This is a genomic window from Oceanibaculum pacificum, assembly GCF_001618175.1.
Taxonomy (GTDB): domain Bacteria; phylum Pseudomonadota; class Alphaproteobacteria; order Oceanibaculales; family Oceanibaculaceae; genus Oceanibaculum; species Oceanibaculum pacificum.
In genome coordinates, this window is the sequence record NZ_LPXN01000100.1 from 1 (window position 1) to 45,575 (window position 45,575).

Consider the following 45,575-nt stretch of genomic DNA (forward strand, 5'->3'; position numbering starts at 1 on the left):
CGCAGCGCCGTCTCGAAGCATAAGGCCGCCCTGCCCCAATGCGCCGGATGACGGGCGGCGGCGCAGTGTGCATAAATGCGCTGCAGCGGCGCGGGTGGCGCCGGTCAAGCGGATGCGGAGGAACGCGATGTTAAGGAAGTTTGTGGCGCCGGCGATCTTGGCGCTGGGCCTGTCTGTGGCGGCCGCCAGCGCGGCCGAGGCGCAGACCCGGGTGACGCTGAAATCGGCCAAGGCCGGCTCGTCCTACTACGTCATGATGGTGCAACTGGGCGAGCTGATGAAGAAACAGAGCGCCGGCAAGATTCTGCCCACGGTCGAGGAGAGCCAGGGTTCGGTGCAGAATGTGAAGGAGGCGGCGCGCCGCCCCGGCAACTTCCTGTTCACCACCCCGCCGAACCTGCTGGAGGACGCCCGCGCGGCCAAGAAGCCGTTCGAGGGCGAGACCGGCTACGACAAGATCCGCACCCTGTTCGTCATGCCTTTCGTAACCGTGCACCTGGCGGTGCAGAAGGATAGCGGCGTGACCGACGTGATGCAGCTTGCCGGCAAGAAATTCATCGCCGGCGGCAAGGGCACCTTCTGCGAGCGCCGCACCGCGCGCATCTTCGAGCTGCTGGGCCTGACCGGCAAGGTCGAGGTGATCGACGTGGAGCTGGACGCCGCCTCCAACGCCATGCGCAACGACAAGGTGGCCGGCTTCGCCACCTGCTCCTCCCACCCCACGCCGCAGCTGGTCGAACTGGCGACCACCACGCCGCTGACCATCCTGTCCTTCACCAAGGAGCAGCGCGACACGATCCTGGCGGCCGACGCGCTGTCCGGCCCGCTGACCATCGCGGCCGGCACCTACAAGGATCAGGACAAGCCGGTGGAGACGGTCGGTGTGCCGGTCGGCGCCTTCAGCACCACGGCGATGGATGACGAGACTGCCTATTTCATCACCAAGAGCTTCTGGGAACAGCGCGCCCAGATGGCCAAGGAGAATCCCTGGTGGGCCGGCGTCAGCCCGGAGATGGTGAACCAGCTCGCCACCAAGCTGCATCCCGGCGCGCTGAAATACTACAAGGAAGCCGGCATCGCGGTTGACGCCGGACTGATGTAAGCGCAAAAGCCTGCTGCCCCGGCCTGACGGCCGGGGCGTTGCTTTTTCGGCCCCTTACCAGCGAACACCGCCATGCGCCTCTCCCTGAGAGACGGGATCGTCCTGGGCTTCGCCGCCCTGTCCGTCTTCTTCCATCTCTATCTGATCTTCAGCGGCCTGCTGCCGAACCTGGTGACCCGGCCGCTGCATCTGCTGCTGGCGCTGCCCTGGATTTTCTTCATCGGCGCCGGCGGGTCGCGTTTGTCGCGCTATGCCGGCTACGCCACCGGCCTGATCGGCGGGGCCTGCGCGGCCTATATCGTGCTGAATCGCGAAGCGCTGATGGACCAGTATGGCGCGATCCAGGGCTGGCTGCAGCATGCCGTCGCCGCCATCCTCATCCTGCTGGCGCTGGAGATGGCGCGCCGCTCGATCAAGGCGGTGCTGCCCGGCATCGCCGTGCTGGTCATCGCCTATGGGCTGCTGGGCCAGCATATCCCCGGCAGCTTCGGCCATGCCGGCATCCCGCTGGATTATTTCCTGGGCACGCTGGTGATCGCCGAGGGCGGGCTGTGGAGCAGCCTTACCGGTATTTCGGTCGAGGTGATCGCCCCCTTCATCATCCTGGGCTGCTTCATCTCGGCGGGCGAGGCCGGCACCGGCTTCATGTCCTTCGCCACCCAGTTCGCCGGACGGATGCGCGCGGGCGCGGCCAAGGTGTCGATCATCGCCTCAGCGCTGTACGGCACGATTTCCGGCTCCGCCTCGGCCAATACCGCCTCGACCGGCACGGTCACCATCCCGGCGATGAAGCGGCTGGGCTATCCGCCCAGCTTTGCCGCGGCGGTGGAGGCGGTGGCCTCGACCGGCGGGCAGATCATGCCGCCGCTGATGGGCGCCGGCGTGTTCGTGATGGCCGAGCTGCTGCGCCGGCCCTACACGGAGCTGATGATACTCTCCACCCTGCCGGCCTTCCTGTTCTTCCTGGCGGCCTGGGCGGGCGTGCATCATTACGCCGTGCGGCATGATCTGGCGGCGATGCGGAGCGCGGACCTGCCGGGTTGGGGCGTGGTGGCGCGCACCGCCCCCTTCTTCCTGGCGCCCTTCACGCTGCTGGTCGTCATGCTGCTGTTCACCCGCTTCACGGCCCCCTACGCGGCGGCTATGGCGACGCTGCTGACGGTGATCCTGCTGCTGATCGATTCCGCCGGCCGGCCCTCGGTCACGCGCTGGTTCGCGCGGATGCAGGATGGGCTGGTCTCCTCGGCCCGGCAGATCGCCGGCATCGCGGCGATCCTGATCTGCGCCAGCCTGATCGTCGGCGTGTTCCACATGACCGGGCTGGGGGTGAAGATCACCTCCGTCATCCTGTCGCTGTCCGGCGGCTCGCTGTGGCCGGCGCTGCTGCTGACGGCGCTGGCCAGCCTGGTGCTGGGCATGGAGCTGCCGACCACGGCGGCCTACGTCATCTGCATCGCCGTCGCCGGGCCGGCACTGGTCGAGCTGGGCCTGCCGGAACTGTACGCCCACATGTTCGTGTTCTGGTATGCGCTGCTGTGCACGATCACGCCGCCGGTCTGCGGCAATGTCTTCATCGCCGCCGGCATCGCGGAAACGCCCTGGGGCCCGGTCGCCGCCAATTCGATGCGGCTGGGCGTCGGGCTGTTCCTGGTGCCGCTGGGCTTCATCGCCAACCCGTCGCTGCTGATGCTGATCGAAGCGCCGGCTCTGGCCCTGCTGGCGGCGGTCAAGGTCGGCCTGGGCGTCTGGCTGCTCAGCTTCGCCGCCATCGATCTCGGCCGCCAGCCGCTGCTCAGCATCGGCGCGCTGGCGGCCGGGATCGGGCTGCTGCTGTTCTTCGGGGTTTAATGCAGGCTGAAACTGTGTCCACTGCGCAATTCGCCCGGCGTGATCAGGCTGGTCGCGCCCACGGTGACGGAATGCAGCTTGCCGTCCAGGCTGCGCTGCCAGAAATCCAGGAACTTGCGCAGGATGGGGAAGTCCGGGGCAATGTCGAATTCCTGCCAGATATAGCTTTGCAGCAGGTCCGGGTGATCCGGCAGCCGATAGATGATCTCGGCGGTCGTCAGGCGATAGCCCTGAAGCTGCGGGGAAAGCATGCTCATGCGCGTCCAGCTCCTTTCATCGATCTGCGATTGCGCCTTGGCGATTTTTCCTTTAACTGTGCGTCCGCTTTTACCGCTTCGCAATAAAATAGTAATTTCAATAAGTTAGCAGCAAGCGCCAGAGAGTGCTGCCACGGATCGGCGATTTACCGATCAATTGTGCGAAATTTGCGCCAGCGGCTTCTTGACTCCGAAAACCCGCCCTCTTATGTGTCTGGCACTCGCGGGGGGTGAGTGCTAACAGGTACAGCCTGTCCTCAATGGCCTCCGCGCGAGGATAGTTATGGTCGCTGCGCATACGCGCACCCAAACAGGAGGATGGTTCACAATGAAGTTTCGGCCTCTGCACGATCGCGTGCTGGTCCGTCGGCTGGAGTCCGAGGAAAAGACCGCTGGCGGCATCATCATTCCGGATACGGCCAAGGAAAAGCCGATGGAAGGCGAAGTGATCGCCGTCGGCGCCGGTGCCAAGAACGAACAGGGCGTCGTCAGCCCGCTCGACGTGAAGCCGGGCGACCGCGTGCTGTTCGGCAAGTGGTCCGGCACGGAAGTGAAGGTTGACGGGGAAGACCTGTTGATCATGAAGGAAAGCGACATCATGGGCGTCATCGAAGGCGCCGCGAAGGGCAAGAAGGCGGCCTAAAGGCGCCTCTTCCCGAAAACCCAATGTCGCTTAACTCAACTTATTCAAGGAATACGTAAAATGGCTGCCAAGGAAGTCAAATTCGGTGGCGATGCGCGCGCAAAGATGCTGCGCGGCGTCGATATCCTCGCCGATGCCGTGAAGGTCACGCTGGGTCCGAAGGGCCGCAACGTGGTGATCGAGAAGTCGTTCGGCGCGCCGCGCATCACCAAGGACGGCGTCACCGTCGCCAAGGAGATCGAGCTGTCGGACAAGTTCGAGAACATGGGCGCCCAGATGGTGCGCGAAGTGGCCTCGAAGACCAACGACGTCGCCGGTGACGGCACCACCACCGCTACCGTGCTGGCCCAGGCCATCGTGCGCGAGGGCAACAAGTCGGTTGCCGCCGGCATGAACCCGATGGACCTGAAGCGCGGCATCGACCTCGCCGTCTCCACCGTCGTCGAGGATCTGAAGAAGCGCTCCAAGAAGATCGCCACCTCCGCCGAGGTCGCCCAGGTCGGCACCATCTCGGCCAATGGCGAGCGCGAGATCGGCGAGATGATCGCCAAGGCGATGGAGCGGGTCGGCAACGAGGGTGTCATCACCGTCGAAGAGGCGAAGAGCCTGGAGACCGAGCTGGAAGTCGTCGAGGGCATGCAGTTCGACCGCGGCTACATCTCGCCCTACTTCGTCACCAATGCCGAGAAGATGAATGCGGAGCTGGAAAGCCCTTACATCCTGCTGCACGAGAAGAAGCTGTCCAGCCTGCAGCCGATGCTGCCGGTGCTGGAAGCCGTCGTGCAGTCCGGCAAGCCGCTGCTGATCATCGCCGAGGACGTCGAGGGCGAGGCCCTGGCCACCCTGGTGGTGAACAAGCTGCGCGGCGGCCTGAAGGTCGCGGCCGTGAAGGCGCCGGGCTTCGGCGATCGCCGCAAGGCCATGCTGGAGGATATCGCCATCCTGACCGGCGGCCAGGTCATCTCCGAAGACATCGGCATCAAGCTTGAGACCGTGACCGTCGATATGCTCGGCAAGGCCAAGCGCGTGCTGATCACCAAGGAAGAGACCACCATCGTCGATGGTTCGGGCAAGAAGAAGGACATCGAGGGCCGCGTCGCGCAGATCCGCGCGCAGGTCGAAGAGACCTCTTCGGATTACGACCGCGAGAAGCTGCAGGAGCGTCTGGCGAAGCTGGCTGGCGGCGTTGCCGTCATCCGCGTCGGCGGCTCCACCGAGATCGAGGTGAAGGAGCGCAAGGATCGCGTCGACGACGCGATGCATGCCACCCGCGCCGCGGTCGAGGAAGGCGTCGTTCCGGGCGGCGGTGTTGCCCTGCTGCACGCCCTGAAGGCGCTGGACAAGGTGAAGCCGGAGAATGACGATCAGCGCGTCGGCGTTGAGATCATCCGCCGCGCGATCCAGGCCCCGGCCAAGCAGATCGCCCAGAATGCGGGCATGGATGGCGGCGTCGTCGTCGGCAAGCTGCTGGAGTCCAAGGACGCCAACTGGGGCTTCGATGCCCAGAGCGGCGAGTACAAGGACCTGGTGAAGGCCGGCATCATCGACCCGACCAAGGTCGTGCGCACCGCCCTGCAGGATGCGGCTTCGGTCGCCTCGCTGCTGATCACCACCGAGGCGATGGTCGCCGACAAGCCGGAGAAGAAGTCCGCCGGCGGCGCCCCCGACATGGGTGGCATGGGCGGTATGGGCGGCATGGGCGGCATGGACTTCTAAGTCCCCGCTTTCCGCCAAGACGAGACAAGGGCCCCGGCAGCGTCGCTGCCGGGGTCTTTTCTTTGCCCGGCTTCGAGCCCGCCATTGACTCTTTATGCCCGGCGAAAGCGCATACTGTTCAGCGACCGGCGTTTCGTGGTTTAGTAAGCGCGGACATAATTCGTAGCAATAGGGGCTGACCGACCAGAACAGACGTCCGCAGACGGACTCAACACCAGGTATGCAGCGCCAATTAAAAAATGGCGCCGGCGGATCGGGACAACCCGACCGGACAGGCGCCGAATGGAATCGTAGGGAGGGCGCCATAATGAAGATGAGGAAAGGCGCGTCGCCAACAGGCGCGCCGGAAGAATCGCCAGGCTTCTTGCTCTGGCAGTTGGCCAATGCGTGGCAGCGCCGCATGCGCCAGGTGCTGGCGCCGCTCGGCCTGACCTATGTGCAGGCCATGCTGCTGTCCGCGCTGATCAAGCTGGAGGAGCAGTATCGCAAGACTGCCTCGCCGATCACCCAGGGCGATCTCGCGCGGTTCTGCCGGGCCGACGCCACCATGACATCGCAGGTGCTGCGCACCCTGGAATCAAAGGGGCTGCTGGAACGCAGCCGGGGCGTCGATGCGCGTGCCCGGCTGCCGAACCTCACCCCCGCCGGCCGATCGCTGGCCTTGCAGGCGATGCCGCTGACCCAGACCGTTGACGAGGAGTTCTTCGGCGGCGACCCGGCCGATCCGCATGGCCGCAACGATGACGGGCTGGTGGTCGATTTGCGCGAGCTGTGGGGCCGGCAAGCCGACCAGCCGTTCGATGCCTGAAGGGCGGTCCATGATGGGGCTGCCCCCTCCCCTTCGCGACGTCCTCTGACGAGGGCTCCAGCGGCGACGGGGAGGCCGGGCTCAGCCGGCTTTCGCGGCTTTCAGGAAGGCCTTTATCAGCGCCGTGGATTTCCGGCCCGGCGCTTCCTCGACACCGGAGGAAACATCGACGCCGGGCGCGCCGCTGATGCGGATCGCCTCGGCGACGTTCTCTGGCCTCAGGCCGCCGGCCAGCAGCCACGGCTTTTTCCACTCCGTACCGGCCAGCAACTGCCAGTCGAAGCTGAGCGCGTTGCCGCCAGGCAGCGCGTCCTTCTTCTCCTTTGGCGGCTTGGCGTCGAACATCAGCCGGTCCGCCCCATCCTCATAGGCATGCGCGGCGGCGATATCCGCCGGCCCGGCGACGGGCAGCACCTTCATTACCGGCACGCCGTAGCGCTGGCGGATTTCCGTCACCCGCGCCGGCGTCTCGACGCCGTGCAATTGCAGCAGCGCCGGGTGCACCTCCTCGACGATCTCGCCCAGCAGATCGTCCGTGGCGTCGACGGTCAGCGCCACGATCTTCACCGATGCCGGCACGGCCTTCGCCAGGAGCGCGGCCTGCTGCGGCGTCACATGGCGCGGCGAGCGGGGATAGAACACGAAGCCGATATAATCGGCGCCGCCCTCGATGGCGGCGGCCACCGCCTCAGGGGTCGACAGGCCGCAGATCTTTACCTCTGTCGCCCCGGCCATCAGGCCCCCGCAATCTCGGCGGCGATGCGGGCAACCGCGCCTGCCGGGTCGGGCGCGCCGGTGATCGGCCGGCCGATGACGAGATAATCCGCGCCGGCGCGGATCGCGTCGGCCGGGGTCATGATGCGCTTCTGGTCGCCGGTCTCGCTCCAGGCCGGGCGGATGCCGGGCACGATCAGCTTGAAGTCCGGGCCGCAGGCGGCGCGCACGGCGGCGATCTCGCGGGCCGAGCAGACAATGCCGTCCAGCCCGCAATCCTGCGTCAGCCGGGCCAGCCGCACCACCTGGTCTGCCGCCGGGCCCTGCTGGCCGACAGCGTCCAGGTCGGTATCGTCCAGGCTGGTCAGCACGGTCACGGCGATCACCAGCGGCTTGCGCACCGCGTCCTTATGCGCGGCCGAGGCGGCGGCGTCGCGCGCGGCGATCATCATCGCCTTGCCGCCGCTGGCATGCACATTCAGCATGAAGGGCCGGCAGCTGCTGGTCGCGGCGCGTACCGCGCCGGCCACCGTGTTCGGGATGTCGTGATATTTCAGGTCCAGGAAGATCGGGTGCCCGGCCTCGGCGACCCGGCGCACGCCGGCGGGACCATGCGCATTCACGAATTCCAGGCCCAGCTTGATGCCGCCCAGGCTCGGCCCCAGCCGGCCGGCCAGGTCGGCGGCATGGGCGAGGTCGGTCGTGTCGATCGCGCAGAAGACGCGGGAGAGAGCGGCGTTCGTATCGGTCATGACCGGCTATATAGCCTGTGCGCGTTCGAACGCCAATTGCGCAGCGGCCAAATCCTCCAGCGCGGTGCCGACGGATTTGAACAGGGTGATCTCCTCGGCGCTCTCGCGCCCTTTCGAGATGCCTCGGCTGAGATCGTACAGATCGCCCTGGATGGCGTCGGACGTCAGCGCGCCGGCCTTCACCGCCAGCACGATGTCGCCGGCCTCCTTCAGGGCGCCCTCGCGGGTATCGACGAAGACGCGGGCGCGGCGCGCGGCCTCGTCGTCGCTCTCGCGCATTTCCGGCGTGAAGGCGCCGACCAGATCGAGATGCGCGCCCGGCTTCAGCCACGCGCCCAGCACCAGCGGCTGCTTCGACAAGGTGCCGCAGGAGATGATGTCGGCCTGGCGCGCCGCCGTTTCGATGTCGCGCGCGGCGGTCACGGCGAGGCCAGTTTCGGCCGCCATCCGCTCCGCCAGCGCCTCGGCCTTGGCCGCGTTGCGGCCCCAGATCGCGATGTCGCGGATCGATGGCCGCACGGCGCAATGCGCGCGGATCAGCTGCGGGGCCAGCGCGCCGGTGCCGACCATCAGCAGGCGTTCGGCATCCGGCCGCGCGAGATAGCTGGCGGCGAGCGCCGAGGCGGCCGCGGTGCGGCGCGCGGTCAGCGTCTGGCCGTCGATCATCGCCAGCACCTGCCCGGTATCGCCCGACAGCAGCAGATACTGCCCCATGATCGCCGGCAGCCCCTGCTGCCCGTTCGACGGAAAGACGGTGACCATCTTGATGCCGATATAGCCGCCGGGCGTCCAGGCTGGCATCAGCAACAGCGTGGCCTCCGCCTTGCCCGGCACCTCGACGCCATGATGATGGCGTAGCGGCACGGTGCAGCCTTCGCGGAACAGGGCGCGCAGGGCGTCCACAAGGGCGGGGTAGTCGAGGACGGCCCCGACCTTGGCGGCATCGATGATCTGCATGGCGGCTAGGGCGTCGGCGTGGGCTGGAGCGGAACCGCGGAAGGCGTCGGCGCGGTCGCGGGAAGAGCGCCGGGCACGCCGGCCGGATCGACGGCCAGCCGCCGGTCGCGGCGCAGATCCTCCAGCGCGCGTTCGGCGCTGTCGGCGCGTTTGGTCGCGGCGCGGGTCTGGCTATGGGCGCGCAGCACCTCCAGCCACAGGAACATCGCGCCCAGCAGGAAGCCCAGGAACAGGAAGCCCAGCACCACCAGGAAAAGCGGCAGGCTGATGCTGTAGGGCAGCGGCCAGAGGGTAAGGTCGACCGTCTCGCGGTTGGAGACGGCGAACAGGATGACCAGCAGGGCCACCGGCACGGTGACGAGGGCGGTCAGAATCTTCGCGACACGGGATCGTTTTGCCATGGCCGCACTCCACACCGACCGGTGCGGCCCGTCAAGTCTGGAGAGGTGGGTGAGGGCGGACCAATTACGGCCCCGCCCCATGCTCAATCCGCGTTCAGGCGTTCGCGGAGCTGCTTGCCGGTCTTGAAGAAGGGGATGTGCTTGGAATCGACCTTCACCGCATCGCCGGTGCGCGGGTTGCGGCCCACACGGGCGTCGCGCTTCTTCACCGAAAACGCGCCGAAACCGCGCAGCTCAACCCGGTCGCCCCGGGCCAGCGCATTGGTGATCTCGTCGAAGATGGTGGAGACGATACGCTCCACATCGCGCTGATAAAGGTGCGGATTAAGCTCGGCCAATCGCGCGATCAGCTCCGATTTCGTCATCGCGGCGCCCCCATTCTCGTCGTGCCCCTGCGCCGGTACGCCCGATCGGCGTTTCCGGCCCTACCCCCACCCAGCCTGTTATTTCGGCCGGTTTCCGCCGGAAAATACCCGACATCTTAGTGAAAATTGCCAGAATATTCCCGAGGGGTCAAGTAAACCATTCGGATCAAAGGGATTTTCCAGGATGTCCACAGGCCGGACAAGTTGAGGGCCAAAAGAAAATGCCCGGACCGCAAGGGTCCGGGCATTCCCGTAGCTTATAAGATCGCCGGGGCGAGCTTACTTCTTGTCGTCCGCATCGCCGCCACGGGCGAGAGCCGGGCCGAGGATGTCGCCCAGGCTGGCGCCGGAATCGGACGAGCCGAATTCCGCCATCACCTGCTTGTCCTCGTCGATCTCGCGCGCCTTGATCGACAGCGTCATGCGCCGGCTCTTGGCGTCGACGTTGGTGATCTTGGCGTCGACCTTCTCGCCGACGGCGAAACGGTCGGGGCGCTGCTCGGAACGGTCGCGCGACAGGTCGGCGCGGCGGATGAAGCCGATGGCCCCATTCACCTCGACCTCGACGCCGTTATCCTCGATCTTGGTCACGGTGCCGGTGACGACGGAGCCCTTGCGGACACCCCCGCCGCTGCTGGCGCTGCCGCTACCGCTGCTGGCCGGGGCCGTCGCCTTGGCAAAGGTGTCCTCGGTGAGCTGCTTGATGCCCAGCGAGATACGCTCCTTGTCCACGTCGACTTCCAGGACCTTCGCCTTGACGATGTCGCCCTTCTTGTAGTCCTTGACGGCTTCTTCGCCGGGGCGCTGCCAGTCGAGGTCGGAGAAGTGCACCATGCCGTCGATGTCGCCGGGCAGGCCGATGAACACGCCGAATTCGGTGATGTTCTTGACCTCCCCTTCCACGACCGTCTCCGGCGGGAACTTGGCGGCGAACTCGTCCCACGGATTGGCCAGGGTCTGCTTCAGACCCAGCGAGATGCGGCGCTTCACCGGATCGACGTCCAGGACCATCACTTCCACTTCCTGCGAGGTGGAGACGATCTTGCCCGGATGGACGTTCTTCTTGGTCCAGCTCATCTCGGAGACGTGCACCAGGCCCTCGATCCCCGGCTCCAGCTCCACAAAGGCGCCGTAGTCGGTGATGTTGGTGACGCGGCCGGTGAACTTGGTGCCGACCGGATACTTGGCGTCCACGCCTTCCCACGGATCGGCCTCAAGCTGCTTCATGCCGAGGCTGATGCGCTGGGTTTCCGGGTTGAAGCGGATGACCTGGACCTTGACGGTCTGGCCGATCTGCAGGGCCTCGGACGGGTGGTTGATGCGACGCCACGCAATGTCGGTGACGTGCAGCAGGCCGTCGACGCCGCCCAGATCCACGAAGGCGCCGTAATCGGTGATGTTCTTCACCACGCCGTTCAGCACCTGGCCTTCCTTCAGCGAGGCGACCAGCTCCGAACGGGCTTCCGCGCGGCTCTCTTCCAACACGGCGCGGCGCGACACCACGATGTTGCCGCGACGACGATCCATCTTCAGGATCTGGAAGGGCTGCGGGGTGCCCATCAGCGGGCCGATGTCGCGCACCGGGCGGATATCGACCTGGGAGCCGGGCAGGAACGCCACGGCGCCGTTCAGATCGACCGTGAAGCCGCCCTTGACGCGCCCGAAGATGATGCCGGTAACCTTCTGGGTCGCCTCGAAGGACTTCTCCAGCTGGATCCAGGCTTCCTCGCGGCGGGCCTTCTCGCGGCTCAGCATCGCCTCGCCGTTCTTGTCTTCCATCCGTTCGAGATAGACTTCGACGGTATCGCCGGCCTTGATCTCGGACTTCTGGCCGGGGGCGGCGAATTCCTTAAGGGCGACGCGGCCCTCGGACTTCAACCCGACATCGATGAGCGCGAAATCGCCATCGACCGAAATCACCGTGCCTTTGACAACGGTGCCTTCGAGGCCGTCGCTGGAACCGAGAGACTCGTCCAGCAATGCGGCAAAGCTTTCCTTCTCGGGCGAAACGCCCGCTGCGGTCTGTATGGCCATGTAAACAGTATCTCCTCTCTGCGCTCCGCCGACGACGCCCCCGGATGGGTTTGGGATTTCCGGGGCCGTTGATAAAGCCGGCGAGCGGCCGCCCTGCCTCGCTTCAGCAGGCCCAGGGCGGGTGTCCGATTCTTGCGGCGGCGGCCAGGCCGTCGCTCAGCGGACGCGGTGCTGCCGGGAGATTTTTTCCAGGACCGGGGCCATCGCCTTCTGAAAGGCGGCCTCGACGTCGATCGCCGAGGTGTCGATGACGACAGCGTCTGAGGCTATCGTCATCGGCGCGACCGACCGTGACCGGTCACGCTGATCCCGTTCCTGCATCTCCCGCAGAACGCGCGCATATATAGAAGGAGTCCCGCGCCCAAGCAACTCCTTATGCCGCCGTTCGGCGCGCACCTCCACGCTGGCGGTGATGAACAGCTTCACATCGGCCTCCGGGAAGATCACCGTGCCGATGTCGCGGCCGTCCAGCACCGCGCCTTTCTTGCCGCCCGGCGGGGTGTGGCCGAAGCGGCGCTGGAACTCCAGCATGGCGGCCCGCACACCCGGTATGGCGGCGACCTTGGAGGCGGCGCTGGAGGCTTCCTCGCTGCGCAGCCTGGGGTCGTTCATTAGCGCCGGGTCGAAGGCCTGGGCGGCGCGGATCGCGGCCTCGGCATCGTCCAGGCTGTCGCCGCGATCCAGCACCGCCACGCCGACGCCGCGATACAGCAGGCCGGTATCCAGATAGGCGAAGTCCAGCGCTGACGCGATCCGCCGGGCCAGCGTGCCCTTGCCGGAAGCAGCGGGGCCGTCGACGGCGACGATCATGCCGCCGCCAGCGCGATCTGCGCGCCCAGCCCGTTCATCATCGCCACGAAACCGGGGAAGCTGGTGGCGATGGGCTCGGCATCGTCGATATGGATCGGCTGCTCGCTCACCATGCCCAGCACGGCGAAGGCCATCGCGATGCGGTGGTCGAGGCCGCTGGCGATGGTCGCGCCGCCCACCGGCGGCTTGGCCTGGCCGTGGACGATCAGCGTCTCCGGCCCTTCCTCGACGATGGCGCCGCAGGCCGCCAGGCCGCGCGCCACAGCGCCCAGCCGGTCGCTTTCCTTCACCCGCAGTTCGGCCAGCCCCTCCATCACCGTGTCGCCCTCGGCGCAGGCGGCGGCCATGGCGAGGATGGGATATTCGTCGATCATGCTGGGCGCGCGCGCGGCCGGCACGGTGACGCCGCGCAGCGGCTTGCCGCCGCGCACGACGAGGTCGACCACCGGCTCGCCGGCTTCCTCGCGGCGGTTTTCCAGCGCGATATCGGCCCCCATCTCCAGCAGCGTCTCGAACAGGCCGAAGCGCAGCGGGTTGGCGCCGACATTGCGGATCGTCACTTCCGAGCCCGGCACCAGCAGCGCGGCCACGGCCGGAAAGGCGGCGGAGGAAGGATCGCCCGGCACCCGCACGGTGGCGGCGATCAGCTCCGGCTGGCCGACCAGGGTGACGGCGCGGCTGCCATCCGCGCGGTCCTCGACGCGCACGGTGGCGCCGAAATGGCGCAGCATGCGCTCCGAATGGTCGCGCGTCGGCTGCGGCTCGACCACGGTGGTCTCCCCCGGCGCGGTCAACGCCGCCAGCAGGATCGCCGACTTCACCTGGGCGGAGGCGACCGGCAGCACATAGTCGATCGGCATCGGCGTGGAGGAGCCGGTCACCGCCAGCGGCAGGCGGCCGCCCTCGCGGGTGACGAAGCGCGCGCCCATCTCGGCCAGCGGCCGGGTCACGCGGGCCATCGGGCGGCGGCGCAGGGAAGCGTCGCCGGTGAAGAAGCTGGTAATCGGATGGCCGGCCGCCAGTCCCATCAGCAGCCGGGCGCCGGTGCCGGAATTGCCCATATCCAGCACCTCCGCCGGCTCGGCCAGTCCGCCGACGCCCACGCCGTTCACATGCCACACGCCGTCATCGTCGCGCCGGACGGACGCGCCATAGGCCTGCATCGCCTTACCGGTATTCAGCACGTCCTCGCCTTCCAGCAGGCCGTGGATCGCGGTCTCCCCGATGGCGAGGCCGCCCAGCATCAAGGCGCGGTGCGAGATCGACTTGTCGCCGGGCGCGGTCACGGCGCCCTTGAGCGCGGTGGCGCGGCGAGAGGTGAGCGGCTGCAAGGGGAACCTCCTGAAAGGGGCTTGGCGGGCGAATAAGGATGCGGTTTCGTCTACCATATTGCCGGCCCGTCGCCCAACCTCCATCGCGACGATATGCCTTGGCGCTTGCAGTGCGGGGCCAAGTGCCGCATCACTTTGGCTTTGACTTGGCCGGGGTATCATGGCAAGTCGCACCAAATTCCAAGCTCACTATACCGGAGGGGCTACGTGGTCAAACCCGAGTGGGGCGTCAAGCGCAGCTGCCTGAGCTGCGGCGCTAAATTCTACGACCTGAAGCGCGATCCGATCATCTGCCCGAAATGCGGCACGGTGTTCGATTTCGAGGCGGCGCTGAAGAGCCGCAAGGTCCGCACCACCGCGCCGGAGCCAAAGGCGGCGGCCGTGAAGAAGGCCAAGCCGAAGCCGGCGCCGGCGGACGAGTTGGAGGATAACGAACTCGAGGATATCGAGGACGCCGAGGACGTCGATGACGCCGAGGACGATGTCCTGCCGGACGACGACGATGCCGACGACAGCCTCGCCGATGTCGTGGTCGGCGGCGGCAAGCGCGGCGCGTCCGAGGATGAGGACGAGGACGAGGATGTCGATCTGGTCGTCGATGACGACGACGAGGATCCGTTGCTCGACGACGATCTCGACGACGAGGAAGACACCGACCTCGTGGAAGAGGATGACGAGGATCGCGACCGCTGATTCGCCTGTCGTCGGGCAGGTCGAAAAAATCTGCTCGACGCTCTTGCGTTGTCGGTTCGAAGGGCTTAAACACATGCGCCTGCGCTGACCGGCCCCATCCGGTCGGCGCCATTTCGGGGCCATAGCTCAGCTGGGAGAGCGCTACAATGGCATTGTAGAGGTCAGCGGTTCGATCCCGCTTGGCTCCACCAATTCGAAAAGGCCGGAGAGAAATCTCCGGCCTTTTTCTTTATTCTCAGCGCGGCTCCGTCCAGCTTTCCGAGAAAGCCAGTGCGCAGGTGCTGAAGGGCCTGCCGTCGCGCTCGCGCGGCCAGGCGCTGCCCAGGGCGAAAGCGCCATTCACCGACAGCTGCGCCCGCCCCGATGGGATCAGGATGGTCGACAGGCCGTAGCGCCGGCCCGGCACCTCGTTCGGCTGGGTGTGGATCAGCAGCGGATCGCCGATCTCGTACCAGGTGAGGATGATGTCCTCATCGTCGGTCTCCACCCGCTCGGTCAGGAAATAGCGCGGATCGCCGGCCTGGGTGAAATCGGCGTCGATCACCGGGATCGTGGTGTCGGCGGTCTCGGCGTTCAGCATGCCCTGCACGGTGGTCTGCAACCAGCGGGCCATGGCGATATTGTCGGAATAGATGCGCCAGCGATTCTCCGTCAGCTCGCTTTTCAGATACAGGACATGGCCGGGGCCGGCCGGGCTGAAGACGATGCGCCAGAAGCTGGCGTCGGTGGAATTCGGATCGCCATCCTTCAGGCTCAGCCGGATGAACGGATTCTCGCCCGTCAGGACGACGCGGTTCGGATCGGTCGCGCTCATTGATGTTCTCTCCCTTTGCGATGTCGCGCCCAGACTTTAGCGGTTGGCGAGGCACCCGGATAGGGTTGACCGGCGGCGGACGGGAGCGTGTAGTGAAGCGATGCGCCGATCCCTGGCCGCCCTGCTGATCTGCCTCGCCGCGCTGGCCGCGACCGCCGCGCGGGCCGAGGAATTGCCGCGTTCGACGCTGGTGTTCGGGGCCGATGACCGGCGCATGGCGGGTGACCTGCCGGCGGCCATCGGGCGGCTGAACGTCGCCGGCTTCGCCAAGCGCACGCAATGCAGCGGCACGCTGATCGCCCCCGACATCGTGGCGACGGCGGCGCATTGCGTGCTCGACCGGGCGACCGGCAAGCCGGTGGCCGCGGCGCGGCTGCATTTCCTGGCCGGGCTGGGGCCGGACGGGCACGAGGCGCATGGCCAGGGACGCTGCATCCGACTGCCGGACGACAAGGCCGATGTCGCGCTGGTCCGCCTGGCGCGCGCCTTGCCGATCAAGCCGATCGCATTGCTGCACACGCCGCTGGCCGCCGGCGACGCGGTCACCCATGCCGGCTATGCGCTCGACCGGCCCTATGCGGTCTCCGCCCATCGCGACTGCCATGTGCTGCGCCCGCAAGGCGGCATGCTGCTGACCGATTGCGACACCAATCACGGCCAATCCGGCGGCCCCCTGCTGGCCCGGCGCGACGGAACGGATTTTCTGGCCGGCATCATGGTGGGGGTCGCACCCGGCAAATACAGCGCCGCCGTGTCCGTGCCGGCCTGGAAAGCAATGCTGGAAACGCCGGTTTGCCCGCGTTGAGCGGTGTTGCGGTATTATGTTCTGCCCCAATCTTTCCCGGCAATTCCTCCACCCTGCCCCGAACGAGCCCCAATCCAGCCCCAATTCACCGGCCTTATGACGGGGTGAGCCGGCGTTATCGCTAAATGCTGGCGCATGGACGAAGGAACAACGGAGGGCGCATCAAGCGCCCTGAAGGCCGGGCGGGCAAAAATGCACGCCCCTGAAGGAGGGTTAGATGATGACCTATACGACGAACAAGGCGACGGCCATCGATCTGCGGAAGGATTTCACGGCCGGCTTGGGCCGCAAGCTGATGATCGGCGCGGCGGCGGCCATGCTGCTGGTCTCGGCCACCGGCTGCTCGAACATGAACAAGCAGGAACAGCGCACCCTGTCCGGCGGCGCGCTGGGCGCTGCGGCCGGCGGCGCCATCGGCCTGCTGACCGGCAGCTGGGTGACCGGCGCGGTCATCGGCGGCGCGGGCGGCGCTGCGGCCGGTGCGCTGACCAGCGACAAGCAGGTCAAGCTGGATTGATCCGCCGGTTACCACTTGCGGAACAATATGACCCTTGCCGCCGTTTCACCTTCCCCTTGCCTCACAGGGTGGAACGGCCGGGGTCTTCGGGTCACAATGCGGGTCGGCCAAGCGCCGGCCCGTCTTGCGTGTAGGGCGCGCTATTGGGGGATGCATCATGATTTACGTCGCTGATCGATTTCGTCGCGGCCGCTCAGCCTTGCTGGCCGGGCTGCTCGCCGCCGCCTGCATGGCGCCGCTGGGTGCGCCCGCCAACGCCCAGACCGACCTGCCGGCACGCCAGGACGTGTTCCTGGCCGGCTATATCTCCGCCGTGCTGGAGCGCGATTTCGCGCTGCCGGCCGACGCCGTTATCGTGCGGGATGGGGTGGTCTATCTGCGCGAGGAAGCGATCGGCGGCAAATCCTCGGCCGAGATCACCCGCGCGATCCAGAAGCTGAAGGGCGTGAAGAATGTCGCGGTGCTGCCGGCCGGCGGCACCCCAGGCACTGGCCCGACCGCCGCCGCGGCGCAGCCGATTATGGCCGATCCACAGCAGCGCCCCGCCGCCGAGGGCGTGCCGGTTGCGACGGCGCCCGCCGCGGCGCAGGAGACGGTGATCCTGCCGCCCGGCAAGCCGCTGTTCAACGCGCTGCTGGCGGACCCGCGCTGGGCGCATTTCTCCGCCTCCTATCAATATTACATGGACGATCAGGATGTGGAGCATGCCGGCTCGACCAGCTTTGGCGAGACCTTCAGCCTGCTGCGCGGCCCGGCCCCTTACGGCGGCAGCTGGGAGCTGGGCTTCCAGGCCGGCGTGTTCGCCGTGTTCGACCTGAATTCCGAATCGAAGGATCTGATCAATGCCGATTACTGGGTCGGCATTCCCATCACCTACCGGCGGGACGCCTTTTCGGCAATGGCGCGGGTCTATCACCAGAGCTCGCATCTGGGCGACGAATTCATCCTGCGCGAGAACATCACCACCGGCGACCGGGTGAACCTGTCCTACGAGGCGGTCGACCTGCTGCTATCCTACGAATTCACCGAGGAATTCCGGCTCTATGGCGGCGGTGGCTTCATGTTCCATACCGAACCGTCCGACCTGGCGCCCTGGTCCACCCAGGTGGGCTTCGAGGTGACGCCGGACATGACCCTGTTCGACGGGTTGGCGAAGCCGATCTTCGCCGCCGACCTGCAGCATCGCGAGGAAAACGACTGGTCGACCGACATGTCGCTGCGCGGTGGCGTGGAATTCACCAACCCGGTCTTCGGCGGACGGCGCATCATGCTGCTGCTGGAATATTACAGCGGCCGCAATCCGAACGGTCAGTTCTATGACCGCCGGCTGGAATATGTCGGCCTCGGCGCACACATTTTCTACTGACCGGGTTATTTAGCCAGGAGGTTGGCGGGAATTTCCCGCCCCTTCTCGCGATAATACCGCACCGCCCCCGGATGCAGCGGCGCGGGCAGCCGGGTCAGCGCGGTATCGAGCGAGATTTCCCGCGTCGCCGCGTGGATGTTGTTCAGAAAGGCGGTGTTCTCGAAGATCGCCTTGGTGATCTCGTAGACGTCCGCCTCCGGCACATCGGCATGCACCGCCAGGAAATTCGGCTGGGCGATGGTCTTCCATTCCCGGCTCTGCCCCGGGTAAGTGCCCACGGGGATGGTGTGCGGCCAATATAGCCCGGCACCGCCATCCGCCCGCTGCGCCTGTTCGGGCGTGAATTCCAGACCGCGCACCTTGTCGCGCATCTGGGCAAAGGCGCGGATCACCACCGAGACCGGTGCGCCGGCGGCCGGATTGACGCCGACCACCTCGCCCTTCTGCAACGCATCCACGCTGGGGCCGTAGCCCTGATAGACCAGATCCATCGCATCCGGGTCGATGCCGAGATTGCGCAGGATGAAGCGGCTGGAATATTCGGTGCCGCTGTCGCGCGCGCCGATGGCGAATTTCTTGCCTGCCAGCCCGGCCATGTCCGCCATGGTGCCGGTCTTCGCCTCGTCGGCCGCCAGCAGGAAATGCTCGACATTCGCCCAAAGCATCAGGATCGAGCGGATATAGGGTTGCGGGCCGTCCGCCTTCAGCGGGCCGCTGCCCTGCATGGCGTACATGCCGAACAACCCTTGCAGGATGGCGAATTCCGCCTTCTTGTCGCGCATCAGCTGGATATTCTCGGCCGAGCCGGCGGTGCTGATGGCGGACATGCCGATCTGCTTTGTCGGCTCCAGCTTCACGCGCATCAGCGTCGCCAGCGCCACGCCGACGGGATAGTAGGTGCCGCCCGCCGTCGCCGTGCTCAGCGTGTAGGACTGGCTAGCCGCCGCCGGAAAGGCCGCGCCGCCCAGCAGGATGGCAGTCGCCACGGCGGCCGGGGCCGCCATCAGGACCAGCCGCGCAAGACGCCGCAAGAATTGCGCTCCGATGTTCATGTCGTTCCTCCGCCCCGGCTTCCGGGAATTAACCTTATTTATGGTTTTTTATGTGTATTTGATTCTTTTATTCGCGCCTCTGGTTCGATATATAATCGCAGGTCAGCCGGATGCGAGTGGTGGAATGGCGAAACGTCGACGCGAACAGCTTGTCATGGTGCAGCAGCTTCTACACGCCGTCGAGGTGGAAGCGAAGACCATGCTCGCGCGGTGCGCCGAGATGAAGGCCGGGATCGCGCACTGCTCCTTCACCCGCTATCGCCGTTTCTTCGACACGGTGAAGTCCTTCCTGGTGCTCAGCGGCTTCGCCAGCAGCAAGATCGAGCTGGCGGGCATCGAGCCGCGTGAATGCGCGCTGCTGGTCGAGCATATCGGCGGGCTGGAGCGCCGGGTGAGCCTGGCGGCGATGGACGTGGCGCAGGGCTTCTATGCGGGGATGCTGCGCCGGGGCACGCTGTATCTGGGCGGCAATGAGCGCTGCGGCGAGGATCGGGCGCTGCTGCGCGACATGCTGGGCGATTTTCTGGAGGGCGGGGCTGCGGGCAATCCGCGGCTTCAGCGCGACATGCAATCGCTGGACGCGATGCTGGAAGAGGTGGCGCGCCGAACGCCCCCGCTGCGCGACCTTCAGGCGGCGGCTTGAGCTAAACAAAGAAACGGGCGGTCCGGAGACCGGACCGCCCGCCTTCCCAAATTCCAGGCCCGCTTAGGCGAGGGCGAAGAAGTCGGCCGTCACGTCGGCGGCGGCGATACCGGCCAGCGTGATGGTGTTGTCGGCGCCGAGATCGATGACGGCGTCGCCATCGTCATTATCGGCGGCCGAAGCCACCAGATCGGCAATGGTGACATCGGCGGTCAGCAGGATAACGTCCTCGCCGGCCACGAAGTCGGTGATGGTGTCGGCGCCGTTCATCGCGTCGATGACAAAGCTGTCGGCCCCGTCGCCGCCGGTCAGCGTATCGCCGCCCATGCCGCCATAGATCACGTCGTCGCCATCGCCACCGACGATGGAGTCGAAGCCCTTGCCGCCGCGCAGCACGTCATCGCCTTGGCCGCCGATCACGGTGTCCGCGCCGCGGTTGCCCTGCAACTCATTGCCGTCGCCGGTATTGTCGGCGATATCGAGACGGTCGAAGCCATCCATGCCCTCGATGGTGTCCGCGCCGGCGCCACCGAAGATGGTGTCGTCGCCGGTGCCGCCGGTGATGACGTCGCTGCCGGCGCCGCCATTGACCAGCTGGCCGCTGGCGTCGGTGACGGTGAAGGTCACGCCGCCGTCGGCAAGCTCGGTCGGGGCCTTGATCTCGACATAGATGGTGTTGGCGCTATCCTCGAAGGCAACCGCCAGCATCGGGTTGCCGGTCGCGCTGTCCTCGGCAGAGATGAAGGCCAGGCCTTCCGGGGCGTCGGTGCCGGGCACGCGCAGCATGTCGACGAAGCTGGGGCTCTCCGGATCGGTGATGTCCCACACCATGATGGCGTCGGTCCGCTCCAGCGCCAGGAACAGCATGGTGGAATTGCCGACCTGGCCCAGGGTCAGGCCTTCCGGCTCCGGGCCCTTGCTGTCGCTGCGATCCTCGACCCACAGCTCGGGGAAGCGCTCGGCGATGATCTGCTCGATCTGGTCGCCGCTGTCGAATACGATGTTGCCCTCGGTGTCGCGGATGGTGAAGGAACGGCCGCCCAGCACGTAGATTTCGTCGAAATCGCCGTCGCCGTCGGTGTCGCCCAGGGTGTTGGTGGCGTTCAGCCGGCCGATGCCCTCGTCGGTCTGCAGCTCGGCCGCGTTCGGGAAGGCGGTCGGGTCAAGCTCCAGATCCTCGATCCGGGTCTCTTCGATGAAGTCGCCCCATTCGCGGGCGTCGCCCTCGTTGGCCATGACCAGATAGGTCTCACCCGACACGTCATAGGCGGCGATGGCGTCCGGCAGGTACATGCCGAACACCGGCACGTTCACGATGTTGATGCCATCCTCGTCGCTGGCGTCGATGCCGTTGCCTTCAAGCGAGTGATCCTTGAAGCCCAGCGGCAGGATGTCGATGATCTCGTTGCTCTCCAGGTCGACGACGGCGATCGCGTTGTTCTCCTGCATCGTCGCATAGGCACGCGTCCCATCCGGGGAGACGGCGATATATTCCGGCTCCAGATCCTGCAGGAAGCTGGCATCCTGGCCGTAGATGCGCAGGCCGCCCTCTTCCAGCGCGGCCTGCTGGTCCTCGAAGCCCTCGAAGCCGGCGATCACGACCGCGCCGGTGGCGACGGTGACGATGGCGATGGAGCCGACCGGATCGACCGAGTAATCGTCGGCGGGCTCGCCCTCATTGGCGATCAGCACGCGGCTGCCGTCCGGCGTAAAGGTCACCATGTCCGGGTTCGCGCCAACGGTGGCGGCGCGCAGGAAATTGCCGTCCGTGTCGTAGAAGCGCACGGTGCCCGGGTCGGTCTTGTCCGCGCCGGCCACGGCGACGGCCAGAATGCCGTTCTTGACCGCCACGCTGGTGGCGTCGCCGAAATCGGAGGTGTCGATGCCGAACAGGATTTCGCCGGTTTCCGGATCCATCACGTCGATACCGTTGCCGCCGACGGAATAGAGCCGGCCGGACTCGGTATCGATGGCGACGATCTCGGCAGTACCGGCGGTGGCGCCGCTATTGTCCGTCGTCCACAGGGTGGTGAAGCCAAGCTGATTGCCGTAGCTAGCCATCTTGATTCTCTCTTTTTGGGGGTGGGGCTATACGCGGAAAATCGGCGGATGCCGAACCGTCGCCCCATGTGTAAGGCAGGCGCGTTGCAGGATTTTTGCCGTTCGGCGTCGGTTTCATGACGATGAAAGAAGCGCCGCCCCTGCAAGGCCGCGATGCCCGAATACCGGCAATGCAAAAGAGGTATTCGCCAGGGGTTGCCGAAGTCGTGTCGGTTCTATTACGATTTTATTGGGGGATGAGCCAAAGAAGCGAGGTAGCGCCGCTATGCTTGCCACATGGCTGTTCGACAGATTGATCAAGCTCGGTGATCTGACGATTATCGATGCAACAGGCCGGTCGTACCGTTTTCAGGCAACCGAAAGCCCGAAGGTGACGATCCGCATAACCGATCCCGGCCTGCATTGGAAAGTCTTCCGCAACCCCCAGCTCGCCGTCGGCGAAGCCTATATGGATGGCAAGCTGGTCATCGAGGAAGGCACGCTGGAGGAGTTTCTGGCGATTGGCGTGAGCAGCCTGCGCGCCAGCCACAGCGATGGAATGCTGGAGGTGCTGACCCGGCTGCGATCCCTGCTGGCCTCGTTCAGCGACTTCAACCCGGTCGGCTATGCCAAGCGCCAGGTCGCCCATCATTACGATCTGGATGGCCGGCTGTTCGACCTGTTCCTCGATTCGGACCGGCAATATTCCTGCGCCTATTTCGCCAAGCCGGAGGATTCGCTGGAGGTCGCCCAGCGCCGCAAGAAACTGCATCTGGCCGCCAAGCTGCTGATGCAGCCGGGGCACGCGGTGCTGGATATCGGCTCAGGCTGGGGCGGTCTCGGCCTGACATTGGCGGAGACCGACGGCGTGACGGTCACCGGCATCACCTTGTCGGAGGAGCAGCACAAGGTCTCCAACCAGCGGGCCGAGGCGGCGGGCATGGCTGACCGGGCCTCCTTTCATCTGCGCGACTACCGGCACGAGCGGGCGAAATATGACCGCGTCGTCTCGGTCGGCATGCTGGAGCATGTCGGCAAGCCGCATTACCGCACCTTCTTCCGGCGCGTCGCCGACCTGCTGAAGGATAATGGCGTGGCGGTGATCCACTCGGTCGGGCGTTTCGATCATCCGGGGCCGGTGAATGCCTGGATCCGGAAATATATCTTCCCCGGCTCCTATGTGCCGACTTTGTCGGAGGTCACCAAGCCGATCGAGCAATCCAACCTGTTCATCACCGACATCGAGATTCTGCGCGTCCATTACGCCGAGACGCTGCTGGCCTGGCGGAAGAATTTCTATCGCAATATCGACAAGGTGCGCGAAATCTATGATGAGCGATTCTGCCGGATGTGGGAATTCTACCTGGCGGCCTGCGAGATTGGCTTCCGCAGCGGCGAATTGATGGTATTTCAAATCCAGCTCTCGAAGCAGATGGACGCCGTGCCGTTGACCAGGGACTACATTGCCGAATTCGAAGCCGCGCATACCGTGGCGGAGACGCCGAAACGCCTGCATCGCATTTCGTGACCCAGGACGACATCGCCCACCCCCGGCTGCGGGAACTCTTTGCCTATTGGGATCGCATGCGGGCCGGCCGGTCGATGCCGGCCCGCCTCGATCTCGACCCGCTGGATATCCCCAGCCTGCTACCGAACCTGATTCTGATCGATGTCGAGCGGGGCGACGAGCCGGCGGCGATGCGCTTTCGCTTCCGGCTATACGGCACCGATGTGTGCGCCATTCGCGGCGCCGACCTGACCGGGCGCTATATCGACGAGCCCGGCATCACCTATCTGCGCGACGCCGCCATCCTGTCCTACAAGAAGATCGTGGCGGAACGGACGCCGGTTTACGAAAGCCATCCGTTTCCGCTGAATGCCGCCTATCCCGGCTATGTCGGGGCATATCATCGCCTGGTCCTGCCGCTGTCCGGCGACGGCGCGCAGGTCGACATGCTGTTGATCGGCTTCTATCGCGAGCTTCCCGCCAATCCTTGAGATCAAGCCCCGAGGTTTTCCGCCGCCGTTAACCCTCGATTAACACTCCTCCCCTATTCTGCTTTCATGTCCGTAAAATCATATCGCTCGCGCGAATTCATCGTCTCCGAAATTGAGGCGCACCAGCAATGGCTGGCCGGCGCGGCCGGCGCTCATCCTGCCGATCTGGGTGGGGTCAATCTGTTCGGCATGGATTTGGCCGGCTTGAAGCTGGCTGGCTGCAACTTGACCGGTGCGGGGCTGCAGGGCGTCAATCTGCGCCATGCCGACCTGTCCGGCGCCGACCTGACCGGCGCGGACATGACCGCCGCGATCCTGGAATCGGCGACCTTCAAGAAGGCAAAGCTGGCGGACAGCAAGATCGCCGGCGCGGATTTCTCCGGCAGCGACCTGCGCGGCGCGGATTTCAGCCGCGCGCGCTGCGGCGCGGACATGCCCGGCGCACGCTTCGAGGGCGCGCGGCTACAAAGCGCCAACCTCAGCAATGCCGACCTGACGGGCGCCAGGCTGGGCCGCGCCGACCTGACCGGCGCGCGGCTGGTCGGCACCCTGCTGCGCGGCGCCGACCTCAGCGCCGCCACTTTGCGCAATGCCGACCTGACCGATTCGAACCTGTCGGGCGCGAACCTGACCGGCACCATCCTGAACGCCGCCAACCTGACCAATATCCGCCTGGATGGCGCGACGCTCACCGGCGCGCGGCTGGTTGGCGTCACCCTGTCGGACGGGGCGCTGGACAATGTCGACAGCAGCGCCGCCCTGTTCGCCTTCCCGCTCAGCGCGTTCGACCTGGAAATCCGCCGCATGCTGTTCGACCATGACCGCTGGGTGACCAGCGGCGGCGCGCGCGGCGCGCGGGCCGAGCTTGACGGCGTCAGCCTGGTCGACGCCGATTTGCGCGGCTTCAACCTCAGCGGTGCGGTGATGCGCGCGGCCATCCTGCGCGGCGCGCTGCTGAACGGGGCGCTGCTGGTGCTGGCCGACCTGTCCGGGGCCGATCTCAGCGAAGCCAGCCTGGCGAAGGCGAATTTATCCGGCGCGCGGCTGCAGGGCGCCAGCCTGGTGAATGCCGACCTGACCGGCGCGCTGCTGGGGGCGGCCCCCATCCTCTCCCCCGAGGGCCGGCCCACCGGTCGCGTGCAGCGCACCGTGCTGGACGGCTCCGACCTGACCGACGCGCTGCTGCCGGAAGACAGCCCGGCCGACGCATCGGCCGCCCGGCCCCCGCTGACCTGAGGCGCGCGCCAGCCTACGGCTTCGGCTGCTTCTTCTCGTAATAGCTCAGCAACAGGGTCCGCTGCGCGGCATCGAGCAGCCACCAGCGCGCCGCCAGCTCGCCCTTCTCGTCGATCCGGCTTACCACCGCCATGCCGTGGAAGCGCACCTCGCCGTCGCGGTCGTGAATGTCGCGTATGACGATATCCACCGTCACCTTCTGGCCGGCGATCAGCGCCCCGTTATAGGGCCGGATGCAAAAGCCGGTGGGTGTCCAGTTGCTCAAGGGATAATCGTGCCGGTCGATGCGGACATAGGCATCCCCGCGCGGGCGCAGCCTGTGGAAGCCGCGCCGCTCGATCACCTCCTTGAACCGGTTGCCGATCCTGCCGAACACTTGTCTTAACGCCTCTAGGTCGTCGAACGGGGACTTACGCATGTCCTTGGAATTCCCTCATCTTAGAGCGTGAGCGTTAAGTTTTCCTAAAATACAGCATAATATTCTTCTTGGCATCGCCTCGTCTTTGCCCGAGTTATCAGCGATGATTTCAGGGAGGCTAGGGTGATCGCCGCCTGGGTCTCCGCCACGTAACGGAAACGGATCGCGCATGCGGATTGCCATTGTCGGGGCGGGCTTCACCGGCAGCCTGGCCGCGGCCCTGCTGCTGCGGCGCAGCCGCCGCCCCGGACTTGTCCAGCTTATCGACAGGCGCGGCCATTTCGGTCCTGGCCTGGCTTATTCAACCGGCAATGCCTCCCACCTGCTGAATGTCCGCGCCGGCAATATGAGCGCGCTGGCAGACGATCCCGACCATTTCCTGCGCTGGCTGGAGGAGCGCCACGCGGCCGGCGAGGCGCCGGACATCGAATGGGCCGGGGCCCAAAGCTTCGCCACCCGCACGCTCTATGGCCGGTATCTGCAGGATGTGCTGGCCGAATCCCGACGCGAGGCCGCGGCAGCCGGCGGGCCGGGGCTTGAGACGGTCTATGGCGATGTCGTCCGGGTCGAGCCACTGACGGCCGGCGGCGTGCGGCTGCATTTCGCCAACGGCCAGACCGGCGAGGCGGACCGCGCGCTGCTCTGCCTCGGCAATTTTCCGCCGATCATTCCCGTCGCCGATCTGACCGACCCGGCGCTGGCGGCCGCCTATATCGACGATCCCTGGCGGCCCGGCGCGCTGAGCAAGATCGGCGCGAGCGATGCCGTGGCGATCATCGGCAGCGGCCTCACCATGGTCGATATAGCCTTGCTGCTGGAGGATCAGGGCCATACCGGCCCGGTCACCGCCTTGTCGCGGCGCGGCTTCCTGCCGTTCGAACATGCGCCGGCGACGCCGGCGCCGGCCCCCGAGACGCTCCTGACGCCGCCGGTGACCGCCGCCGGCCTGCTGCGCGGGGTGCGCCGCCAGATGGACGACGGCGGCAATTGGCGCGGCGTGATCGACGGGCTGCGGCCGATCACCCAGGCGCTCTGGCAGGCGATGAGCGTGGCGGAACGCCGGCGCTTCATGCGCCATCTGCGGCCCTGGTGGGAGGTGCGGCGACACCGCATGGCCCCCTCGGTCGCGAACCGGCTGTCGGGCCTGATCGAGGCCGGGCGGCTGGCCGTCGCCGCTGGCAGGGTCGAGGAAATCGCCGCGCGCGGCGGGCGGATCGATCTGCGCTACCAGCCGCGCGCCGGCCGCCAGGGCAGCGGCAGCGGCCCGACCACGCTGACAATCGACTGGATCGTCAATTGCACCGGCCCGCAATGCGACTATGCGCGCATTGCCGATCCGCTGGTGAAGGATATACTAGCGACCGGCCTGGCCCGCCCCGATCCGCTGCGCCTGGGGCTGGATGTCACGCCCGACTGCCGGCTGATCGGCCGCGATGGGCGGCCCAGCCCGTCGCTTCTCGGCCTCGGCCCGGTCACCCGCGGCGATTTCTGGGAGATCACCGCCGTGCCCGACATCCGCGTGCAGGTCAATGGCGTGGTCGACGGCCTGCTCGCTTCAGCTGACTGAGCGGCGAATAGACGCAATCCGCGAAGGGTTGTTGGTACACGAACGGTATGATAGGCAGATTCCATGCTGCGAAAACTGATGACTTTCTTCCAGCCCGACGAATCGGGCGCCGCGTCCCGTCCGGGTAATACGCTGCATCTGGCGGCCGCCGGCCTGCTGGTCGAGGCGGCGACGGCCGATGACAGCTATGGCGCGACCGAGCGGGCGACCATCGCCACGCTGTGCCGCGAACGCTTCGGGCTGAGCGCGGCGGAGGCCGAGGAGCTGGTGGCCGAGGCCGAGGAACAGGCCAAAGACACGAACGAGCTGTACGGCTTCACCCGCACGGTGCGCGAGCAGATGCCGCCGGAAGAGCGGGTGCAGATCATCGAGATGCTGTGGGAGCTGGTCTACGCCGACGGCACCCTGCACGATTACGAGGCCAACCTGCTGCGCCGCATCTGCGGGCTGATCTACGTGCCGGACCGGGACAGCGGTGCCGCGCGCAAGCGGGCGATGGCGAAGTTGGGGCTGGCGGACGCATGACCCGCCGGAAGATAGAGAACGCTAGGCGGAGTGGATCATGACCTATGTGGTGACCGAGGCTTGCATCAAGTGCAAGTACATGGATTGCGTGGAAGTCTGTCCGGTGGACTGCTTCTACGAAGGCGAAAACATGCTGGTCATCCATCCGGACGAATGCATCGATTGCGGTGTCTGCGAGCCGGAATGCCCGCCCGAGGCGATCATCCCCGACAGCGAGCAGACGGCCGAGGCCTGGCTTGAGGTCAATCGCGACTATGCCGACAAATGGCCGAACATCACCCGCAAGGGCGAAACGCCGCCCGACGCCGACAAGTACAAGGGCGTGGACGGCAAGTTCGAGAAATTCTTCTCCGACAAGCCCGGCAAAAGCTGAATCGGTTTTCTTGGCGTCGCGTGCACCGCGCCCTCCGCAAGGAAGGCGCGGCATTTGCCGTTCTTCTGACGCATAGGCGGTTTGCGCGACTCGGCTACCCATAAAAGGCTTTTTGTGTTAAAGTTTTTTGGTGGTGCGGACTCTGTTCTCCCACACTGCCTAAAAATTTCCAGTTATCAACCCGTTGTGGGGATGTATCGGGCAGCGGCGTTCTGGCGTCGCGAAGGGCTGGACCTTCGTTTGTTTTGCTGGGGCGTACGTTAATGAAAGGACGTTAGACGACGATGTCCAAGAAAATCGAGTTCAACACGGGCGAGTTCGTGGTGTACCCGTCTCACGGTGTCGGCCAGATCGTCGGCCGCGAGACCCAGACCATCGCCGGGTCGGAGTTGCAGGTTTTCGTGATCGACTTCGAGAAGGACCGGATGACGCTGCGCGTCCCGGTCGCCAAGGCCGGCACCTCCGGCCTGCGGGCGCTGAGCAGCAAGAAGCAGATGCAGACCGCGCTGGCCAAGCTGAAAGGCCGCAGCCGGGTGCGCCGCACCATGTGGAGCCGGCGGGCCCAGGAATACGAAGCCAAGATCAATTCCGGCGATCCCGCCTCGATCGCCGAGGTGGTGCGCGACCTGCATCGCAGCGCCGCGCAGCCCGACCAGTCCTACAGCGAGCGCCAGATGTACCAGGCCGCGCTGGACCGGCTGGCGCGGGAATTCGCCGCCATCGAAAGCATCGATCTGGAAGCGGCCGCGCAGCGGCTTGAGGAGATGATGAGCGCCGCCTGATCCGGAATTTTGGATCATTTAGTGGTTTTGCGCGTTTAAACCCTCAATAGGGGGTGGTCCCTAGCAGAAATGCGATGGCGCCACCCCTTTTCTTTTTGTCTAATCTGCGGCACCGTTCAGGGACTCCCCGACGCGCGGAAGGAACCCGCCCTGCCCATCATGCTCCGTATCCAGCCCCGCAATGGCGCCAGCCGCCATGAGTGACGACCGGGAGAAGTTCGCCGTGCTGCGCGCCGGCACGCGCTTCTGGGCGGTCGCGGCGATCCATGGCGAGGCGGAGCGGCTGATGCGGCTGCACGATCTGCTGGCCCCGCGACTGGTGGATGGCGACCGGCTGGTCTATCTCGGCAATCTGATCGGCCATGGCACACGCATCGCCGAGACGATGGACGAGTTGCTGCGCTTCCGCATCGGCTTCCTGGCCCGACCGCGCGTTTTCGCCGCCGACGTCGCCTATCTGCGCGGCAACCAGGAAGAAATGTGGGACAAGCTGTTGCAGCTGCAATTCGCGCCCAGCCCGCCGGAGGTGCTGGGCTGGATGCTGCGCCAGGGGCTGGAAGGCACCCTCGCGGCCTATGGCAGTTCGACGGCCGAGGCGATGGGCGTCGCCCGCCAGGGTGCGGTGGCGATCTCCCGCTGGACCGGCCAGCTGCGCGCCCGCATGCAGGCCCATGGCGGCCATGCCCGGCTGCTGAGCGGCTTGAAGCGCGCCGCCTATAGCGAGGCCGGGGGGCTGTTGTTCGTGAATGCCGGCATCGACCCCGCCCGCCCGTTGACCGCGCAAAGCGACAGCTTCTGGTGGGGTGGCGGCAGCTTCGGGCGCATCGCCAGCCCCTATGCCGGCTTTACCCGGGTGGTGCGCGGCTTCGACCCCTCGCATGGCGGGGCGGCCGAAGGCGAATTCACCGCCACGATCGATGCCGGCTGCGGCTTCGGCGGCCCGCTGGCGGCGGCCTGCTTCGACGAGCAGGGCGCCTTGCTCGACTGGATCGAGGCCTGACCGACGGGCGGAATATCCAACTTCCGTAAAAATTTCACAGCGTCCCGTGATCTGAACCCGCGTCCGGCGCGTATCCCCTTATGAGAAGCCGTTTTGACGTACCGGTCGATTGAACCGGACGCCTGATGCATCGACAGGGGATGCCGTTCATGGCCTATATCGACGACCCGGAGACTCAGCGCGCCAACCTCACCTTTATCCGCACCTCCATGAAGGAGCCGCTGCTCAGCCGCGAGCACGAGCAAGATTTGGCGATCCGCTGGCGCGACGCCCATGACGAAAAAGCCCTGCACGAACTGGTCCGCTCCTACACCCGCCTGGTCATCGCCACCGCCTCGCGCTTCCGCAATTACGGTCTCCCCATGGGCGATCTGGTGCAGGAGGGCAATGTCGGTCTGATGCAGGCCGCCGCCCGTTTCGAGCCGGACCGCGACGTGCGCTTCTCGACCTACGCCACCTGGTGGATTCGCTCGGCGATTCAGGATTACATCCTGCGCAACTGGTCGATCGTGCGCACCGGCACCACGGCGGCGCAGAAATCGCTGTTCTTCAACCTCCGCCGGCTGCGCGCCAAGATCAACGACATCAATGCCGGCGCCATGACCCAGGATGCCAGGCTGAAGGTGGCCACCGAATTGCGGGTCAGCCTGCAGGAGGTCGAGGCGATGGAAATGCGCCTGGGCGGGTCCGACCAGTCGCTGAACGCGCCGATTGCCGAAACCGGCGACGATAGCTGGCAGGATTTCCTGCCCGACCAGCGCCCGACGCCGGAAATGGTCGTCACCGGCCTGCGCGATTCCGTCAGCCGGTCCCGCTGGCTGGCCGAAGCCTTGTCCGACCTGTCGCCGCGCGAACGCGTCATCATCGAGCGCCGCCGACTGGTCGACGAAGGCGCCACGCTGGAGGAGCTGGGCCGCGAGCTCGGCGTCTCCAAGGAACGGGTTCGCCAGCTTGAGAACCGCGCCATGAACAAGCTGCGCGTCTCCATGCTGCGCAATGTCGGCAAGCCGGACGAGTTGTTTATCGAAGAGTAGGACCAGCCTCCTGCAAACAGCCTTGGGGCGTCTTCGGACGCCCCTTCTTTTTAGGTCGCGAACACCCGCTGAAAATGCTTCAAGCCGCCGGGGCTGAAGCTGACGATCCGGCTGTCCGGCAGGCGGCGGGCCCAGCCCAGCGCATAGATCCGGTCCAGCAGGGCCGCCCCCAGCGCGCCCGCCAGATGGCTGCGCCGCGCGCTCCAATCCAGGCAGCTTTTGCACAAGGGGCGGCGGGACGATGTCGCCAGAATTCCCGGGTCGATGCCGAACTCCATGGTGAAATCCTGGCCGGCAGGCGTCAGCGACAGATTCTCCCCCTGCTCCGCGATCAGCCCGCGCCGCACCAGCCCATCCAGCATCGCCACGCCGAGGTCGCCGGCCAGATGGTCGTAACAGACCCGCGCCTGGCGCAGCGCCGGTTCCTTCGGGCCGGTGCGGGTGCGCTGATGGCCGGCGCGGATCGCCAGGCCCATCAGCCCTTCCAGCACCTGCGCCACATCGCTGCCGGACAGGGCGAAATAGCGATGCCTTCCCTGCCGGCGCACGGTGAGCAGCCCGCCCGCCTCCAACTTCGCCAGATGTGTGCTGGCGGTCTGCGCCGTCACCCCGGCCTGGGCGGCCAGCTCGCCGGCGGTCAGGGCCTGGCCGCCCATCAGCGCGGTCAGCATGTTGGCGCGCGCCGGATCGCCAAGCAGCGAGGCGATGAGGGCTATATCGGGTCCGGCTTTCATAATTCGACGATAACCGAAGCATGGGCGTCGAACAAGCGGCTATCTTCCCCTCCTCCGCAACCGCCCATGGGAAGAAACGATGACCGTTACCTGCTGTATCCGCTATGTGATCGACCCGTTCCAGCGCGACGCATTCGAGGAGTATGCCCGCAACTGGCTGCGCATCATCCCGGCCTGCGGCGGCGATCTGCTGGGCTATTTCCTGCCGCATGAGGGAACGAACAATATCGCGCTGGCGATGATCTCCTTCGACAGCCTGGCCGCCTACGAGGCCTATCGCGCGCGGCTGAAGGCCGACCCGGAAGGCGCCGCCAATTTCCGCCTGGCGCAGGAGAAGCGCTTCATCCTCAGCGAGGAGCGGACCTTCCTGGCGCCTGTGCAGGCCGCCCGATGATCGCGGTGATCTTCGAAGTCGAGCCGGCGGCTGGAAAGCGGCTCGACTATCTCGACCGCGCCGCCGATCTGCGGCCGCTGCTGGACGGCATCGACGGCTTTCTCTCCATCGAGCGGTTCCAGAGCCTGGCCAACCCGAACAAGCTGCTGTCGCTGTCCTTCTGGCGCGACGAGGCGGCGGTGATCGAATGGCGGCGGCTGGAGGCGCATCGTGACGCTCAGGCGGCCGGCCGGGGCGGCGTCTTCGCCGATTACCGGCTGCGCGTGGCCGCCGTCATGCGCGACTACGGCATGACCCGCCGCGCCGAAACGCCGCCCGATCTACGGGCGGCGCATGGCGGGTGACGGCTACTGAGTGACCAGCTTCAGCAGCGAGCCTGTCGGCGGCATCTGGCCCGCCGGCAGGCCGTTCAGCACGGTGAAACGCTCCAGCTGGAACGGCCCGGCCGGCATCCTGGCGGCGACGCTCTGCTGGGTATCGCCCGCGCGGGTGCGGTACAACGCAATGCGCTCAGGACGCACATTGCCGGCTTCCGACGCGTTCAGGCGGCGGAAGCTGTAAGTGGTTTGCTGCAAACCGGCGGAAAGCTGCTGGGTCTGCTGCGGCGGGGTGACGAACAGGAAGCGGTAGAAGGTGCCTTCGCCGCCGGCGATGGCCACCAGCCGCACATCGGCCGGGCCGCGGTTAGTGTTGGCGCGCACCGAAGCGGTGGCGGCGTTCATGCCGTTCACCTGAATCTGCTCGACGCTGGAAACCTGCAGGCTCTGCCCCCAGGCCGCCAGATAGTCGCGGGCGCTGGGGCTGCCTTGCGGCTTGTCCATGTCGAACACGATGGTCGCCCCGTTCGGGCCGGTCGCCTGCACCTGGGTCTGGCCGTTCACCAGGGTGTAGCCCTCCGGCACGGTGAAGCGGAACCGCAGATCCGGATGGATGAATTCCTGGCCGCGCACGACGCCCTGGGCCGGGTTGTCGCCATAGAGCATGCCGTCGATGCTTTGCAGGTGCTCCTCATGGCCGATGCGGGCGTCCGGCGCGGCGGTGACGCCGGCCGCCTGGCGCGCCGCCTCCACCCGGTCCACGGTACGCGGATGGGTCGCCATGATGTTGGTCTGGTCGACCACGTCCGGCGACTTGCCGGCAAGCTGCGCCTGCAGGCGGGAATGCTGGTCCAGCTTGTACAGGAAGCTGGCCATCGCGTTCGGCTGATAGCCGGCGCGCGTCAGATAACGCACGCCCAGCGTGTCAGCCTCGAATTCCTGGCTGCGCGAATAGCTTTGCAGATAGGCCTGCGCCCCATAGCCGGCCACGCCGGCCAGCTCGTTCGAGCCGGTCAGCACGCCCAGCAGCGCCACGCCGACATTGGCCACCGTGCCCTGGCTGTAGCGCTCTGCCGAATGGCGGGCGGTGACATGGCCGATCTCATGCGCCATCACGCCGGCCAGCTCGGCCTCGGAATCCGCCAGCGCCAGCAGGCCGCGCGTCACATAGACATAGCCGCCGGGCAGCGCGAAGGCGTTGACGATGGGCGAATCCAGCACGGTGAAGGTGAAGGCCAGGTCCGGCATCTCGGAATGCTGCGCCAGCGACTGGCCCAGCCGGTTCACATAACCGGTCACCTGCTGGTTGTCGTACGGCCCGCCGAACTGCGCCATGACCTGGCTGTGCTGTTCCTTGCCGACCTGCCGTTCCTGCTGCGGCGACATCAGCCCGGCGAACTGCTGCTCGCCGGTCGCCGGATTGGTCGAGCAGGCAGGCAGGGCGGCGGTCAGCGCCAGCAGCGAAACGGCCGAGAGCAGCCTGACGAGACGGGAGATGGGTCGGGGGGTGGGGCGGCGGGATCGCATGGTCATTCCTGAAGCACCTCTATTTGTTCCGGATGCGTCGCTTCTATTGCTGGCCCGTTAAACGATTTGAGCCAGCCTCTGATCCGGATTTTTTTGCCCGACAGCGCAATCGGGTCGACTCCCGCCCGCTCGAACAGCCCGAGCGCGCGGTTATCGAGCGTGACGGTGAAATCAGACCGCCAATCTTGGTCGAAATTAAGGTAAGCGCGATTGCCCCTGCGCTCGGCCGCCACGACGCGCCCTTCAACAAGCTGGAAACTGTCGATGAATTGACCCGCTTCGCCATGGTCCAGCACGCGGTAATAGGGCTGTCCCCATATGCCGCGCTCCGCCGCGCGGGCCTCACGCTCCAGCGCCAGCATCTCAGCCACCAGGGCGCGATTGTCGGGAAAGCTGTAGACCCGCGCCAGGCCGCGACGCAGCATCTCGCCCTGAATCCACAGCCCGTCCTCGGCCCGGTGCAGATGCGCCAGCAACCGTCCGTGCCGGTCCTGCCGCGCCCCGCCATAGGACAGCGTCAGGCGGCGATTCAGCGCCAGCTCGGCCAGCGCCGCCTTCGCCTCCTCGGCCAACGGCCAGGGCTGGAAATTGCGCCGGCCCAGCGGCAGCTTCGGCGCTTGCAGCCCGACCAGCCGCACCTCGCGCCCGGTTTCCAGCATCAGCGTATCGCCATCGACGATGGCGACGACCGCCGCCGCCCCATCGCGCACCAGCGCGGCATGGGCGGGCAGCGGCAACAGCAGCAAGATCAGCAGGGCCAGACGCATCCTCATGCCCGAGACATGCGGCAAAGCGCGGCCGAAGGCAATCCCCGGCCCGGCGCAAGCCGTCAAGGACATACCGCCTTTGCTTCGAGCGGCCGCCCCTTGACGGGCGGTTCCGGGCGGCGTCCCATCGGGGTTGTTGTCGCAATGAGGTGCCGCCATGCCGCTCGGCCAGGATATTCCGCTCTATCCCGAGATCGACCCGTTCGAGAACGGCACCCTGTCGGTGGGCGGCGGGCATGTGATCTATTGGGAGCAGAGCGGCCGGACGGACGGCATCCCGGTCGTTTTCCTGCATGGCGGCCCGGGTTCCGGCGCGACGCCGGCGCATCGCCGCTTCTTCGACCCGGCGATCTATCGCATCGTCATCCTGGATCAGCGCGGCGCCGGCCGTTCCGCGCCGCTGGGCAGCCTGGTCGACAACAAAACGGCGCATCTGATCGACGATCTGGAGGTGCTGCGCCAGCAATTGCGCATCGAACGCTGGCTGCTGTTCGGCGGCTCCTGGGGCTCGACGCTGGCGCTGGCCTATGGCCTGGCCCATCCGGAGCGCTGCCTGGGCTTCGTGCTGCGCGGCATCTTTCTCGGCCGGCCGGCGGAGATCGACTGGTTCCTCTACGGCATGCGCACCATCTATCCGGAGGCCTGGACGAAATTCGCCGATTTCCTGCCGCCCGGCGAACGCGGCGACCTGCTGGCCGGCTATCACCGGCGGCTGGCCGACGCCGACCCGGCAGTGCATCTGCCGGCGGCGCGGGCCTGGAGCGTCTATGAGGGCTCCTGCTCCACCCTGCTGCCGCATCCAGAGCTGGTCGGCAGCTTCGCCGAGGACCGGCACGCCCTGGGCATGGCCCGGATCGAGGCGCATTACTTCCGCAATGGCTGCTTCATCGACGGCGACGAGATGCTGCGCCGGATCGACCGTATCCGCCTGCTACCGGCGATCATCGTGCAGGGTCGCTACGATATCGTCTGCCCGATCGTCACCGCCGACGCGCTGGCCGCCGCCTGGCCGGAAGCGGAATACCGCATCGTCCCCGATGCCGGCCATTCGGCGATGGAGCCCGGCATCCGCTCCGCCCTGATTGCCGCCACGCGATCGATGACCAATCGGTTCGCCTGAAAGAGGGAGCGGCCTTCCCTCTTCTGCTCGCTTGCGCGAAGGGAAGAGCTGAGTAAAGATACCGCACATTCAAGGTGTTGGCTGCCAGCAGGGACAGAAATCCGGGGGGACGGATAGGCAGCCGCGGTAAGAGAGGGGGCAGACGTGAAGCAGGGCTTATCGCGTAAATTACTGATGCGCGGCGCGCATGTCGCCGCGGTTATCGCCGGCATTCTACTCGCTCATGGCGGCGTGCAGCGGGCGCAGGCCGAGGAACCGGCCTTCCTAGCCCTGTCCGGCGGCGTGTACGATGCCCTCGACGACGATACCGCCGGGGAATTCCGGGCGGAGTATCGCTTCGCCGAGGCCGACAAGCTGTGGCTCTTCACGCCCTTCCTGGGCGTCATGGTGACGACCGACAAGGCGGCCTATGCCTATGCCGGGCTGGGCCTGGACATCCTGCTGACCGAGCGGCTGATCCTGACGCCGAGCCTGGCTCTCGGCGCCTATCACGATGGCGACGGCAAGAATCTCGGCCATACGCTGGAATTTCGCACCGGGGTGGAACTGGCCTACCGCTTCGCGGATCGTTCGCGGCTGGGCCTCGGCCTCCACCACATTTCGAACGCCGGCCTGGGCAACCATAATTCCGGCGCCGAATCGGCGGTGCTGACCTACGCCATCCCGACCGACGCGATCTTCGGCCGCTGAGGGATCGCCTCAGCCAGAATAGTCCAGCGGCAGGGCGGTGGTGTACTTGATCGTCTCCATGGCGAAGCTGGAGCTGACGTCGGTAAGCTGGGCGCGCAGGATCAGCCGCTTGTAGAACGCGTCATAGGCCGCGATGTCGGGCACCGCCACGCGCAGCAGATAATCGATCTCGCCGCTCATCCTGTAGAATTCGATCACCTCGGGAAAGTCGCTGACGGCGCGGGCGAAATGGTCCAGCCAGTCGGCATCGTGCCGCGCCGTCTTCACCGCCACGAACACGGTGACGGCGACATTCAGCTTCTCCGGATCAAGCAGCGCCACCCGGCCCCGGATCACGCCGGCTTCCTCCAGCCGCTGAATCCGCCGCCAGCAGGGCGAGGCGGACAGCCCGACCTGCTGTGCTATCTCCGCCAGCGGCAGCGAGGCGTCGGCCTGCAGAACGGCAAGGATTCGCAGATCAATCTCATCAAGGGAAATATTTTGCTTCATACTCCTTATTATGAAGAAATTTTTTCTGCCGTCACGCTGAAAGCCCACGAAATTAGCAAAACCTTTCGCCGTGAAGGGTCTTATCCTGAATAGGTCTTCAAGCCATCGGGAGTATGACCATGCAGCGATTGTTCAACGAGCATCCGGCCTCGGTCGGCGAAAGCTATACCGAGCATATGGGCACCGCCTGGTCGTTTTCCGGGCGGATGCTGACGGCGGGGCTCGCCTGCTTCGTGCATGGCATCTTCCCCTTCCTGTTCGTGAAGACCGGCTCGCAGGCGATCACCGAGCTGCATGACCGGATGGTGACCCATCGCCGCCGTGCCGAATCAGCGGTTGGCGCCCCTAGCGTCCCTCAAGCAGCCGAATAATCAGCCGGCGACGGCCCGCGCCAGGGCCGCGCGCGCCAGCAGCCGGGTGGAATCTAGCACCGGCAACGGCGAATTTCCCTCGTTCATGATCAGCGGTATCTCCGTGCAGCCCAGCACGACGGCGTCGCAGCCCGCGCGGCGCATCCGCTCCATCACCCGCTGGAAATAGGCGATGGCCGACGGCTCGAACCGGCCATAGACCAGCTCCTCCATGATGATCCGCGCGATCTCGTCGCGCTCCGCCTCGCTCGGCCGCAGCCAGTCCAGCCCGTGCGCCGCCAGGCGCTGCGGATAGACCTCGCTGTCGACCAACCAGCGCGTGCCGGTGAGGCCCAGCCGGCGGTAGCCCTGGCTGGCGGCGTGGGTGGCGACCGTTTCGGCGATATGCAGCCAGGGCAAGGGGGAGCGCGGCGCCACCAGATCGAAAGCCTGATGGATGGTATTGTCCGGGCAGATCAGGAAATCGGCGCCGGTCCGCGCCAATTTCTCCGCCGAATCCAGCATCAGCGACGCCACGCCTGCGCGGTCGCCGCGTTCCAGGCAGGCGACATAACGGTCCAGCGAGGGGGTATGCATCGAGATTTCCGGATGGGCGTGCGGGCCCAGCAGCGCCGAGCCTTCCGCGCACAGCGTGCGGTAGCACAAGGCCGCGCCTTCGGCGGAACAGCCGACAATGCCGATATGCAAGGGCATGGCATAGCTTCCGTTGCGGATGGGATTGCACATGATCGCCCAGCCGCCGGCAAAAAAGAAGGGCCAGCCGGTTGGGCTGGCCCTGTCAGGTCGAGGGGCTAGGGAAAATCAGGCGTGGGCGGCGTTGCCCGGCGCGGTGCGGACGGTGCGGCGGTGGTCGTCGATCGCCTTCAACGCTTCCGCCGTGCCGATCAGCAGGGCGAGGCCGACGAGGCTGACCAGCCCCTGGGTAAGCAGCGAGCCATCGACCTCCCGCAGCACCGCATAGCCGGTGAAGGACAGGGCGATGCCCAGAGCGAAGACCGGCAGGCTGTGCTGCCCGGTGACGATCAGCGGCTGGATGTAGCGGCTGCGCAGCAGGGTTGCGTTGGCCGGCAACCAGCGGCTGGCCAGATAGGCGGTCGCCAGGAAGTGCAGCAGGCGCAGCACATCGAGATTGGTCTTGCTGATCGGGTGGATCAGCCCGTGCACCGCCTGCGGCAGGGCCGGCACCAGGGACGGCGTATAGTAAGTCATCGCCAGATACAGGCCGAAGACCGCATAGGCGACGGCGGCGATGGTCAGCGGGCGGGCATAACGGTCCGAGAGCCGGCCGATGACCGCGCGGTTCAGGCTGACGTAGGCCCCCAGCATGAACAGGAACTGCCAAGCGAAGGGGTTGAAGTACCACACACCGCCCGGATGCACCGGCAGGTTCAGCTCGAACTGCCAGGCGGCCAGCCACAGCGCGGCGGACGCGGCGATGGTGACGAGCGGCCGGCGCATCATCGCCCACAGCGCGGCCGGGAAGACCAGCAGCAGCACGATATAGAGCGGCAGCACATCCATGTTCAGCGGCCGGAAGGTCAGCAGCAGGCTGTTCAGCAGCCCGGCCTGCGGATCGGCCATCAGGGTGAGGATGTTGCTATAGGCCAGAATGTTGATGTTGGCGGTGCGCTGGAACAGCCAGATCGCCTCGACCGCCAGCACCAGCAGCAGCAGGATATGCACGCCATAGACCTCGCCGGCGCGATGCAGGATACGCCCCGCCGCCGCCTTGAAGCCATCGCGGTTCATCCGCTTGCCATAGGCCAGAGCCGCGGCATAGCCGGAGATGAAGACGAATATCTCCGTCGCGTCGCTGATGCCGAAATGCTTGTTGGTGATCCAGGAGAAATCGTTGCCCGGAATATGGTTCAGGAAGATGAACAGCAGCGCCAGGCCGCGAAACAGGTCCAGCCGGTAATCCCGCTGCGAACCCTGCATTTCCTTGCTGGTGACGATCATCGCTCTTCTCCCCGCCAATCCGGTGAGAAGAAACTAAGCCTGGAACGATGATGTCAGTAGCCGGCAATATCGGCACTCATCGTTCTAAATTCGGAACGATGAGTGCCGTCTGAAAGAAGCGGCCGGCTACTCCGCGCTGGGGGTGTAGCGGGCGCGGGCGCCGCGCTCGATGGCGGCGGCGACAAGGCGGTCGACATTGATGCGATGGCGCAGGATTTCCAGCATCCGCAGCTCTTCCTGGCTCGCCTTGCCGTCGGACGCGACGACGTCGCAGGCAACGGCATAGGCGGTTTCGCGCAGGCGCGGCGGCAGCCCGTCCTTTATCAGGTCGAGCGCCGTATCCAGGCCATTCTCCGCCTGCAACAGCTCGCCGCAGCTGCTGGCGATGTTCGGCAGATTATTCAGGTCGAAATCGCGGAACACCGGCAAATGCGTGACGATTTCGGTGATGGTGTCGAACTCGGCGTCGGTCATGTCCGAATCGGAGGCCGAAACCAGGACCATGACATAGACCAGGGCGGTGTGGTGGGAGATCATTCGAGGCTTTCAGGGTGGCTACGGAGTTTCTACAGAAGCAAATACCGCAACAGACCGTGGCGGCAATATGGCGTCGCCACCATGCCGCACCCTGAAACCGAAGAGGAAGGAAGGAATGGTGCCGGTGGAGGGATTTGAACCCCCGGCCACCCGCTTACGAAGCGGATGCTCTACCGCTGAGCTACACCGGCGCCAAGGCGGCGGACATTAGCGGCAAGAGGGCTGTTCCGCAAGCCCTCCTGGCCGGGAAAATATCCGGGCCTCCTTCAGGCCGCTGGCCGGGGCGGTTGACCGGCGATCGGCGGCTCGATAACCGCCAGCGGCCCCTTCTCCTTGCCCACCGGCCCGGCATCGGCGGTCGCGGCGGAGTCCGCCTCGACCGGCAGGGCGGCGGCACGCGGCGGCGTGCGCCATTCCTGGCTGTCGAAGGCGGTGCAATTGCCGCATACCGCCGTCCAGACTTCCGCCTGTGCGCCGCAGGACCCGCAGATCCAGGCCGGATCGGGATCGGCCGCGGCGGCCTTGGCCAGCCAGTCGCGCACCCGCGCCGCATCGCCATATTCGGCATCGGCCACGGCGGCCATCAGCCGGTAGGCGCGCGCGGTGGCCCCGCTCTGCGGCCCGGCGGCGATCGCCTTGTCGAGATGCGCCCGCGCCTCGCCCCAAAGTTGCGCGGCCAGCGCCGCCTCGGCCACGGCAATCAGGCTTTCGACATGGGTGGGGGATATCTGCTCCAGCTTCTGGAACCGGCGCATGCGCTGCAACGCGCTCTCGCCCGGCCAGCATTGGTCGTACAGCCGCGCCAGCTCGGGATGCGGGGCGCGGGCCCAGACCGTCTCGATCAGCTTGGCCGCGCGCTTATGCTTGCCGGCCTCGATCAGCAGCCTGGCCTCAATGGCGGCGGCCGGCACGAAATCGGGCATCGCCGCATGGGCGCGCTTGGCATGCTCCATCGCCGCCGCCATGTCGCCGGCGGCGATGGCGGCGCGGCTGCGCTCCACCAGCAGGGCGGCGCGATGGCTGTTGGCGGCCGGCGCCGGCAGCGCCTTGGTCTGGGCCGATTCGCGAATCGTACCCAGCGCCTCATCCCAGCGCCGGTCCTTCACCTGCAAATCGAGCAGCGTGCTCAAGACCCACGGCGTATCCGGGCGGATCTTGTGGGCGCGCTTCACCAGCGCCAGGGCCTGGGCGCGGTCGCCCTTGCGCATCGCCTGGGTCAGCAGCCCGCGCAGGCCCAGAAACTCGGTCTCCGGGCGCTTCAGCATGGCGGTGAAATAGCGCTCGGCGGCCTCGTCGTCGCCATTCAGCTGGGCGGCCTGCGCCGACAGCAGCATGGTCAGCGGCGGGTCTTCCAGCAGTGAATCGGCCTTGCGCGCAAGGCGCTTGGCCTCCTCCGGATCGCCGGCGGCGACCGCCACCATGCCCTGGGTCAGCGCCAGATAGCCCTGGCGGCGCTTCTTCTCCGCCCGGCGGCGCATATAGGCGATGGGCGAGCCGAGCAACGCGCCATAGACCCGGAACAAGCCGGTCAGCAGCAGGGCCACGATCAGCAGCAGCACCACCAGCAGGCCGAAGGAAGTATCCAGCCGGTAGCCCTGCCAGTCGATGCGCACCGTGCCCGGATGTTCGGCCAGCCAGACCGCCGCCGCGATCAGCAGCGCCAGCTTGACGGCGAAGAAGACGGCCCACCTCACGGCTTGGCCCCCCCGGCAACGGGGCTGCCGGCCGATTGCGACAAGTTGGCCACCGCATGGCTGCGCAGCCGCGCCAGGGCGTCGTTCACGGCCAGCCGGGCGCGGGCATCTTCCATCCAGGGGGCGACCGCCTCGGCGGCCGGGCCTTGCAGCGCGGCCATCTCCGACACGGCGGCGGCAAGGTCATGGCGCTCCAGCGCCTCCTCGGCCCGCGCGGTGCGGGCCTCCACCGTCTCGCCCTCGACCTGGCCGGTGCGGCGCAGGGAGACGAGGCCGGCGATACGATTCAGCGTCTCGCCGACGACGCTCTGGCTCTCCCCCGCCCGCTCGGCCCGCACGGCGGCGGCGGCGATGTCGGGGAAACGGTCGGCCAGCACGGCAATGGTCGGCACCCCGGCGGCGGCATGGTTCTTCAGGACACTCAGTTCCTCCTCCAGGCCGCTCTCCGCGCCGACAAGCCGGGCAATCGCCGCCATCTCGGTCTCGTAGGCGGCCCCCTGCTGCATCGGCGTGGCGAGCTGGGCGACCGCCAGCATCAGCGCCTCGCGACGGCCATCCAGCGCGGCCGCCTTGGCGACGCCCTCGCGCAGCACGCCGATCTCCTCGCGCAGGCGGCCCAGCTCGGCCGGGTCGGCGCGCGGCATCTCGGCCAGCGCCGTCTCCAGCGCCCGCTGCCGGCCGCGCAGCTCTTCCAGCCCGCCGGCCTGCGCCGCTTCGGACACTTGCTTGATCTCGGCCTCCAGCGCGTCCAGGCGTTCGCTCAACGGGCCGGCATCGACCGCCCCGCCGCTGCCGCTGCCGCCGCCCTCGGACGCCAGCATGCTGCGCACCATACCGATTTCCTCGGACAGGGCGGTCTGGCGCTCCTCCAGCCGGGCGATGCGGCCTTCCAGCGCGGCGATCTGATCGCTACCGGCGGCGGGGCGCTGGGTCTGCTGTTCCAGCGCGGCGACACGCTCGGCCAGGGGCGACACACGATCTTCCTGGGCCGCGCCCAGGGTCGGCAGGGTGATGCCAAGCTGGCTGAGATAGGGCTGCACCGCCGGCCGCCACAACGGCAGCGTGCCAACGGCGACGATCGCCAGCACGACCAGCGCCAGCAGGCCATAGCCATAACGCCTGGCGCTGCCGGGGCGCTTCTGCGCCGGCGTAGACGTGGAGGGGGAAGCGGAGGGGGACGCGGATGAGGGCGGCGTCTTCGCCTCCGGCTTGGCCGACGCGGCGGCCGTGGCGCTGGCGGCGCTGGCCGCGCCGGTCTTCGGCGCATCCGGTTTGGCGGCGGGCTTCGCGGCGCCGCTGCTCGGCCCAGGCTTATTGGGCCCAGAATTATTGGAACCAGAATTATTGGAACCAGGATTATTGGGCCCGGTCTTTTTGCCGTCGCTGGCGTCGGTCATCGGCTGGTCCGTGGATTTCGGCTGCGGGGAATCGGCTGGCGGGGCTGGTTTCGCGGTCGCATCGGCCTCTCCCTCCGCCTGTTCATGCGGGATCAACGTATCGAGCGCCGCAACGATCCCGTCCTGCGTCGGCGTCGCGGCGATTTTCACGCTACGCCAGGGCAGCGCCCGGCAGGCATCGGCCACCGCCTGACTGATCGCCACCGCGTGCAGGCGGCTGAGCGGCGTTGTCAGGCCGGCCGACTGGGCCAGCCTAGCAAAGGTCTCCGCCGTGCGGGGAGAGAAAAACAGAACGGCGTCGAGCCGGCCGCGCTTCAGCGCCGCCAGCGTGCCGGGGCTGATGGCCCCCGCCGGCCGGGCCTCATACAGCGTCACGCGGTGGATGGTGAAGCCGGCGGCCTCCAGCAAACCGGTCAGGTCGCCCGCCACGATCTCCCCGGCGGCATGCAGCAGCGGCCCGGCGACCGGGCTCAACCGGGATTTGACCAGCGCCGCCAGATCCTCGACCGCGCCCTCGGCGCTCTCGACCCGGGTGAAGCCCAGCGCGCGCACCGCTTCCGCCGTGGCGTCGCCCACCGCCAGCACCGGCAGGTCGCGTCGTTCGGTCAGGGCCGGCAGGCGGACCGCGCCATTGGCGGAGGTGACCAGAATGGCCTGGACGCTGGCGATATCGACCGGCAACGGGCCGGGATCGCGCGGCACGATGTCGAGCATCGGCTCGACCCGGCATTCCATTCCACGGTCGCCCAGGCGCTTCGCCAGCGCTTCGGACTCGGGCTTCGGCCGGGTGAGCAGGACACGCATCAGCCGCTCTCCAATATCCGGAAGAATTCAGACCCGGCGCTCTCGCGCAGCGCCTGGCCGGCCGCGCGCCCGATGGCGGCGGCGTCGGACGCAGCACCCTCGCGGGTGACGTCATGGCGCTGCGTGCCGTCGGGCAGCACGATCAGACCGTACAGCGTCAGCCGGTCGCCGGCCAGCTTCGCCAGCGCGGCGATGGGGGTGCGACAGGAGCCGTCCAGCTCCGCCAGCATCGCCCGCTCGGCGGTAACGCGCGTCGCGGACTCGCCATGGTTCAGCGGGGCGAGATAGGCGGCGATGCGGGCATCGGCCGCCCGCCGCTCGACGCCGATGGCCCCCTGGGCGACGGCGGGCAGCATGATGGAGGCGGGAATCGCCGCCATGCCCGCCGGTTCTATCGCCAGTCGATGCAATCCCGCCATGGCCAGTAATGTGGCGTCGACATCGCCATTGTCCAACTTGCGCAGCCGGGTGCCGACATTGCCGCGAAACGGAACCACCGTCAGATCCGGCCGCCGGCTGAGAATCAGCGCCTGCCGGCGCAGCGAGGAGGTGCCGACCACGCTGCCCGCCGGCAGATCGTCGATGCCGGCCGCCTTGGTCGAGATGAAGGCGTCTCGCGGGTCCTCGCGCTCCAGGATGCAGTCGATGACGAGGCCGTCGGGCAGAATTGTCGGCACGTCCTTCATGGAGTGCACGGCGATGTCGATGCTAGTGTCCAGCATCGACTCCTCGATCTCCTTGGTGAACAGGCCCTTGCCACCCAGCTCGGCCAGCGGGCGATCCTGCACCCTGTCGCCGGTAGTGCTGATGACGACGATCTCGATCGCGTCGGGATCGCGCAGCTCTTCATGGGCGGCGGCGAGGCGCGCCTTCACTTCGCTGGCCTGGGCAAGCGCAAGCTGGCTGCCGCGCGTGCCGATGCGGATGAGGCTTTTCTTCTGCATGGTGACGCCACAGATAGACGGATGAGCCGGAGAAGGAAAGCCCGTTGGAGGCTTTTGCCGGCTCCGCTATGGTGCGCGCCATGATCGTCCTGGGAATCGAGACAAGCTGCGACGAGACCGCTGCCGCCATCGTGACGGCGGATCGGCGCATCCTTGCCAACGTCGTGCTGTCGCAGCTCGACGAGCACCGCCCCTATGGCGGCGTGGTGCCGGAGATCGCCGCGCGCGCGCATCTCGACCATATCGACCGGCTGGTGGCCGAGGCGATGGCGGAGGCCGGCCTGGGCTTCGCCGATCTCGACGGCGTCGCCGCGACCGGCGGGCCGGGGCTGATCGGCGGCATCATCGTCGGCGTGATGACGGCGAAATCCATCGCCGCCGTACATGGCAAGCCGTTCGTCGCGGTCAATCATCTGGAAGGCCATGCGCTGACCGCCCGGCTGACCGACGATGTCGCCTTCCCCTATCTGCTGCTGCTGGTTTCCGGCGGGCACTGCCAGTTGCTGCTGGTCGAGGGCGTGGGCGGCTACACGCTGCTCGGCTCCACCATCGACGACGCGGTGGGCGAGGCGTTCGACAAGACAGCCAAGATGCTGGGCCTGCCCTATCCCGGCGGCCCGGCGCTGGAACGCGCGGCGGCGGGCGGGGACGCGGCCCGCTTCGCGCTGCCCCGACCGATGCTGGGCCGGCCGGGCTGCGACTTCTCCTTCTCCGGGCTGAAGACCGCCGTGCGGCAAAAGGTTGAGCAGATGCCCCGGCCACTGCCCGAAGCGGCGCTGGCCGACCTTGCCGCCGGCTTCCAGACTGCCGTCTGCGAAAGCCTGGCCGGCCGCTGCCGCAACGCGCTGAAGCAGCTCTCGGTCTCGCACCCGCAGGTGCGGACCATGGTGGTGGCCGGCGGCGTCGCCGCCAACCAGGCTATCCGCACCGCCCTGACCGGCCTGTGCGCCGATTTCGACTATCGGTTCGTCGCCCCGCCGATGAAGCTGTGCACCGACAATGCCGCGATGATCGCCTGGGCCGGCATCGAAAAGCTGCGCCTGGGCGAGACCGCCCCCCTGACCTTCGCCCCCCGCCCCCGCTGGCCCCTCGACCCCGACGCCGTGACCACCCAGGTCCGGGCGACCGAGCGGGTGTAGATAATTCCCTCGCCCCGGCAAGGAAGGGGGAAGGGGCGGCTCTACCCCTGTCAGCGCCCTTCCCAGCATCTCCCTCTCCCCTTCCGGGGCG

General features: G+C 66.8%; 48 protein-coding genes and 2 tRNA genes. 26 read left to right on the forward strand and 24 right to left on the reverse strand.

What is annotated here, in order from left to right; all coding sequences use genetic code 11:
- The first annotated feature begins 127 nt into the window (after positions 1-127).
- Positions 128-1,102, forward strand: a complete 975-nt coding sequence (locus AUP43_RS08255; protein WP_067555023.1) for a TAXI family TRAP transporter solute-binding subunit — start codon at positions 128-130, stop codon at positions 1,100-1,102.
- Positions 1,103-1,174: 72 nt separating this feature from the next.
- Positions 1,175-2,950 carry a TRAP transporter permease gene (locus AUP43_RS08260; RefSeq protein WP_067555026.1) on the forward strand — a complete coding sequence of 592 codons (1,776 nt, stop codon included), beginning with the start codon at positions 1,175-1,177 and terminating at the stop codon, positions 2,948-2,950.
- Here AUP43_RS08260 and AUP43_RS08265 read toward each other — a convergent pair.
- A complete protein-coding gene (locus AUP43_RS08265; protein ID WP_067555029.1) occupies positions 2,947-3,207 on the reverse strand; it encodes an usg protein in 261 nt (86 codons plus the stop codon). The genes AUP43_RS08260 and AUP43_RS08265 overlap by 4 nt on opposite strands.
- 328 nt (positions 3,208-3,535) lie before the next feature.
- Between AUP43_RS08265 and groES the strand changes: the two genes are divergently transcribed.
- From groES to AUP43_RS08280, 3 genes are all read left to right on the forward strand, one after another.
- Entirely contained in the window at positions 3,536-3,850 is a 315-nt protein-coding gene (gene groES / locus AUP43_RS08270; protein ID WP_067555032.1) for a co-chaperone GroES, read from the forward strand.
- Between the two features lie 60 nt (positions 3,851-3,910).
- Positions 3,911-5,566, forward strand: a complete 1,656-nt coding sequence (gene groL / locus AUP43_RS08275) for a chaperonin GroEL (protein ID WP_067555034.1) — start codon at positions 3,911-3,913, stop codon at positions 5,564-5,566.
- A gap of 307 nt (positions 5,567-5,873) precedes the next feature.
- Entirely contained in the window at positions 5,874-6,374 is a 501-nt protein-coding gene (locus AUP43_RS08280) for a MarR family winged helix-turn-helix transcriptional regulator (protein ID WP_198154854.1), read from the forward strand.
- An 81-nt stretch (positions 6,375-6,455) separates the two neighbouring features.
- Here the strand turns inward: AUP43_RS08280 and AUP43_RS08285 are convergent, their stop codons facing one another.
- From AUP43_RS08285 to aroA, 8 genes are all read right to left on the reverse strand, one after another.
- Complete coding sequence (locus AUP43_RS08285) at positions 6,456-7,109, reverse strand: phosphoribosylanthranilate isomerase (RefSeq protein WP_067555040.1); 654 nt, start codon at positions 7,107-7,109, stop codon at positions 6,456-6,458.
- The gene (pyrF, locus tag AUP43_RS08290) at positions 7,109-7,840 is read right to left on the reverse strand and encodes an orotidine-5'-phosphate decarboxylase (protein WP_067555043.1); all 732 of its coding nucleotides are present in this window, start codon (positions 7,838-7,840) and stop codon (positions 7,109-7,111) included. Before pyrF ends, AUP43_RS08285 begins: the two co-directional genes overlap by 1 nt.
- Positions 7,841-7,846: 6 nt before the next feature.
- The gene (lhpI, locus tag AUP43_RS08295) at positions 7,847-8,797 is read right to left on the reverse strand and encodes a bifunctional Delta(1)-pyrroline-2-carboxylate/Delta(1)-piperideine-2-carboxylate reductase (RefSeq protein ID WP_067555046.1); all 951 of its coding nucleotides are present in this window, start codon (positions 8,795-8,797) and stop codon (positions 7,847-7,849) included.
- A gap of 5 nt (positions 8,798-8,802) precedes the next feature.
- Positions 8,803-9,198 carry a lipopolysaccharide assembly protein LapA domain-containing protein gene (locus AUP43_RS08300; protein WP_067555049.1) on the reverse strand — a complete coding sequence of 132 codons (396 nt, stop codon included), beginning with the start codon at positions 9,196-9,198 and terminating at the stop codon, positions 8,803-8,805.
- An 83-nt stretch (positions 9,199-9,281) separates the two neighbouring features.
- Positions 9,282-9,563: an integration host factor subunit beta gene (gene ihfB, locus AUP43_RS08305; protein ID WP_067555052.1), complete on the reverse strand. Its 282-nt coding sequence runs from the start codon at positions 9,561-9,563 to the stop codon at positions 9,282-9,284.
- 279 nt (positions 9,564-9,842) lie between these two features.
- The gene (gene rpsA, locus AUP43_RS08310) at positions 9,843-11,597 is read right to left on the reverse strand and encodes a 30S ribosomal protein S1 (RefSeq protein WP_067555055.1); all 1,755 of its coding nucleotides are present in this window, start codon (positions 11,595-11,597) and stop codon (positions 9,843-9,845) included.
- A 156-nt stretch (positions 11,598-11,753) separates the two neighbouring features.
- Positions 11,754-12,407, reverse strand: a complete 654-nt coding sequence (cmk, locus tag AUP43_RS08315) for a (d)CMP kinase (RefSeq protein WP_067555057.1) — start codon at positions 12,405-12,407, stop codon at positions 11,754-11,756.
- Complete coding sequence (gene aroA, locus AUP43_RS08320; protein ID WP_067555060.1) at positions 12,404-13,795, reverse strand: 3-phosphoshikimate 1-carboxyvinyltransferase; 1,392 nt, start codon at positions 13,793-13,795, stop codon at positions 12,404-12,406. The genes cmk and aroA overlap by 4 nt, the downstream gene beginning before the upstream one ends.
- A gap of 150 nt (positions 13,796-13,945) precedes the next feature.
- Between aroA and AUP43_RS08325 the strand changes: the two genes are divergently transcribed.
- Positions 13,946-14,431, forward strand: a complete 486-nt coding sequence (locus AUP43_RS08325; protein ID WP_067555063.1) for a TIGR02300 family protein — start codon at positions 13,946-13,948, stop codon at positions 14,429-14,431.
- Between the two features lie 115 nt (positions 14,432-14,546).
- Positions 14,547-14,622, forward strand: a tRNA-Ala gene (locus tag AUP43_RS08330).
- 44 nt (positions 14,623-14,666) lie between these two features.
- Here AUP43_RS08330 and AUP43_RS08335 read toward each other — a convergent pair.
- Positions 14,667-15,245: a hypothetical protein gene (locus AUP43_RS08335; RefSeq protein WP_067555066.1), complete on the reverse strand. Its 579-nt coding sequence runs from the start codon at positions 15,243-15,245 to the stop codon at positions 14,667-14,669.
- Between the two features lie 100 nt (positions 15,246-15,345).
- Between AUP43_RS08335 and AUP43_RS08340 the strand changes: the two genes are divergently transcribed.
- The 3 genes from AUP43_RS08340 (at position 15,346) to AUP43_RS08350 (ending at position 17,933) form a co-directional block, all read left to right on the forward strand.
- Positions 15,346-16,050, forward strand: a complete 705-nt coding sequence (locus tag AUP43_RS08340) for a trypsin-like serine peptidase (protein WP_067555069.1) — start codon at positions 15,346-15,348, stop codon at positions 16,048-16,050.
- A gap of 217 nt (positions 16,051-16,267) precedes the next feature.
- Positions 16,268-16,567, forward strand: coding sequence for a glycine zipper domain-containing protein (locus AUP43_RS08345; RefSeq protein WP_322096406.1), 300 nt, complete (start codon positions 16,268-16,270; stop codon positions 16,565-16,567).
- A 157-nt stretch (positions 16,568-16,724) separates the two neighbouring features.
- Positions 16,725-17,933: a DUF1207 domain-containing protein gene (locus tag AUP43_RS08350; protein ID WP_084462656.1), complete on the forward strand. Its 1,209-nt coding sequence runs from the start codon at positions 16,725-16,727 to the stop codon at positions 17,931-17,933.
- Positions 17,934-17,938: 5 nt separating this feature from the next.
- Here AUP43_RS08350 and AUP43_RS08355 read toward each other — a convergent pair whose 3' ends face one another.
- Positions 17,939-18,985, reverse strand: coding sequence for a TAXI family TRAP transporter solute-binding subunit (locus tag AUP43_RS08355; protein WP_232314934.1), 1,047 nt, complete (start codon positions 18,983-18,985; stop codon positions 17,939-17,941).
- A 124-nt stretch (positions 18,986-19,109) separates the two neighbouring features.
- Between AUP43_RS08355 and AUP43_RS08360 the strand changes: the two genes are divergently transcribed.
- Positions 19,110-19,628, forward strand: a complete 519-nt coding sequence (locus tag AUP43_RS08360; protein WP_157089278.1) for a hypothetical protein — start codon at positions 19,110-19,112, stop codon at positions 19,626-19,628.
- Between the two features lie 63 nt (positions 19,629-19,691).
- On the opposite strand, the gene AUP43_RS08365 is transcribed toward AUP43_RS08360, so the two are convergent.
- Positions 19,692-21,689, reverse strand: coding sequence for a choice-of-anchor I family protein (locus tag AUP43_RS08365; protein ID WP_067555077.1), 1,998 nt, complete (start codon positions 21,687-21,689; stop codon positions 19,692-19,694).
- Positions 21,690-21,954: 265 nt separating this feature from the next.
- Between AUP43_RS08365 and AUP43_RS08370 the strand changes: the two genes are divergently transcribed.
- From AUP43_RS08370 to AUP43_RS08380, 3 genes are all read left to right on the forward strand, one after another.
- Positions 21,955-23,196 (forward strand): SAM-dependent methyltransferase, encoded by a 1,242-nt coding sequence (locus AUP43_RS08370; RefSeq protein ID WP_067555080.1) that lies wholly within the window; start codon positions 21,955-21,957, stop codon positions 23,194-23,196.
- Positions 23,193-23,666: a PAS domain-containing protein gene (locus AUP43_RS08375; RefSeq protein ID WP_067555083.1), complete on the forward strand. Its 474-nt coding sequence runs from the start codon at positions 23,193-23,195 to the stop codon at positions 23,664-23,666. Before AUP43_RS08370 ends, AUP43_RS08375 begins: the two co-directional genes overlap by 4 nt.
- Before the next feature lie 66 nt (positions 23,667-23,732).
- A complete protein-coding gene (locus AUP43_RS08380) occupies positions 23,733-24,902 on the forward strand; it encodes a pentapeptide repeat-containing protein (RefSeq protein WP_067555086.1) in 1,170 nt (389 codons plus the stop codon).
- Between the two features lie 13 nt (positions 24,903-24,915).
- Here AUP43_RS08380 and AUP43_RS08385 read toward each other — a convergent pair whose 3' ends face one another.
- Positions 24,916-25,320: a hypothetical protein gene (locus AUP43_RS08385; protein WP_157089279.1), complete on the reverse strand. Its 405-nt coding sequence runs from the start codon at positions 25,318-25,320 to the stop codon at positions 24,916-24,918.
- Between the two features lie 169 nt (positions 25,321-25,489).
- On the opposite strand from AUP43_RS08385, the gene AUP43_RS08390 reads away from it, so the two are divergent.
- The 6 genes from AUP43_RS08390 (at position 25,490) to AUP43_RS08415 (ending at position 30,601) form a co-directional block, all read left to right on the forward strand.
- Positions 25,490-26,887, forward strand: coding sequence for an FAD/NAD(P)-binding protein (locus tag AUP43_RS08390; RefSeq protein ID WP_067555091.1), 1,398 nt, complete (start codon positions 25,490-25,492; stop codon positions 26,885-26,887).
- Positions 26,888-26,950: 63 nt separating this feature from the next.
- Positions 26,951-27,412: a tellurite resistance TerB family protein gene (locus AUP43_RS08395; protein ID WP_084462657.1), complete on the forward strand. Its 462-nt coding sequence runs from the start codon at positions 26,951-26,953 to the stop codon at positions 27,410-27,412.
- Between the two features lie 37 nt (positions 27,413-27,449).
- The gene (gene fdxA / locus AUP43_RS08400) at positions 27,450-27,785 is read left to right on the forward strand and encodes a ferredoxin FdxA (RefSeq protein ID WP_067555097.1); all 336 of its coding nucleotides are present in this window, start codon (positions 27,450-27,452) and stop codon (positions 27,783-27,785) included.
- Between the two features lie 284 nt (positions 27,786-28,069).
- Complete coding sequence (locus tag AUP43_RS08405) at positions 28,070-28,567, forward strand: CarD family transcriptional regulator (RefSeq protein ID WP_067555102.1); 498 nt, start codon at positions 28,070-28,072, stop codon at positions 28,565-28,567.
- 196 nt (positions 28,568-28,763) lie between these two features.
- Positions 28,764-29,567, forward strand: coding sequence for a metallophosphoesterase family protein (locus AUP43_RS08410; protein ID WP_157089280.1), 804 nt, complete (start codon positions 28,764-28,766; stop codon positions 29,565-29,567).
- A gap of 149 nt (positions 29,568-29,716) precedes the next feature.
- Positions 29,717-30,601, forward strand: coding sequence for an RNA polymerase factor sigma-32 (locus AUP43_RS08415; RefSeq protein WP_067555108.1), 885 nt, complete (start codon positions 29,717-29,719; stop codon positions 30,599-30,601).
- Between the two features lie 50 nt (positions 30,602-30,651).
- On the opposite strand, the gene AUP43_RS08420 is transcribed toward AUP43_RS08415, so the two are convergent.
- Positions 30,652-31,335, reverse strand: coding sequence for an ArsR/SmtB family transcription factor (locus tag AUP43_RS08420; protein WP_067555111.1), 684 nt, complete (start codon positions 31,333-31,335; stop codon positions 30,652-30,654).
- Between the two features lie 79 nt (positions 31,336-31,414).
- Here AUP43_RS08420 and AUP43_RS08425 point away from each other — a divergent pair, with 79 nt between their 5' ends.
- Together AUP43_RS08425 and AUP43_RS08430 are read left to right on the forward strand one after the other, a co-directional pair.
- A complete protein-coding gene (locus AUP43_RS08425) occupies positions 31,415-31,729 on the forward strand; it encodes an NIPSNAP family protein (protein WP_067555114.1) in 315 nt (104 codons plus the stop codon).
- Positions 31,726-32,073 carry an antibiotic biosynthesis monooxygenase family protein gene (locus AUP43_RS08430; RefSeq protein WP_067555117.1) on the forward strand — a complete coding sequence of 116 codons (348 nt, stop codon included), beginning with the start codon at positions 31,726-31,728 and terminating at the stop codon, positions 32,071-32,073. Before AUP43_RS08425 ends, AUP43_RS08430 begins: the two co-directional genes overlap by 4 nt.
- Positions 32,074-32,076: 3 nt before the next feature.
- On the opposite strand, the gene AUP43_RS08435 is transcribed toward AUP43_RS08430, so the two are convergent.
- Positions 32,077-33,579, reverse strand: a complete 1,503-nt coding sequence (locus AUP43_RS08435; RefSeq protein ID WP_232314936.1) for a M48 family metalloprotease — start codon at positions 33,577-33,579, stop codon at positions 32,077-32,079.
- On the reverse strand, positions 33,576-34,346 hold the full coding sequence (locus AUP43_RS08440) for a thermonuclease family protein (RefSeq protein WP_067555151.1): 771 nt from the start codon (positions 34,344-34,346) through the stop codon (positions 33,576-33,578). Before AUP43_RS08440 ends, AUP43_RS08435 begins: the two co-directional genes overlap by 4 nt.
- 151 nt (positions 34,347-34,497) lie before the next feature.
- On the opposite strand from AUP43_RS08440, the gene pip reads away from it, so the two are divergent.
- Entirely contained in the window at positions 34,498-35,460 is a 963-nt protein-coding gene (pip, locus tag AUP43_RS08445; protein ID WP_067555123.1) for a prolyl aminopeptidase, read from the forward strand.
- Positions 35,461-35,604: 144 nt separating this feature from the next.
- Complete coding sequence (locus tag AUP43_RS08450) at positions 35,605-36,150, forward strand: acyloxyacyl hydrolase (RefSeq protein WP_232314938.1); 546 nt, start codon at positions 35,605-35,607, stop codon at positions 36,148-36,150.
- A gap of 9 nt (positions 36,151-36,159) precedes the next feature.
- Here the strand turns inward: AUP43_RS08450 and AUP43_RS08455 are convergent, their stop codons facing one another.
- On the reverse strand, positions 36,160-36,639 hold the full coding sequence (locus AUP43_RS08455) for an Lrp/AsnC family transcriptional regulator (protein WP_067555128.1): 480 nt from the start codon (positions 36,637-36,639) through the stop codon (positions 36,160-36,162).
- Positions 36,640-36,758: 119 nt separating this feature from the next.
- Here AUP43_RS08455 and AUP43_RS08460 point away from each other — a divergent pair, with 119 nt between their 5' ends.
- Positions 36,759-37,010 carry a DUF6356 family protein gene (locus tag AUP43_RS08460; protein WP_157089281.1) on the forward strand — a complete coding sequence of 84 codons (252 nt, stop codon included), beginning with the start codon at positions 36,759-36,761 and terminating at the stop codon, positions 37,008-37,010.
- Here the strand turns inward: AUP43_RS08460 and AUP43_RS08465 are convergent, their stop codons facing one another.
- The 7 genes from AUP43_RS08465 to hemC form a co-directional block, all read right to left on the reverse strand.
- Entirely contained in the window at positions 37,011-37,703 is a 693-nt protein-coding gene (locus AUP43_RS08465; RefSeq protein ID WP_067555153.1) for an aspartate/glutamate racemase family protein, read from the reverse strand. It abuts the gene before it with no gap.
- 108 nt (positions 37,704-37,811) lie between these two features.
- A complete protein-coding gene (locus tag AUP43_RS08470) occupies positions 37,812-38,969 on the reverse strand; it encodes an OpgC family protein (protein ID WP_067555134.1) in 1,158 nt (385 codons plus the stop codon).
- A 126-nt stretch (positions 38,970-39,095) separates the two neighbouring features.
- Positions 39,096-39,506: a tellurite resistance TerB family protein gene (locus AUP43_RS08475; RefSeq protein ID WP_067555137.1), complete on the reverse strand. Its 411-nt coding sequence runs from the start codon at positions 39,504-39,506 to the stop codon at positions 39,096-39,098.
- A 116-nt stretch (positions 39,507-39,622) separates the two neighbouring features.
- Positions 39,623-39,697, reverse strand: a tRNA-Thr gene (locus tag AUP43_RS08480).
- A 75-nt stretch (positions 39,698-39,772) separates the two neighbouring features.
- Complete coding sequence (locus tag AUP43_RS08485) at positions 39,773-41,200, reverse strand: heme biosynthesis protein HemY (RefSeq protein WP_067555140.1); 1,428 nt, start codon at positions 41,198-41,200, stop codon at positions 39,773-39,775.
- Complete coding sequence (locus tag AUP43_RS18960) at positions 41,197-43,401, reverse strand: uroporphyrinogen-III synthase (protein ID WP_157089282.1); 2,205 nt, start codon at positions 43,399-43,401, stop codon at positions 41,197-41,199. The genes AUP43_RS08485 and AUP43_RS18960 overlap by 4 nt, the downstream gene beginning before the upstream one ends.
- A complete protein-coding gene (gene hemC / locus AUP43_RS08495) occupies positions 43,401-44,345 on the reverse strand; it encodes a hydroxymethylbilane synthase (protein ID WP_067555143.1) in 945 nt (314 codons plus the stop codon). The genes AUP43_RS18960 and hemC overlap by 1 nt, the downstream gene beginning before the upstream one ends.
- Before the next feature lie 80 nt (positions 44,346-44,425).
- On the opposite strand from hemC, the gene tsaD reads away from it, so the two are divergent.
- A complete protein-coding gene (tsaD, locus tag AUP43_RS08500) occupies positions 44,426-45,484 on the forward strand; it encodes a tRNA (adenosine(37)-N6)-threonylcarbamoyltransferase complex transferase subunit TsaD (RefSeq protein WP_067555156.1) in 1,059 nt (352 codons plus the stop codon).
- The last annotated feature ends 91 nt before the right edge of the window (positions 45,485-45,575 follow it).

Coding starts and splice junctions, on each gene's coding strand:
- AUP43_RS08335 (WP_067555066.1), bottom strand. CDS start 15,245: ATGAGCGCGACCGATCCGAACCGCGTCGTCCTGACGGGCGAGAATCCG.
- AUP43_RS08405 (WP_067555102.1), top strand. CDS start 28,070: ATGTCCAAGAAAATCGAGTTCAACACGGGCGAGTTCGTGGTGTACCCG.
- AUP43_RS08440 (WP_067555151.1), bottom strand. CDS start 34,346: ATGAGGATGCGTCTGGCCCTGCTGATCTTGCTGCTGTTGCCGCTGCCC.
- AUP43_RS08380 (WP_067555086.1), top strand. CDS start 23,733: ATGTCCGTAAAATCATATCGCTCGCGCGAATTCATCGTCTCCGAAATT.
- AUP43_RS08435 (WP_232314936.1), bottom strand. CDS start 33,579: ATGACCATGCGATCCCGCCGCCCCACCCCCCGACCCATCTCCCGTCTC.
- AUP43_RS08360 (WP_157089278.1), top strand. CDS start 19,110: ATGGCGAAACGTCGACGCGAACAGCTTGTCATGGTGCAGCAGCTTCTA.
- AUP43_RS08420 (WP_067555111.1), bottom strand. CDS start 31,335: ATGAAAGCCGGACCCGATATAGCCCTCATCGCCTCGCTGCTTGGCGAT.
- hemC (WP_067555143.1), bottom strand. CDS start 44,345: ATGCAGAAGAAAAGCCTCATCCGCATCGGCACGCGCGGCAGCCAGCTT.
- AUP43_RS08410 (WP_157089280.1), top strand. CDS start 28,764: ATGAGTGACGACCGGGAGAAGTTCGCCGTGCTGCGCGCCGGCACGCGC.
- AUP43_RS08265 (WP_067555029.1), bottom strand. CDS start 3,207: ATGAGCATGCTTTCCCCGCAGCTTCAGGGCTATCGCCTGACGACCGCC.
- AUP43_RS08285 (WP_067555040.1), bottom strand. CDS start 7,109: ATGGCCGGGGCGACAGAGGTAAAGATCTGCGGCCTGTCGACCCCTGAG.
- groES (WP_067555032.1), top strand. CDS start 3,536: ATGAAGTTTCGGCCTCTGCACGATCGCGTGCTGGTCCGTCGGCTGGAG.
- cmk (WP_067555057.1), bottom strand. CDS start 12,407: ATGATCGTCGCCGTCGACGGCCCCGCTGCTTCCGGCAAGGGCACGCTG.
- AUP43_RS08340 (WP_067555069.1), top strand. CDS start 15,346: ATGCGCCGATCCCTGGCCGCCCTGCTGATCTGCCTCGCCGCGCTGGCC.
- tsaD (WP_067555156.1), top strand. CDS start 44,426: ATGATCGTCCTGGGAATCGAGACAAGCTGCGACGAGACCGCTGCCGCC.
- fdxA (WP_067555097.1), top strand. CDS start 27,450: ATGACCTATGTGGTGACCGAGGCTTGCATCAAGTGCAAGTACATGGAT.
- AUP43_RS08475 (WP_067555137.1), bottom strand. CDS start 39,506: ATGATCTCCCACCACACCGCCCTGGTCTATGTCATGGTCCTGGTTTCG.
- AUP43_RS08345 (WP_322096406.1), top strand. CDS start 16,268: ATGATGACCTATACGACGAACAAGGCGACGGCCATCGATCTGCGGAAG.
- AUP43_RS08260 (WP_067555026.1), top strand. CDS start 1,175: ATGCGCCTCTCCCTGAGAGACGGGATCGTCCTGGGCTTCGCCGCCCTG.
- AUP43_RS08300 (WP_067555049.1), bottom strand. CDS start 9,198: ATGGCAAAACGATCCCGTGTCGCGAAGATTCTGACCGCCCTCGTCACC.
- AUP43_RS08470 (WP_067555134.1), bottom strand. CDS start 38,969: ATGATCGTCACCAGCAAGGAAATGCAGGGTTCGCAGCGGGATTACCGG.
- AUP43_RS08370 (WP_067555080.1), top strand. CDS start 21,955: ATGCTTGCCACATGGCTGTTCGACAGATTGATCAAGCTCGGTGATCTG.
- AUP43_RS08255 (WP_067555023.1), top strand. CDS start 128: ATGTTAAGGAAGTTTGTGGCGCCGGCGATCTTGGCGCTGGGCCTGTCT.
- AUP43_RS08465 (WP_067555153.1), bottom strand. CDS start 37,703: ATGCCCTTGCATATCGGCATTGTCGGCTGTTCCGCCGAAGGCGCGGCC.
- AUP43_RS08460 (WP_157089281.1), top strand. CDS start 36,759: ATGCAGCGATTGTTCAACGAGCATCCGGCCTCGGTCGGCGAAAGCTAT.
- AUP43_RS08415 (WP_067555108.1), top strand. CDS start 29,717: ATGGCCTATATCGACGACCCGGAGACTCAGCGCGCCAACCTCACCTTT.
- aroA (WP_067555060.1), bottom strand. CDS start 13,795: ATGGTAGACGAAACCGCATCCTTATTCGCCCGCCAAGCCCCTTTCAGG.
- lhpI (WP_067555046.1), bottom strand. CDS start 8,797: ATGCAGATCATCGATGCCGCCAAGGTCGGGGCCGTCCTCGACTACCCC.
- rpsA (WP_067555055.1), bottom strand. CDS start 11,597: ATGGCCATACAGACCGCAGCGGGCGTTTCGCCCGAGAAGGAAAGCTTT.
- pyrF (WP_067555043.1), bottom strand. CDS start 7,840: ATGACCGATACGAACGCCGCTCTCTCCCGCGTCTTCTGCGCGATCGAC.
- AUP43_RS08385 (WP_157089279.1), bottom strand. CDS start 25,320: ATGCGTAAGTCCCCGTTCGACGACCTAGAGGCGTTAAGACAAGTGTTC.
- AUP43_RS08395 (WP_084462657.1), top strand. CDS start 26,951: ATGCTGCGAAAACTGATGACTTTCTTCCAGCCCGACGAATCGGGCGCC.
- AUP43_RS08455 (WP_067555128.1), bottom strand. CDS start 36,639: ATGAAGCAAAATATTTCCCTTGATGAGATTGATCTGCGAATCCTTGCC.
- AUP43_RS08365 (WP_067555077.1), bottom strand. CDS start 21,689: ATGGCTAGCTACGGCAATCAGCTTGGCTTCACCACCCTGTGGACGACG.
- AUP43_RS08430 (WP_067555117.1), top strand. CDS start 31,726: ATGATCGCGGTGATCTTCGAAGTCGAGCCGGCGGCTGGAAAGCGGCTC.
- AUP43_RS08280 (WP_198154854.1), top strand. CDS start 5,874: ATGAAGATGAGGAAAGGCGCGTCGCCAACAGGCGCGCCGGAAGAATCG.
- pip (WP_067555123.1), top strand. CDS start 34,498: ATGCCGCTCGGCCAGGATATTCCGCTCTATCCCGAGATCGACCCGTTC.
- AUP43_RS18960 (WP_157089282.1), bottom strand. CDS start 43,401: ATGCGTGTCCTGCTCACCCGGCCGAAGCCCGAGTCCGAAGCGCTGGCG.
- AUP43_RS08355 (WP_232314934.1), bottom strand. CDS start 18,985: ATGAACATCGGAGCGCAATTCTTGCGGCGTCTTGCGCGGCTGGTCCTG.
- groL (WP_067555034.1), top strand. CDS start 3,911: ATGGCTGCCAAGGAAGTCAAATTCGGTGGCGATGCGCGCGCAAAGATG.
- AUP43_RS08390 (WP_067555091.1), top strand. CDS start 25,490: ATGCGGATTGCCATTGTCGGGGCGGGCTTCACCGGCAGCCTGGCCGCG.
- AUP43_RS08425 (WP_067555114.1), top strand. CDS start 31,415: ATGACCGTTACCTGCTGTATCCGCTATGTGATCGACCCGTTCCAGCGC.
- AUP43_RS08350 (WP_084462656.1), top strand. CDS start 16,725: ATGATTTACGTCGCTGATCGATTTCGTCGCGGCCGCTCAGCCTTGCTG.
- ihfB (WP_067555052.1), bottom strand. CDS start 9,563: ATGACGAAATCGGAGCTGATCGCGCGATTGGCCGAGCTTAATCCGCAC.